We start from the raw sequence: 57,671 nt of genomic DNA on the forward strand, positions 1-57,671 counted from the left end.
ACATAATCGTTGATAATCCCTCATTCATACATTTTGAGATTCCATGATTATCAATATCATTTGCACTAAATTTCATCACAAAATATGCAAGATTTTTCTTTTTAACCAAATTAAAGATTCTATCCCTTTTCTCTCTACTTAACTTTTTACTATCATCTATATCCCTAATATCTGAAATATCATTTATGCTACACTTTACACCACATACAAACAAGCTACCTGCCACAGAGCCACGCCCTGCCTCATCAATCCCACAAATCACTTCATCTTTACAAATAAATAAATCCATATTAAAACCAAACTTTCTTTATAAACATTGCCTTATTTTATTATAACAAGAATCTTGCAAGCAATATTAGGCTTTTTATTTGCTTTATAAATAAGCTTTATGGCAATGAAAATTTTAAAAAATATGCTATCCTTGCAAAATCTAATTTTTAAGGAAATCATATACTATCACATCTAAATCACTCACCAATTGATTTTCATTTTACAAAAAATGCTAAAAACTTTATTGTAGAAGAGATTCCACTCTACCCTTTTAGTGGCAAAGGTGAGCATTTGATATTAAAAATTAGAAAAAAAGAATTAAGCACATTTGATTTGCTAAATATTTTTAGTAAAAAATTAAATATCAAAAAGAGTGATATAGGCTATGCAGGATTAAAGGATAAAAATGCCCTAAGCATCCAATATATCTCAATCAATAAAAAATTTATTAAAAATATAGAATCCCTTGATATAGAAAATATAAAGATTCTAGATTCTACCTATCATGATAATAAGATAAAAATAGGGCATTTAAAAGGAAATAAATTTTTTATTCGTATTAAAAAACTAAATAAAATCAATAGCAATAAAATACAAAATATCATAAAGATTATTTTAGATTCTGGTATGCCTAATTATTTTGGATTCCAAAGGTTTGGAAATAATGGAAATAATTATGATGATGGCAAAGCCCTGCTACAAAACAAACTAAAAATAAGAGATAAAAAACTATCAAAATTTCTAATTAGTGCGTATCAAAGTCATTTATTTAATAATTGGCTACAAAAGCGGATAGAAATAAGTCGCATTGTAAATGATTTTAGTTTGCAAGATTCTATTCATGCCTTAAAAATAGAATCTAAAATCATAAAAGATTTAAAAAATCAAAAGCATTTTTTTAAGATTCTAGATGGCGATGTGATGCAACATTATCCACATGGAAAGCTATTTATAAATGATGATATACAAAATAATATTAGATTTTATAATCATCAAATATCACCAACAGGATTGCTCTATGGCGCTAAAAGTATTTTGGCAAAAGGTTTAGCAGGACAAATTGAGAGTGAATTTGTAGATAATTTGTTAAATCGTGAAATTGGCTCTAGAAGATTTGCATGGATTTTTATAGATCATCTTGAATTTGACTATAAAGAAGAAATTGCAAATGGAGAGTTTAATTTTTCGCTACCAAAAGGCAGTTATGCTACAATACTTCTTAATCTAATTGCAAATAGAGAGCTTGAAATCAAGGATAATTAAATGGGTTTTGATAAGGTAATAGCAAGAAATAGATTTAAAACAAATATAGTTTTGCTAACCTATATAGCGATTTTTATTTTTATTGGATTGCTTGTTGATATAGTTAGGATTAATGCACAAAGTTTATCTAGTGGTTTTGTCGCATTGCTAAGCTTTAGGGAATTTCCACTTGTTACTTTTATTATGCTTATTATTGCAATATGTGTGATATTATTTATGATTAGTAATTTTAAAAAGATTATGCTTAGTGGAAGTGAATATAAAATAATCAATCCAAATAAAGTTCTAAGTAGAAAAGAAAGAGAAATATATGGCTTATTAGAAGATTTAATAAGAGATTCTAAAACTACATTTATTCCAGAACTCTATATCATGGAAGCACCATATATGAATGCCTTTGCAAGTGGATGGAATGAAAATAATTCAATCATAGCACTTACAACAGCACTAATTGAGAATCTATCAAATGATGAGCTAAAAGCAGTAATAGCCCATGAATTAAGTCATATTAGGCATGGTGATATTAGACTTACGCTTAGTGTAGGAGTGTTAAGCAATATAATGCTGCTTGTAGCAAATTATTCTATATTTTTATTTGGTGGAAATAATAAAAATAGTGGAGCAAATATAGCAAAAATCATACTTTTAGTATTGCAATTTATATTGCCAATTATTACATTATTGCTACAAATGCAATTAAGTAGAAGCAGGGAGTATATGGCAGATAGTGGAGCCGCATATATAATGAATGATAATAAGCCTATGATAAGGGCATTACAAAAGATTAGTCAAAATTATAATAAAACAGATTATAAGAATCTTGATATCAATCCAACAAGAAATGAGGCATATATTTTCAATCCAAAAGAGCTATTTAGCACACACCCGAGCATAGATAATAGAATCAAATCACTACTAAGTAACTGGCAATGAATAATTTTTTTATAGATTTTTTTAATAAAATTGGTGAGAATCCAAATAGAGAAGGATTACTAAATACCCCAAATCGTGTAATAAAATCTTGGGATACATTATATAGTGGATACAATAAAGATCCAAAAGAAATATTACAAAATACATTTAGCGAGCATTCATGCAATGAAATGATTGTATTAAAAAATATTGAATTTTATTCAATGTGCGAACATCATATATTGCCATTTTTTGGGACTATTTCGTTTGGATATATTCCAAATAAAAAGATTATTGGCATTTCAAAGCTTGTAGAATTTATAAATATATTTGCAAAAAGATTACAGATTCAAGAAAATCTAACCACACAAATTGCAGATACTTTTATGAATGAATTAGAACCTCGCGGTGTGATGGTAGTCATAGAAGCGACACATTTATGTATGATTATGCAAGGGATTGAGAATAAAAATGCAAAATTTATAACAAGCGCCCTTAGAGGTGTTTTTAAAGATGATGCTAGAAGTAGAGCTGAATTTATGCAACATATAAAATAATCTAATAGAAAAATCATATATTTATCATGTTTTAACATATCTAGTATTTTTAAAAAACACAAATACAGCAAAAATGTAGTAATTATTACAAGTTTTACTTATCTGCAAGTAATTCTAATACTAGATTTGCTTGATGACCCGCACAGATATTTACCCTTGGAGACATTAGTCCATTTCCTGGTTTTGCTGCATTTACTAAATCCCCACATACATAAAAATTATTTGCAATTTTTCTTGTTTGAATACTATTAGAATCTCCATATCCAGCTAGTCCAGAACCACAAATAAGAATTTTATCTTCAAAATATTTATGAAAATTTTGAGCCAACATTGCCTTTGCAGCAGCACTATCAAATGCTTCACACACAATATCATCTAGCACAAATAAATCTTTTATATTATTTTCATCAATTCTAAGAGTGTGGATTCTAACCTCAATAAATGGATTAATCTTGCTTATTTGTTCTTTTAATGCTTCTGTTTTAAATTTGCCCAAATCCTCTATCATATATGATTGACGATTAAGGTTACTTGGCTCAACTATATCAAAATCAATTAGATTAAGATTCCCTACTCCACTTCGTGCAAGCATTATTGCAATATGCGAACCAAGCCCACCAAGCCCACAAACAGCCACACTACAAACTTTTAATTTATCATGCAATTTTGGTGTATGTCTAGCTCTCATCATCGCATCAAGAGCATCTTTTGGAGGAAGTGTATTTTTTGGTATGCAAAATAATTCATCACCATCTTTTAATTGATAACTTTCTTTTGTAGCAAAGCCATTTATTATCCAAACATCATTTTCATCTTTGCTAAATTCTTTAAAAAAATCTAGACTATTTGAAATTTTTGTATCTATTTCTTTTGCATTAAATTTAATTTTCATTTTCAAACCTTATATAATAAAGATTCTAGAGAATCTTTATATTTTAAAAAACTCTCTATCACCATTTAGATTCTGTTTTATTGCTGATATTTCATCAAGCAAAATTAAACAAAAAGCCGGATTCTTAGCATCACTATAAATATTTTTTAATAATTCAAATTTAGCAAACATAGCTTCTTTTATGATTTGATTATCACTAAATTTTGCTTTAGCACGAAGTCGAATAAACTCTCCATCATCGCTACAACAACTAATCTCTATATTATTATGTGCTTTAATATGTTTTATTAAATTTTTCTCATAATTAGAACAAAAATATATTTTATTATCAAATAATAAAGGAGAGTGAAATGGACGGATTCTAGGATTGCCGCAAGTGCCTTTTGTAGCTAAAAAACAAGGTGCATTTTTATCCATGAATTCAACTAAATTTTTTATATTCATTATATTTCCTAAGATTTTGTTTTAAAATATTTTATTTGGTGAGAAGGCGAGAGAATCGAACTCCCCAGCGACTAAACACTTAGCCACACATCAGATTTGAAGTCTGTGACATTCACCAGAATTGCAAGCCTTCCATATTTGATTTGCGAAGTATTATTAGATTCTAGCATTTTATTTTATAAATGATACAATTTTAAAAAAATAAGGTATTAGTAAATGCAAGACTTAAAAAAAATTCCACAAATAGAAAAGATTCTAAAAAATCCAATCTTTAAAAACACAAATAAAACAATCCTAAAAAATATAACAATAGAAAAAATAAACAATCTTAGAGAAAAAATAAAAAATAAAGAAAACTACAATCTAGAATCTATTGAAAGCGAAATAATGAGTGAATACAATAATATCACTTTAGGCACACTAAAACCAATTATAAATGCTACAGGTGTGGTATTGCAAACAAATTTGGGAAGAAGTATATTTCATAAGAATCTATTGGATGAAGTCATACCGCTTTTAAGCCACTATAACAATCTTGAATATGATTTAAAAGAAGGTAAAAGGGGTGAGAGATATGATCATCTTACTTCTATGCTAAAGGCTATGTTTAATGTAGAGAGTGCTTTGGTTGTAAATAATAATGCTGCTGCAGTTTTGCTTATACTAAATACATTTGCAAAAGATTTAGAAGTAATCGTATCACGGGGCGAATTAATAGAAATTGGTGGAAGTTTTAGAATCCAAGAAGTCATGAAAAGCGCAGGAGCAAAGCTAATAGAAGTAGGCTCTACAAATAAAACTCATTTAAAAGATTATAAAAATGCAATAAATGAGCATACAAAAATCATCATGAAAGCACATAAATCAAACTTTGAGATTCTAGGTTTTAGCAGTGAAGTTGATATAAAAGAGATTAGCAAATTATGCAAAGAATTTGATTTGATAGATTATTATGATTTAGGAAGTGGATATATAAAAGGGATAGAATGCAATGAGCCTTCATTGCTTGAGATTTGTAAAAATCCACCATCTTTGCTTAGCTTTAGTGGAGATAAATTATTTGGTTCTATTCAAGCTGGAATCATTCTTGGTAAAAAAGATTTGATTGATAAGCTAAAACAAAATCATATGCTTAGGGCATTAAGAGTGGATAAAATTACTATTTTATTATTACAAGCCACATTAAAACGATATATCACCGAAAATATAGATGAGATTCCAACAATAAATATGCTAAGAAAAGATTTGGAATCTTTACATAAAAAAGCAAAATTATTGCATTCAAAAATACCTTCTTTTTTTAATCCAAAAATCATAGAAGTAAATAGCTTAGCTGGAGGTGGAAGCCTACCAAATAAAGAATTTAAATCATTTGGAATAACATTGCAAATAGATAATATCAAAGCCTTAAAGCTAGAGAGGATTTTAAGAGAAAATTATATTATTGCTAGAATCTTTAATAATAAAGTAACACTAGATGTGCGGAGTATTCAAGATGATGAAATACAAAACCTAATAAATATCTTAGAATCTATAAAAAATATGAGAATAGAAAATGAATAATCTAATAATAGGACTTTCTGGACATATAGACCACGGCAAAACTTCATTTATAAAAGCAATAAATAATTATGATGGCGATATAAGAAGTGATGAAAAAGCTAGAGGCATGACTATTGATATTAGTTTTTCAAATGTTATTCTAGGAGATAATCATATATCTTTTATTGATGTTCCAGGACATGAAAAACTAGTAAAAAATATGATTTCTGGTGCATTTGGCATAGATATATTGGTGTTTATTGTTGCTGCTGATGATGGTATAATGGAACAAAGTATAGAGCATTTAAATATTGCAAAATTGCTAGGTATAAAAGAAGTATTAGTTTTTGTTAGCAAAAGTGATTTAGCAACAAAAGAGAGAATAAAAGAAGTAAAACAAGAGATAATAAAATTAATAAAAAAGCTAGATTTAAATCTAATAGAAATAAGTGAATTCTCAATACATAAAGCTGAACTAATAAAAAATGCTAAAGAAATTTTAAGTAAATTAAAAAATAACAAAAAAGAAAGTGGAAAATTTTTTAGATACTATATTGATAGAGTTTTTAGTAAAAAAGGTTTTGGAAGTATTGTAACAGGCACAATTTTAAGCGGACAAATTAATAAAAATGACAAGATTCTTGTATGTGATTTAGGAAAAGAGACGATAATAAAAAACTTACAAAATCACGATAAAGAAGTAGAAAATGCGACAATAGCACAAAGAATTGCACTAAATCTGACAATACCAAAAGAGAATCTAAAAAAAGGAATGTTACTTTGCAAAAAGGGAATCTTGCGTGGGTTTGATAGAGTTGATTGTGTAATATTTCCTATCCAAAAAATCATAAATAATCAAAATGCTGTATTTTTCATAGGTTCTAAAAAAATAAATGCAACGATAAATATCTTAGAAGAAAATGATACTAGAATCCTTGCTACATTAAAACTTGATGAAGTGATATTTAGCACTTTTAAAGAGAGATTTATCCTAAGAGACAATATGAAAACTATAGGTGGTGGAATGATACTAAATCCAATCACAGACCCTATGAAAAAAGCTCAAAAAATACAATATCTAAAATATTTATATGATGATGATTTTAAAAATGCCTTTAAAATATTGATAGATGCGCATAAATGTGGTTTTGGATTATTACAATCACTACAAAGATTTAATCTTACATCAAGTGAATGTGTAGAGATTGCAAAAAATATTGATGATATTTTTTGCGATAAAGATTCTCTTGTGATTTACAATCTAGAATCTAAAAATATTGTAAAAAATACTATATTAAATTTGATAAAAAAAAACAAAAATGCAATATTTAGTGCAAATAGTATAAGCAATGAGCTAAAATGGAGTTCGCCAAACTTTAATAAAGAAGTGATAAAAGAGCTAGAATCTAAAGGAATCATAAAAAAATCTGCACCAAATTTATATATAAGCACAAAAAGTAATATTGATGATGTATTTTCTTATGCAAAAGAAGAAATACTTAAAATTCTTCAAGATGGCGGGATGACACCAATTGCACCATACAATATATATGATGATTTAAATATTGATAGAAAACTAGGTGATGATATCTTTAAAAATCTAACAAAAACAAAAAAAGTAGTGCGACTAAGTCATAATATTTTTATATTAACAACAGAATTAAACAAAATCATGCAAAAAGCAAGAGATATTATAAAAACTCAAGGATATATTGATATTGCTAGCTTTAAAAAACATTTTAATATAAGTAGAAAATATATCATTGCTTATTTAGATTATTTGGATAATTATGGTGATATAAAAAAAGAAGACAATAAAAGAATGCTAAGGTAAAAGCATGTCATGAAAGCAAAATACAAATATTTAAGGAAGGAAAATGAATAAAATTATCGTCATACTAAAATGGATTTACTTTTCTATATTTTATCCAATATTTAAGTTAATACAACGACCTTCAATTGATATGATAAACAAATCCATACCAATACATAGCGCAAATACTAGATTTGGTATGGAAGCATTATTAAGAAAAGAGATTTTAGGGCAGTATAAAGTTTTAGATATGCTTGAAAGTATTAGACTATTAACACAAAGCAATCAAAGCTTTATTCGGTTAGGTGATGGTGAAATGCATATATTAGCAGATAGACCTGTTGGTGGTATGCATAAAAATAGCCCTAAGCTAAAAGAAGCACTTTTAGAGGCAACATATCGTGCTATGTCGCTTAATATACCAGTTGGTTTATTGCCATTGATAGTTCATAATTTTTCTGATAAAAGTGGATTTTTCTATGCATGTGAGAATTTAGATGTCTTTACTATAATGAAATACATTCCTAAAGATTATATTTATTTTGATGCTACATTATTTAGGAATTCACCATTTGAATACTACGCATTTTCGCATCAATTGGGGGGGGGTAGAATCAAAGATTCTAGAGTTTGAAATAGCTAAAAATCCTAGATTCTATCTTGATATAGATATTGGTAAGAAAATGTTTGAGTTTTATTTGGAAAATGTAATAGAACCAATGAAAACACTCTGGCAAAATAAAACCGTCATAGTAATTGAAGGTAATAATAGCTATTTTGGCGTTTATAATGATTTATTAGAGAGTGCAAATAATATTATTCGCATAAGTGATGCGCCTAGTTTGAGTGCATTTAGCAAGATTGATGAATTGTATAAAAAGGCACTAAAAATCGCACAAAATCTAGAATCTGATGATATTTGTTTTGTTTTGGCTCTTGGTGCGACAGCTAAGATTTTAGGGATTAAGTTGATTATGAAAGGTTATAAATGCTTTGATATGGGTAATTGCAGTATTTCATATGACTGCTTTAGATTGGGCGCACCAAGAAAGCTAGTAGATACTTTTAATCCAAAAAAATATTATATGTTAAGCTCCTATTTATCATAATAAAATATGAAATATTAGATTCTATGTTTAGATGGATAGAATCTTTAAAAATTATTTGGACAATAGTGATATAAAAAGGTAAAAAGATGGAAAAAGAAATTCGCTTAGATTTTTTACAGAATCCAAAGATAAATAAAGAAGCTTTAGTATTTAGTGATTTTAATTTTAATTCAATTGCAATAAAAGAATCTCAAGATGAAGTTTTTAGAGAAAAATTAAGACAAAGATTTAATACAAATTATGCTTTACCTTTTAATTTTTCTAGCTCTGGATTTATAGAATTTTTCTTAAATTTTAAAGAGATATATTATACTGCATCGCTTCATTATGAGATTAGGACAGCAATTAACTTACTAAAAAATCATATAAAATCACATGTAATTTCATTGCAAGACTTAGATATTAGCAAAATTGATAAAAATGTAGATTCTGATACTTTGATAATACTTCCTAGTATAAATGAAGATATTTTTAGCATAAATAAAATAGATGAAGTTTATAATGCCACACTTGCCCTTGATATCAGCTATTTATATAGGCTAAATATGCCATTGCCAAAATCTCATATTTATTTTATAAATGGTGTAACTTTTGGGCTTTTAAATGGAATGGGACTGATTCTAAGTCACAAAATTTATACATCTGGATTATATAAAAAAGACTTTAGCAAAGCATTTTGTAATGCCCTAGATTCTACTATACAAACAGATTATACAAATATAACTTTATATGAAAAGTTAAAAGCCAATCTTGGCGATGATGTAGATTTATTTGCAAAAGATTTTGCGCCAAATACACTTCCACTGCGGCTAAAACATATAAATACAAGAAATCTAATCCAGAATCTATATCTTGATGATATTTATATTCAAAGTGCTCAAGAATGTTATCTTGGATTTATAAAGCCATCTTTTACATTATTATCACTTGGTTTTGGACAAGTAAAAGCAAGAGAATTATGTGCCATAACATTTGATAAAATTGATGATATTGATATTGTTGTATCAAAAATCACACAAAGCTATAAAATGATAAGAATAATGGAATTCTAAGGAGATAAAATGAATACATTAAATATGCCAGATTTAAGTGATTTTTTCATTTTTATAAAAGAACTTGAAGTGAAACAAAAAAAAGAAGAAACAATAAATCTTGATAATGCACTAAATAGAATCCTAAGTTGCGATATAAAATCAAGATACAATATCCCACGATTTGATAATTCCGCTATGGATGGGTATGCAATAAAAATTGGATTTGAAACATATAAATTAAAAGATAGTGCATTTGCAGGTGATAAGACAAATCTAGAAATAAAAAATAACGAAGCGATAAAAATCACAACAGGAGCAAAAATCCCAAAAAATACGCAAGCTGTGATACCAAAAGAATGTGTAAAATTAGATAATAATAAAATAATATTAGAAACAACCCCAAATCTAAATCAATGTATAAAATTTAAAGGTGAAGATTATAAAAGTGGAAAGGTTATTTTATGCAGTGGAAGTTTGCTCAATGCACAAAATATAGCTTTGCTTGCCTCTCAAGGAATAAATAAAATAAAAGTAAAAAAGAAAGTAAAAATAATTATCTTTGGCAGTGGAAATGAAATAACAAATATCAATAAAAAACTAGGTGAAAATCAAATCTATGATATTAATTCATATTTAATAAAATCTGCTCTAAGCAACCTAAATTGTAAAATCAAATATGGTGGAATCTTAAGCGATAAAGAAAAAAATATACAAAATAAGATCGAAAAAGCACTAGATAAATATGACATTATTATTACTAGTGGAGGAGTTAGTATAGGCGAAAAAGACTATATGCATAAAGTATTACAAAATATAAATGCTGATATTTTGCTAGATTCTACAAATATCAAGCCTGGTCGCCCTGTAATATTTTCTAAAAAAAATAATAGTTTTATACTCTCACTTCCTGGCAATCCAATAGCTGCTTTTATCCAATACACTTTGCACTTACCGCTACTTATACAAAAATTTAATGGAAGCAAAAATTTATATTTAAAACCAATTATAGCTATAAATAAAAATGAGTTTAAAACTTCAAAAAACACTTCGCATATTATTTTAGGATATTATGAAAATGGATATTTTCAAGCATATAATGATGGTAAATACCAAGGCGCACAAATTGCCCCACTATTAAAAAGCAATTCATTTGCAATCATTGATAATAAAGATTTGATAAAAAAAGATACAAAAATCAAAATAATCCCATATACGCAGTATCTTTTTGATGAAGATAATAATATTTTAAATTAGAGATATATAAAGTATCTAGAGTTTAATTTCACATAAGTTTTAAGTAATAAAAATTAAATTTATTGCAAAACTAAAAAAATAATAGAATCTAACGATTTAATTGAATAATTTTAAATGAATAATAAATATCAAAATATGATATACTAATTATTAATGAGAGTAAATAATCTATCTTGCAATAGAAGTTTCAAGATTTAAAATACTTCTATTATTTAAAATATCATTTCATGGAATAAAAAATGAAAAAGTTTTTATTGGTTTCTATATTTTTTGGAACAAGTCTATATTCTTTAGAATTTGGTTATATGGGAAATAAGGCATTTGGTATGGGTGGAAGTGGTGTCGCACTAAGCTCAAATCCATTTTCTGCATATTACAATCCTGCCTTAATTGGTATAGATTCTGGTATAAATGTTGGATATTCAATTGGTCTTAGATATAAAGAATACAATGTAGGTAATTTATCAAATCTAAACATTGAAACTGCAAAAAGCTTTTTAAATGATAATAGCTTAAATGTAATATCAGAAAATGGCATAGCTATACAGATTCCACTTATATATGGTAATACATTTTCATCTACTATAGGAATTGGAGCATTTTATACAAAAATTGGAACTATTAATTTTCTAGCTAATGGCAATACTAGTAACAACAATTTAGATGCAAAGCTGATTACAAATGGATTAGAGTTATTAGAGATTCCACTAAGTTATGCACTAAATATCTCTAGTGTCATTGGAAATTTTAGTATTGGTATAAATGCAAAATATATCAATGCAAAGCATGGTATAGCAAGCCATGATTTTAGTGGTAATAATGCTATGCAAAATGCTTTCAATCAAGCACTCAAATTTAAAAATGGCATTGGCACAAATGCATTTGGAGTTGATGTTGGATTGGCTTATTCATTGCCATTTAATACATTTGTAATTGGCATAGTAGGAAAGAATCTAAATACACCAAATATCAACACAAGAAGTATTGAAAAACTAAGCTTAGATTCACAATATAGACTTGGTTTATCTACAAGTGCCATTCCATTAACAACAATTGCTCTTGATTTAGACCTAAAGCCAAATACTGAGTTTAGAGGCTTAGATAATACAATGGGTAAAAAACAAGTTCAATATATCTCACTTGGTGGAGATGTGGATTTTACATTTATGGATATAAAACTTGGACTTGCTAAAAATCTTGCAAATGGAGCTGAAGGTTGGCTTATCTATGGTGGTCTTGGATTTAAAGTAATTGATATATCATTATTTTCAAATACAAATATGACAAAAGGAAATGGTAGAAAGATTCCAACTGAATTTGGTGTAAAAATTGGTGGGGGATTTAGTTTTTAGGATTATCAATGAAAACAATATACACGCTTCTAATTAGTGTTAGCCTCATTAACGCATTAGAATTTAATATTATGGGAAATACTCCTGCAAGTGTTGGTGGAGCGGGCGTAGCATATACAAAAAATAGTTGGGCTGTGCATTATAATCCTGCCTTACTTGGTGTAAATAATAAGTTTAATATCGCATATAGTTTTGGTGCTGGATTTAGAGAAAATAATCTAACAGAACTAGCAAATATTGACTATCAAAATATACAAAATTTTCCAAATCAAATTAAAAGTATAATGAATGGCTCAAATAGTAGGATTGTCTTAAGGGCTGCAAATACAAAAAACTTTGAGAATCTAGGGCAGATAACAACAATACTCTCAAATATGGGTAATAATGGTGGAATAAAAGATAGTGAAAGTCTCAAAACTTATCTAACAGGAGTGCTAGGCAATGGTAATAGCAACATAACTTCTGTTCAAGAAGCCATAGATAAACTAAAAGAACCAGCTAATGCAGATAAAATAAATACAATTAAAAAAGATTTAGAATCTGCTGTCACAAAAACAGGACAAAGTGGAGTTGATGTAAGCTTAATAAGTAGTATCATAGATAATATTGATGTTAATAAAATACCAGGTTTATTAGAGACTATAAATAAAGCAAATGGCAATGGCATAGATTTTAAAGATATTTTAAAATCTATTGGTGGAATTACAATCAGTCGTGGTGCAAACCAACATCTTGATAGATTAATAGATGATTACCAAACTATTATAAATTCTACTAAAAACAATGATTTAAAGATTCATAGTAATAATGGATTAGTATTTCATGCGCCTGTTGGTCTTGGTAGCCTTGGGGTTGGAATGCTTGTAAATGCAAGTGGTTTTTTAAATCTTGAAATGGATAAAAAATACAATAAACTCATCATTCAAAATGGCAGTAATTATTATAAAGTAGATATAAATCATAATAATATTTCTCTTACTCAATCAGATGAGAGTAATTATAATTCAAGCTCTATATTAAATAGCAGTGCAAAACATAATCTAAATACAAATACACTTATACTTGTTGAAATCCCAATAGCCTATGGAGTGGGTATTCCTTTTTTATTTGGTGATTTATATCTAGGTGCAAGTGCAAAATATATACATGCAACAAGCATGCTTCAAAGTCAAACATTTTCATTAGATAATATAAAATTAAATTTCAATCTAAAAGATAATACAAAGCAAAGCCATACATTTGGAATTGATATAGGTGCATTATATAAAATATCTGGATTTTCTATTGGTATAGTTGGTAAAAATATCAATACACCAAAAATTGACACTTCAATTGGTAAATTTGATTTAGATACGCAATTAAGAGCTGGGATTGGACTAGAATTATGGAGATTTACAATATTAGCTGATATAGATATCATCCCAAATACAACACTTAATCCAAACAAAAAAAGTCAGATGATTGGTGGTGGAGTTATACTTGATGCTTCATATGTAGATTTTCGATTTGGTGCCATGTCTGATATGAAACCAAATCCATATGGATTAATACTCACAGGTGGAATGAATATATTGCATTTTTTAGATTTTTCTATTCAATCAAGCCTTAATCTAAAACAAATAAATTCACGCAAAACTCCAAATTATTTAGATATAAGGATTGGCGGAAGATTCCTATTTTAGGCTAATTATAAATTAATTGGCTTACTTAGGTACCTTTTATAAAAATAAAATAATATTATTGTAATACATATGCCAATAATATACCCAAATAATATACCATAGATTCCAGCGACTATAAAGCTAATTAGTGAGATAACTGCAATGCTTAATACATACGGCAATTGAGTAATAAAATGGCTTTGTATAGAGCAACCTGCACCAGTGGCAGATAAAATAGTAGTATCAGAAATTGGTGAGCTATGATCTCCAAATACTGCACCAGCAAGAATAGCAGATATCCCAAGAACTAAATCTCCGCCTGAAGAGCCAATAATACTTATGCCAATTGGTATCATAATAGCAAATACTCCCCAGCTTGTCCCTGTTGCAAATGCAATAAATGCGGATATGATAAATAACATTGCAGGAATAAATAGAATAAAATCACTAGACATCATATTTTTACCCATATTTGCCAAATATATACCAGTTTGCATATCATCTCTAATCACAGGACCAATTGACCATGCTAATATCAAGATAATAATAGCAGGTAGCATATTTAAAAATCCTCTTTTTAATATCATGTAAGTATATGAGATTCTAAGATGTTTAATACTAACTAATACACTAATAAAAATAGTAAATAAACCGCCATAAAATAATGAAAATGCTGTATCTGTATTTGATAAAATATTAATTAGCGTTGGATTGTCACTAGCTTTATATCCACTCCAAAATAATATGGTTGTTATAGAAATCATTAATGTTAATATCGGGATGATAAGCAACCAAATAGAGCTTGTTTTATCCAAAGTCTGTTTTTTATCTAATAGATCTTTTACATCTACATTTACATTTCTTTGCATTGCAGGTAAGTTTATCTGCCAAAAGATTGTTAGAAATACAGCCAAAAGTGCAAACCATGCATAATAATTACTCCAAATACTGCTTGTAAGCAAAGACAATCCACCAAAACTCTTTGGCACTGATTCATCCATCACACCAATAATATATGCTCCCCAGCTACTAATTGGCATTAGAATACAAACTGGAGCTGAAGTAGAATCTATAATATAGGCTAATCTCTCTCTACTAGATTTATTAGCATCATTTAGAGATTTGCTAATTTGTCCCACGGTCAAGGCATTAAAATAATCATCAACAAATATAATAATACCTGCTATAAAAGCAATAGATTCTGAACTTCTAGGATTTGATACTTTCTTATGAGCCCAATTTACAAAAGCATTAATAGCGCCTGAATAAAATATTATTTGGGTTAAGATTCCAAGTAAAACCAAAAATCCAAATACATATATGCTACTATAACTCACACTAAAATTTTTATTCTCATCAAATGAATAAAATACAGATGAAATATTTTTATATACATATAGCAGTATATTTAGTGGCTCATGATAAAATGCTAATATACCACCAAGCACTATACCAAGTAATAATGATAATGCCACCTTTCGTGTAGCAAAAACCATAACAATCACAAAAACAGGCACAGCCAAACTAATAATGGAATCTGAATAATGCAGTGCATTTCCTAAATCCATACTAAAGCCTTAATCAACTTTTTGTGCGATAATTAAACTACACAAATTAGCAATATATCTTTTTTTTACTTTCACTAAAAACCCTAGAATCTTTAGCTTTTCTTCTAATTCCTCAAGTGTTAAAAAACCATCAATAGAATCTGGCAGATATTTGTAAGCTTTGTAATTCTTAGATATTAATCCACCAAGTATTGGCAATATATGTTTTGTATAGAATAATGCAATATTATCAATAATATTTGCATTATCTTTTCTTGTAAATTCCAAGATGACTAAGATTCCGCCAATTCTTAAAACCCTATGAAACTCACTCAAAGCCTTATCAATTTCAACAACATTTCTAAGCCCATAAGCAATAGATAAAATATCTATTTTTTCATCATCAATAGCAATATCTTTTGCTTCACCTTGTATTAATTTCACTTCATTTGGAAGTTTATTTTTTGCGATATTTAGCATATTTATTGATGGGTCGATTCCTAGAATCTTAGAATCTTTGCTAAATTTAAGCCAATTTATTATCATATCACCTGTGCCACAAGCAATATCAGCAATATTTAAATTATTATTATTTGCCAGGTTTAATGCTTTTATACAAGCTTCTTTTCTCCATTTTGTATCGACATTAAAGCTAAGGATTCTATTTGCGATATCATAATTGCTTGCAATATCATCAAACATATTTATTATATTATCTTGCTTATTTTGCATTTAACCACTTTGATAAAAATTCTATTTGTTCTCTTACAGATTCTTCACTTGTGCCACCAAAAGATTTTCTAGAATTCATAGAATGATATAAATCTAGCACCTCTTTTACATCTTTTGGGATTCTATTATCTTGAGTGATTATTTCATCGATACTAAGCTCGCTTATATCACAATTCTTAGATTCTGCATAAGCTACAATTTTTCCAACAATATGATGAGATTCTCTAAAACTAATACCAACTTTTTGGACTAAAAAATCAGCTAAATCAGTAGCAGTGATATGCCCAATTTGAGCTTTTTTAAACATTTCGTCTTTATTGATTGTGATTTCTTTAAGCATGCCAATTAATACTTTAAGAGATAAAATGATATTAGAACAACTATCAAATAATGCCTCTTTATCCTCTTGCATATCTTTATTATAGGCAAGAGGAAGTGCTTTTAAAGTAGTAAGCAAAGCAATCAGATTGCCATATATGCGTCCTGTTTTGCCACGAAGTAATTCTGCTACATCTGGATTCTTCTTATTTGGCATGATAGAACTTCCAGTTGCAAAACTATCACTAATAGTAATAAATCTAAATTCATAGCTACTCCATAATACCAATTCTTCTGCAAATCTTGAAGTATGCATAGCAATCATAGAAATAGAATATAATAAATCAAGTGCAAAATCTCTATCACTTACGCCATCGCAAGCATTGTAACAAGGGCTTATAAAACCTAGCTTTGAGCTTGTGTATTCTCTATCAATATTATATGGAGTCCCAGCAAATGCACTTGAACCAAGAGGAGAATAATTATTTCTTTTATAATCATCAAAAAGTCGCTCCACATCTCGTCTATACATAAAACAATAAGCCAATAGATGAAATGCAAAGCTAACAGGCTGTGCATGTTGAAGATGTGTCATACCAGGCATGATAGTCTTTGTATGATTTTTTGCAATATCTAAAAGTGTAGAAATGAGTTCTAATAATAAAACTTTTATTTCATTATTTTTACTAAGACAATAAAGCTTAAAATCAAGTGCGACTTGATCATTTCTACTTCTTGCTGTATGCAATTTTTTAGCACTATCACCAATAAGCTGTGTAAGTCGCTTTTCAATTGCCATGTGTATATCTTCATCTTGTATTTTAAATACAAATTCATTATCTTCTATTTCTTGATATACTTTATTTAATCCACTTATGATATTATTTTTTTCTGCAAGAGTTAAGATTCCAATATTACATAGCATTTCTGCATGTATTTTAGAACCTAAAATATCTTCTTTGTATAATTCTTTATCAAAATTTATAGATGCATTGAATTCTTCTAATAATTTTGAAGAATCTTCTTTAAATCTACCACCCCAAGGTTTATCCATCAATATTTCCATTATTTTAAATCAAAACTTTATAATGGCAGAAAATGCGATAACAAATAATGCTATAGTTGGAATCTCATTATAAAATCTATAAAATTTTCCACTTTTTTTATAGATATTATTTTCTAGATTCTTTAGATGTCTTCCACAATCTATATGATAAACAATTAAGAAAAATGCAAATAAAAGCTTTACATGCAACCAAGCACCAGTCTTGAATAATTCAAGGTTTAGCACAATCATAATAATCCCAGTAATAATAGTGATTAAAATAGCAGGCGTCCCTATAAAATAATATAATTTATTTTCTTGAATTTTCACTACATCTACAAAACTACTATTATCTTTATTTTCTGTATGATAAACAAAAAGTCTAGGTAAATAAAATAAAACTGCCATCCACGCTACAAAAGCTACAATATGCAATGCTTTAACATATAAATAATATTCCATAAATCCCTCTATATGATTACTTTTCTTTAAAATGATTGATAAAATCTTGTATTTTATCTCCATTAGCTTCTATATGAATTATTGCAAAATTTTGCATAAAATCAAATTTTAAAGATTTTATATTTAGTTTTCTTGCTAAATATTTTGCTAATTCTATTTTATTTAATGGAGATTGTATTGTTATTGTTTGTAATTTCTCAAATGTAATTAAATGAGAATTATTAATGACTTCCAATGCAGCAGCTGAATAAGCTCTCACTAGACCGCCAACTCCAAGCAATTTTCCACCAAAATACCTAACTACAATAATACCGCTATTTATAAGATTGCTGCCACGCATTACATTTAAAACACTCATACCAGAGCTACCTTTTGGCTCACCATCATCGCTACTATATTCTATTATTTGAGAATATTCATTTAAGATTCTAGTAGCCCTTACAAAATGCACAGCTTTTTTGTGTTCTTTTTTTAATCCAAATAAGCAATCATCAAAATTTTCAATCGGTATTAAATATGACAAAAAAGTAGAATTATCTTTTACATATTTAGCCTGTGTAATTTTATCTACTGAAAACATTACTTATTAAAACTAGAAATATACTCTCCAAGACTTTCTATATCTAAATCACTTAAATTTGCAGCTTGTAAATACATAATAGCTGATGATTTTCCTCTTTTTAGAGTTTTTGCTCTATAACCTTTCAAATCACTTATTATTTCTTCTTTTGATAATTTTGATATGAGGACATTGCCTTCGCTACCTGGTGCTATTTTCTCACCTTTTGGACCATGACAAACTGCACATTTTACATATAAATTTTTTACATCAATTCCTTTTTTTGCATTATCTGCAGCTAAAACATTTGGAGTATTGTTTGTTATATCTTTATTAGAATCTTTATTTGCATTGTTAGTTGCATTAGAATCTTCATTATTATCTATTATATTTGAACTACTTGGCTTTATTGTCTTACTAGAATCTAGTGTATCATTTTGTATTTTTATTTCAGTTTGTTGTGTTTGTGTATTATCATTATCATTACAAGCACTAAAAATCAATACTAAAATAACTAAAAAAAATTTCATATAAACTCCTTGCATATTAAAAAAAGGATTCTACTAAAAGATTTGATATTTTTTCCATAATTCTTCATCTCTTTTAATAACACCTATTTTTACTAAATGTTCTATGACACTAGGAGTACAAACTACATCACTAGGCCACTCTCTATTATGATTTTCTAATTTTCCTTTTGCAGTTGCATCTATTAATACAACTCCATCTTTTACTAAAATATCTCTTAGTGCATCAATATTATTTGTTATCCTCCAAACACACATATAGAGATTTGATAAATCATTATCTTTAGAATCTAGCACGAAAACTATCCTACAATGCAATGGATAAAATGCCTCTATATGCTCTAATACTCTACTTTTTTTATTGATAGAAATTAAAGTGATTGGATTTTTTGTATGCGTAAAATACTGCTTTAAATCAACTATTTCATCATAATTTGTATGTATTTTTTGAAATAATTTATTATCATCTAAAATCTCTATATCTTGCGTAGATTCTATTTCCATAGTGCAATCAATCCCTAGCTTTCCACCACTTGCATAATCTGGGGATGAATGATCTAGTGCATCGCAAATACCTTTTGAAATAATCAAATCATTAATATCTAAGTGATTTAAAATAAACTCACTTATTTTATAATGATCATTTAATGCAGGAGAATCTTTTGGTAAAAATATTGCATGTTTTACAAAGCTCATCTGCCCTACTCCCCAAAAACTATGCATAATTTGTTTTGCACAATTTGGGTATTTGCAATCAATCTTTGCTAAGATTAAATTATGAAAGACACCATTTTCTGGCATATAATAATCTAGTAAAAATGAATTTGTAGTTTTTAGAAGTGGTAAAAATATCCGCTCTGTCATATATCCCATATATTTATCTTCTAATGGAGGTTTTCCTACAACCGTAGCTAAATATATAGGATTATTTTTATGCGATATTGAGGTAATCTCAATAACTGGATAAGGCTCTATTGGTGTATAAAATCCTGTATGATCACCAAATGGTCCTTCATCTTTTAATGTATCTATATTTACAAAACCTTCTATAACAATATCACAATCATATGGCACCATTAAATCATTTGTATTACATTTGCAAACTTTAGGTTTTTTCTTTCTTATCAATCCATACAAAGCTAATTCATACATTCCATAAGGTAGCGGAGCTTGACCGCACCAAGTATAAAGTGGATCGCCACCTATGCATATTGTAATTGGCATTTTTTTGTTTGCTTTTTTATATTCATTAAAAAAATGAGTAGAATCTTTGTGTATTTGAGAATGGAGTCCTAAATGATTTTTATCATATACTTGCAAGCGATACATGCCTAGATTCTTAATATTTCCATCTAATGAAGTAGAATAAACTTGCCCCATAGTGATAAATGCTCCACCATCTTTTTCCCAAGTCTTTAGTATTGGTAAATTAAATAAATCTACATTCTCTCCTAAAGAAATATTATCTTTCCATAAAGCCTTATTTGTCTTTTTTGGCACAATATATCTTAAAGCTAGTAATTGCTTGATTTTTATCATCTTTTCTATAAAAGTTTTTGGTGGGGATAATTTTAAATAAGATTCTATTTCTTTTGCAATTTCTTCACTATCTGGTGCAAGTAAAGCAAGTCTTTTGAATGAACCAAAAATATTCATCAAAACTGGAATCTTAAATTTTATTCCACTTTTCTTACAAACTGGATTTGTAAATAGTAGTGCTTTAGAATCTTCTTTTTTTACTTCAATATATGCAATATGCGGAATCTCTAATTCGATATCAAGTTCATCATCAATAATCCTTAATTCATTATGCTTTAACAATAAATCAATAGTATTTTGCATAAATATCCTTAACAATGTAAAATAAAAAATAAATTATAAACAAAACAATAATAAACTTTATAGTATAATCACACAAATACACAAAAATGATTATACACTTAAATATTATTAAGGAGATAATATGAGCAACTTGGGGAAGTTGGTAGTAGTTGGAGTTGTAGGTGTCGCATGCTATTATACTTTTGTTGAAAAAAGAAATCCGCTAGCACAATTTTGGACAAATCCTGTTGAAGAAGCAAATAAAGACTATGTAGAGCATAGAACAAAAGGAGAAGCAGATATGGCAGGACATAAAGCTACAATATTACAAGATGATAGCGGAGCAAAAAGAGATATAAGTAAATAGATTATTTGCAAGTAGAGTATTTATTTAGCTAGGCTTATTTGATTGATAATCATCCATGATGAGGTAAGCAATAAAACTTCTCCTTGCCATGTAACATTTTTGCAAGTTTTGTAATCTTTACCCGATTTTTAGCAGCAATCAATTTTAATCTTCTTACATTTTTTTGTGATACAGAAAATAACAATTCATATTCTTCACCGCTTGTTGCTACATTTTTACTTATCTTTTTAAAGAATCTAAACTTTACATTATTTAATTTTGAGATTCTATTTAGCTCATAATACAATCCATCTGAAATATCCATTCCGCCACGAATAAAAGGTAGAATCTCAAATATAAACTTAGGATTTAATCTTGGAGTATAAAATTTTGAATCTTTATTGATTTTATGCCCTCTATATAAGGATTTCATATCTTTTGATACATTTCCTAGATTTCCACTAAAAAATATAATATCACCAGCCCTAAAATTCGTCCTTTTTATAATCTTAGATTCTGCTTTACCAAACATCGTAATAGCAATGCTTAATTTATTATCTATAATTGTATCGCCACCAATGATTTTGATATTGTATTTTTTGCAAATATCAATAATTCCAGATTTAAAATCATTAATATCATTTAAGCTCATATCTTTTGCAAAAGACACTCCAAGCATAGCATAAGCAGGTTTTGCACCCATTGCAAGTATATCTGATATATTTACTAGCATTGCTTTTTTTGCAATATTATAATAACTAAAATATTCTCTTAAAAAATGCACCCCTTCACAAAATAAATCCATAGCATAGATATAATCATTTAGCACGATTCCATCATCATTTAGTTTTAAGGTGATAGGAGAATCTTGTAGCTTAGAAATAAAATATGCTTCTCTATCTTTCATAAATTATGCCATTTTCAAAGACAAATCAATCCAAGTTGCATGATGGATTAAAGAACCAATACTTATTGCATCAACTTTAGTTTTTGCATAATCTAAAATATTTTCTTTTGATATATTTCCACTTGCCTCAAGCAAAATATGTGGATAATATTTATTTCTATGGCTTACAACTTCAATAATATCATTTGGCTTCATATTATCACACATAATAATATCAACACCACACTCCATTGCCTCTTTTGCCATATTTATACAATCGCATTCAATCTCTATTTTTGAAGTCCATGGAATCTTAACCCTAGCTTCTCTTATAAAATCAGCCAAATTTGAAATATGAGATAAATTTGTATCTTTTAACATCAAACAATCATCTAATCCTAAGCGATGATTTCTAGCACCACCATTTAAAACAGAATATTTTTCAAATTCTCTTAAATTTGGTCTAGTTTTTCTAGTATCCAAAAGAATAGTATTAAATGAATTTTCTTGCAAGATTCTTGTATATGACTTTACATTTGTAGCAATACCTGAGCTATGTTGCAAAATATTTAACAATGTCCGCTCAATTTTTAATATCCAAAGATATGAGCCACTTATTTCTAGCAAAATATCATATTTATTAAATTCTTCTCCATCATTAAAATAAAATCTAGATTCTAAGCCTACAAGACTAAGCAAAATAGATATATATTTTTTTCCAGAAAATACACCATCATCTTTTGCAAGGACATTTGCTTTTACTATCTTATCATCACATATTTTAGAAAATAAATCTCCTCTACCTATATCTTCATTTAGCGCATTTTTAATAAATTCTAATTCACTCATGATAATTCCAGCATTTTATTTAGTGCTTTTCTTGCATAATGCACGCAATCATGGCTTAGCTCTATTTCATTATAAGGCATTTCATCACTAAAAGATTTCATTACATCATATAAATCTTGAATACTTGTCTCATTCATAGTAGGGCATTCTGGCTTACTTGAAGATAGCACAAAAATATTTTCTTTATTTCCATTTTTCTTTCTTAATCTATTTACAAGATTAAATTCTGTGCCAACTGCTACTTTTGCATTTTCATCTAAATTTGATACAAAAGAAATAATTTGACTTGTAGATCCTACAAAATCAGCAGCTCTTACTACACTAGGATCGCATTCTGGGTGTAAAGCGATTATGATATCTTTGTATTTTTCTTTATAAAATTCAATATCGCTAAGGCTAAAAAGCTGATGAATAGAGCAAAATCCATCATAACAAATTACATCGCTATTTATGATTTCATCATCATTTGAGATTCCAAGTATGGAATATTTTTTACCACAATCTATAGCTAGATTTGCCCCAAGGCATCTATCTGGCATAAAAAATATTTTTTTACCAGAATCTAGTGCAAATTGAAAAATTTTTTTTGCATTAGAGCTAGTGCAAACAACACCACCCATTTCACCAACTTTAGCCTTTATATCAGCATTTGAATTTATATAAGTCATTGGAAAAATATCTTCTTTCTTTATACCTAGAGTTTGAAGCTTATCAATACTTTTATCAAAATAAGAAGAATCTATCATTCTTGCCATAGAACAACAAGCAAGCCTAGGCATAATTACATTTTTATCAGGAGATAATATCTTTACACTCTGCCCCATAAAACTTACACCGCAAAATACTATTAATTTATTTTTAGCACTACTAGCTTTTTTTGCAAGCTCTAGGCTATCGCCACAAAAATCTGCTAGCTCTACAACCTCATCTCTTTGATAATAATGTGCCACAATCAAAGCATCTAATTCGTTTTTTAGAGATTTTATTTCATCTTTTAAATTCATTTTTTACCTTTAAAAATCTTTGCGTTTAAACAAATCAAAACCAAACTTTATATCACAATCACTTTTTAATATTTCTACATCACTAGCAAAAAGTACGATGGTAGAGCCCATTTTAAACATACCAATTTCCTCACCTTTTTTAATAAAAAGTGGCTCTTTATATGTAAAACATCTTTTATAGCAATTAGATTTATATTGGATTCTTGGTTCAATATAAAAATAAATACCACCAACATTTAATGCACCAACAGCAACAAAATACAAAATTCCACCAAAAGAATCTCTTGCTTTTAAAACCACTCTTTCATTTACAACAAAAAGATTCTTATTTTTATAAAGTGATTTTGTATGGACAGGTAAAAGTGCGCCTTTGAAATGAGTTATACTTTCTACATACATATCACAAGGTGCATGATATCTATGATAATTACTTGGACTTAAATACAAATTAGCATAGCTAAGATTTGATGATACTCTCTCCCCTACTAATCTATCAACTGAATAACTAAATCCTTTTATTTGCAATGCCCTTCCATTGCTGACATCGCCTGTTTGCATTACTTTGCCATCAACTGGAGATATAAAAATATTATCATCTATATTAAATTCTCTATTTTGTCTAAGTCCTCTAGTAAATAGCTCATTTAAACTTTTATATGAAGCAAGTGGATAAAACTCACTTAAATCAATCTTAAAGATTCTAATATATTGCTTATTTATAAATCTCTGTATTGGTGGATAGAATCTAATATTGGCAATAACTCCAAAACAAAGTGAAATTAGTTTTGTAATCTTCATGATTATCCTTTGAATTATCCTTTAGTATGCAATTTCCATATAGGAATCTCATAAATATTTGGACGATTTATTAAATATTCAAATGGTCTAAATCGCTCTTTATATCCTAAAGAATGATGATTTTCTATCCAATATCCTGGATAAAAATATTTTATATTAAACATTTTAGCAATTTCTAATTGTTTTAAAATTGAAAAAGTGCCAAGTGAAAGATGTGAATAACTATGATCATAAAAGAAATATATAGCACTCATAGATGAAGTAGTCTTTAAAATATCTACAAAAGCAACACCTATTAATTTACCATCGAGATAATAACATATCTCTTTTCCAAAGCTATTTTTGCCATCTATAAACATATGTAAATATCTATCTCTATTTATATTATTATATTCCCAGCCTTTTTTGATATTCATAATAGTATGATATTTATTATAAAGCTCTAGTTTTTCAAGCGAATAAGTGGGGATTCCAAGCACAACATCGATTATTTTATTTTTACTCATAATGCGTTTATTGTTTTTAGAAAATACAAACTCATCTACAAGCTGTCTTATTGAAACACATTTATTACAATAATCGCAAAATGGAGCAAAAAAGACTTCTCCAAATCGTCTCCAACCTCGTTCTAGCAATGCATTATAAAAATCTTCACTACAAGATTCTATAAGTGCATAATTAAATGTAGTATCATTGCCTGAAATATACGCACAATCTCCAAATGAATAATAAAATACAGCGTTTTTATAACAAAACTTATTCAAGATTCTTCCAAACTATCATATAAAATCTAAAGCCCTTTTTAATACATCTCTAGCACCTTTTGCTTCTACTTTTTTTAATAATTCACTTGCTAGATTAGAATCTTTACTACCACTTACGCAATCTTTGATGATTTCTGTTCCATTTGGCAAACCAATAATAGCATTCATAACAATCTTAGAATCCTTATATTTTGCATGCACCCCAATTGGTACTTGACAGCCGCCATCAAGCAATCTAATAAACTCTCTTTCAAATCCACACTCAATACTGCTTATCTCGTCATTTAATTTTTGTAAATATGGTAGAATCTCGCAATCTTTTCTACATTCTATTCCAAGAGCACCTTGTCCCATCGCAGGAATCATAAACGAAATATCAAGTGGATTTATAAAATTTATATCTTTTGTATCTATATTTAATCGATTTAAACCAGCTTTAGCAAGGATTATTGCATCAAATTCATTATTTTTTAGTTTTTGAAGTCTTGTTTGGACATTTCCTCTTAAGCTTATAGTATCTAAATCTTCTCTTATATATTTTAATTGCATTGAGCGTCTAAGTGAAGTAGTGCCTACTTTTGCATTATATGGGAGATTTGAAATATTGCTAAAATTGTAGCTAATAAAACAATCTTGCGCATCTTCTCGCTTTGTTATTGCAGCAAGTAATAAATCATTATGCATTACAACAGGAACATCTTTTAGAGAATGAACGGCTAATGTGATAGACTTATTAAGTAGCATTTCTTCTAATTCTTTTGTAAATAGACCTTTTCCACCGATTTTTGCAAGTGGAGCATCTAAGATTCTATCACCTGTTGTTTTAATGATTTTTAATTCAGAATCTAGATTAAATTTCCTTTTTAACTCATCTTTTATAAAGTTAGCTTGCCATAATGCCAATAAACTACCTCTAGTTCCTATTATAATCTTATTCATATATCCTTCTGTCAAAATTTTAATAAAGATTGCTATTTATGTGATTATACAAAATTATGATATTATTTAACAAAATTAAATTTAAAGAAGAATTATGATTATAGAAAAATACAACACAATAAATGGGCATAAGGTATTTAATACACAAGTGCGAAATGAAGATTATGATTTTAGCGGATTTGTAGAGCTATTTAATAATGAAGAAAAACACTTTTGGTTTATCACAAGAAAAGAATTGATTAAAAAAGCAATGAATAAATATATAAACAAAAATGCAAAGATTATTGAGGTAGGGGCTGGGACAGGAAATGTAACAAAATACCTAATCAAAGATGGATACAAAAATATAAGTGTTGGTGAGATGCATTTAAATGCTTTAGATTATGCTAAAGGCTATGGCATAGAAGATAGATTCTGTTTTGATTTATTAAAAAGTCCATTTGTAGATGAGTTTGAATGTATTTGTGCTTTTGATGTTATAGAACATATAGAAGATGATAATCTTGCTATAAAAAATTTAGAAAAATCCACAATGGGGGGGGGTGGCTTGTTATAAGCATCCCTGCATTCAATTTTTTGTGGAATGAACATGATGTAGATGTAGGACATAAAAGACGATATACAAAATCTAGCATAAAAGAATTACTAGAGAAAAATGGATATACAATCAAATATTCAAAATACTTTTTTATCTCAATAATTCCACTTTTAATACTTAGAGCAATTATTAAAAAACCAAAGAAAAATCATATCCCAAAAGGTGATAAAATCGATCCAATAAGCCCTATTATAAATAAGATTCTGATATCCATTTTAAGAATCGAAAACAAAATTATTGATTACCTACCAAATTTCTTTGGTGGAAGCTTGCTTATTATCGCACAAAAAAAGTAATTATTTTTTTGTAGAAAATAGCAAGGCTATTGTTCCAAAGAAAATAGCAATTGATGAAGCAATCAAAATTGATAATTTTGCAAGCACTATTTGTTCTTCACTTCCATATGCAAGATTTGCAACAAACATAGACATTGTAAAGCCTATACCAGAAATTACACCAACTGCAAATATATGTTTATATGAAAGACCTTCAGGACGAATTGCAATATTTAGTTTCTCACCCAAAAATGTAAAAATAACAATACCAAGAGGTTTTCCAACAACAAGACCTATAATAGTTCCATATAAAATACCATCAATATGAAAATTCATATTAGCATCTACTCTTATCCCAGCATTGAAAAATGCAAAAATTGGCACGATAAAATATGCACAAATTGGTTGTAAAAACATCTCCATTTTTACAAGAGGATTCTGTGCATATCTAGAATATTTAGCTACAACATCAAGCATATACACCTGCTTACTTGTTTCTTCCATATCAACTTTTTTATATTCATTTGAAGTAAAAAACCCGATAATACCCTTATAGATTGCTACAAATATATTATCTTGCTTATCTTCTTTTGTATATAAGATTTTTTTACCCTCTAATGTGGTTGCACTCTTCCACTCTTCTAATATATTTACTACATTAAGAAAATATTTTTTTCTTATATTAGAACGACCTGGAATACAAAATGCAAGAACAATGCCAGCTATAGTAGCATGAACTCCACTATTATATACTGCTATCCAAAGTAAGATTCCAAGTAAAATATAGCTTGAAATATATTTTGTATCTCTATAATTTAAATAAATCAAAATACAAGTGATAAATGCAGCTGTATAAATCCAAAACATACTAATATCATTGGTATATAAAAATGCAATTATTAAAATTGCACCTAAATCATCAAATATAGCTAATGTAACAAGAAATATTTTTAATATTTGTGGAATCCTTTTTCCAAAAAACAACAAAACACCTAGTGCAAATGCTGTATCCGTGCTCATTGCTACACCAAAACCATTTACAGATTCTGTGCCCTTATTGAAATAAATATATATTAATATTGGAATTAAGATTCCACCAATTGCTCCAAGTATAGAAAAAGAGACTTTTTTAAATCCAGCTAACTCTCCATATAATATCTCTCTTTTCATCTCCAACCCAAGCATAAGAAAGAATAATGACATTAATATATCATTGATAAAATGTAAAATACTAATCCCAACAAAATTTTGTCCAATAAATCCACCAAATTTGAGTTCTAAAAAATCAAAATATATATGATGATATTTTGAGTTTGCTATAACCATAGCAAGTATAATGCATAAAAATAATAATACACCACCAAATGATTCATGATTGATAAATGTATGCAAAGCTCTTTGTAATTTATTTTTTACATATTTTGTCGTGCTAATATCTTGAATGCTTTCAGTCATATATAAGTTTCCTAGTATAGAAGTTAAAATGGATAAAGATTTATAACATATTTGCATAATATATGCATTAATTTATTGCAGTTTTATTATTTTTTATCTAGTGTTACAATTCTATTATTAATGCAAATATAGAAGGTGATTTTCTTCCACATTAAAATAGATAAAAAATGTAAAAAGGATTAATTTATGAAAACAATTGGTATATTTTATGGAAGCACAACAGGAAAAACACAAGAAATAGCAGAAGCTATCTCATCAAAACTGCAAAATTGTGAATTAATTGATGTTGCAAAAGCAAAAAAAGAAGATTTAGCAAAATTTGACAATCTAATACTTGCTGCTTCAACTTATGGTGATGGTGAATTGCAAACTGATTGGGAAGATTTTGCTGCAAATTTAAGCGAAGATGATTTTGCTCAAAAAACTATAGCTATTGTTGGACTTGGAGATCAAGATTCTTATGGTGATACATTTTGCGATTCTATCTTTTTACTAGCAGAATTAGCAAAAAAAGCTACAATTATAGGCAAAACAAAAAATGAAAATTATGACTTTCAAGCATCAAAAGGGCTAGTTGGAGATGAGTTTTTAGGTCTTGCACTTGATGAAGAAAATCAAAGTGATTTAACAAGCGATAGATTAAATGCATGGATTGATAGCATAAAAGATAGCTTTAAATAATATATTTCTAGAATCTTTTAAGATTCTAGATTAAATGCATTTATACTATCTAGCTCTACATCATTAATCTTTTTAATCTTAAATGCATTATTACATCTTCCATTTTCTAATTCTAAAATAATCATTTGAAAAATATTATTTCCATTTTCTAAAACCTCAAATCTACCTTTTCCATAGCCTTGCATTGCTTTATTTAGTGGCACTTTATAATCCATTCCAATAACACCATCATATCCACCACAAAGCCCAATATCACTTACATAAAAGCTGCCATTTTGGATATGCAAATCATCACTGCCAATATGCGTATGAGTCCCAAATAATGCAGTAATTCTACCTCTTAAAAGACAAAATGCTATTCTTTTTTCACTACTTGCTTCTGCATGAAAATCAACAATAATATTAGAAATATTTTTCTTTTGTAAAGAAATAATTGATTCTTCTAGCTTGTGATATACATTATCAAGATTGATATTTATTCCATAATGCCCCATAGCATTGATTATTGCTAATTCCTTATTTTTTATTTTTGTATAGTAGATTCCACTTCCAGGAGTATTTTGTGGAAAATTTAAAGGACGTAAAATTGGCATAGTATCCATAAACTCTATAATTTCTAATTTATCAAATGAATGATTCCCACCACTAATGACATCAATACCACTTGAAAATAATTCATTTGCATTTTTTTTACTAAGCCCAAAGCCACCACTTGCATTTTCACCATTTGCAATCACAAAATCTATATTATATTTCTCTTTATAATATGGTAGATTCTCTATGACCATATCCCTACCAGCTCTACCTACAATATCACCAATAATTCCTATATGCAATTTAGTGTCCAATTTTGCTCTCTTTATCTCTTAAATATTCTAATGTAGATTCTAAGATACTGCTATCATCTAGCTCTTTTGCATCAAATTTTATCTTTTGTGTATCACTATAAATAATAGTTATATGCTGATTATAATTCATTATTGTTTTTATATTTAGTGTATTTGCAATAAATTTTATAAGCATTAATTGCAAGAATCTAAGGCTAAAACTATCTAGATTCCCAAATCTATCGTTTATTTCTTTTTCAATATCATATATTTCTTCTTTTGAGGTTACATTAGCAAGTCTGCGATATAAATCAAGTCTAATCATATCTGAAGGAATAATACTTGGATTTAAAAATGCACTTACACTTAGCTTGATATCAACACTCTGCTTATTTTGCAATTCTTTACCACTTAATATATTTATACTTTCTTCTAACATCTGTAAATACAAGCTATAACCGATATTTTTTATATGCCCACTTTGTGCCTCACCAAGGATATTTCCACCGCCTCTAAGTTCTAAATCTGCATAAGATAGAATCCCACCAGCACCCAAAAATGAATTAGATTCTAAAGATAAAAGTCTCTTTTTTGCCTCATTTGTTATAGAATCTTTATTTTCTACAAAGAAATAACAATATCCCTCTTTATCACCTCTACCTATTCGTCCTCTTAGCTGATGCAAATCTGCCATACCAAAACAATCCGCAGAATCTACGATAATAGTATTTGCATTTGGAAGGTGGATTCCAGATTCTACAATCGAAGTGCATAGCAGCATATCAAATTCCCCATTTGCAAATTTAATCATAATATCTTCGCTAACATTTTGTGCTATTTTAGAATGAAGGATTCCAATCTTTAGCTTTGGAATAAGCTTTAGTATTTCATTTTTTCTATCATCAATGCTTGCTATATTATTGTGGATATAAAATATTTGTCCATTTCGCTTTAATTCTCGTTTTATTGCATCTTGTAACAATAAATCACTATAATTTTTTACAAATGTTTTTGGTGGAACTCTGCTAATTGGAGGCGTATTCAACTCACTTTGTGTTTTGATTTTTGATAAAGCAAGATTTAGAGTTCTTGGAATTGGCGTAGCAGACATTGATAAAACATGCACATCTTGTGTCATATTTTTTAGCTTTTCTTTTTGTTTTACACCAAATTTATGCTCTTCATCAAGAACAACAAGTCCAAGATTCTTAAAACTTACATTTAATAATCCATGAGTGCCGATTACTACATCAATTTCGCCACTTTGCAAGCCTGCTAAAATTCTATTTTTATCCTTGCTAAATCTATCTAATTTTGCAATTTTTATATCAAAATTTGCAAATCTAGCACAAAGAGTATTGAAATGTTGATTTGATAAAAGTGTGGTTGGCACTATTAAAGCACATTGATATTCACTTTTTATACAAGCAAATATAGCATTCATAGCAACTTCAGTTTTTCCAAAACCAACATCACCAATAAGCAATCTATCCATAACCTTGCCACTATTTAAATCACTAAAGATTTCTTGAATGCTTCGCTCTTGATCGATTGTAAGCTCAAAATTACTACAATTTTGAAAAACACTTAGCTCAACCTTGCTAGTATCTATTAATTTACCTTTGATAAGCTCTCTTTTTGCTGCAATCTCTACTATCTCTTTTGCAATTTCTAATAATTTTGGTCTAATTTTTTCTTTAATCTTTGCAAATGAACATTTTCCAAGTCTATCTAACATAGGAATACTAGAAGTATTTGCTATATATTTTGTTACTAGATTTAAATTGTGTGTAGGAAGTAATAATTTATCATCATTTTGATACATTACTTCTATAAAATCACTTGTAACACCTAAAATAGTAGTTTGCTTAATGCCATTAAAAATACCGATACCATAATCTTTATGGACTACATAATCGCCTTTATTTAATTCATTTAGATGAATTGTTTTGTATGTTTTTTTCTTCTTTTTTGCTATCTTGTTTAAAGAAAGAATAATCTCATCTTTTGTAATGATATTTATTGATATTGGCTCTTTTATGATTGTTACATCATCTCCTAAATGCAATGAATCCAATAAAAGCTCATTTAAACTAAATAGAATCTTTTTCTTATCATTATGAAGAGCAAATAATTTTGGAATAGCATTGATTTCTAAGGATATATCACTATATTTTTCATCTATATCACAAACATCAAGAAGTTCAAAACTATCAAAATCAATATTATTTAAAAATTCGATTTCTTTTAGAGTTTCTAGCTCTGCTTTTGCACTTGGCATCATAAGACTATTATATTGATTTATAATCAAAGGTTCATCAATAAACCAGAATCCAAGACTAATAATATCTTTTATAAAAGCATCATAGCTACTATTTTTACTAGAATTATCAAGATTTATATAAGCATTAGAATCTAAACTAAAAAGCGCAGGAAATATACTAATTTCTTCTATTTCATCTCCAAAGCACATTTGAGAGATAGAATCAAAATATTTAATACTCTCAATATCATTATCAAAAAATGAGATTCTAATTGGGTTTTCATAATTATGTGGGAAAATATCTATTATATCGCCATGTATTGCTATCTCTTTTGGTGCATGGACTAAATCCTGTTTTTCAAATCCATAGTTTAAAAGTGTATCTTGCAAATCTAAAAAATTATAACTCTCATATAGTTTTAATGCCAAAGGCTCTAATTGATTTTTTGCAGGAAGTGGGTATAAAATCGAATGCAAAGGTGCTAAAAGTATAGAATTTTTATCATTATAAAACTTTGATAATGAAAGCAACAACTCACCAAGCTCAAAAGAATAGCTTCGCAAATCATCGCCTCTTTTTGCTCTAAAATCACTAAGGACATAAGCATTTGGAAATGATTTATCTTGAAGTTTTTTGTATTTACAAATCTCTAATGCTTCTAAAGTTTGAGTAGAATCTTTGAAAATAAATATCTTGTAATTTAATTTTTGACTTAAGATTCTATAAAAATTCGAATTAAGCAAACAATACCTTTTATACTAGGATTCTATATTTTTTTAATCTTTATTTTTTGTTATATCATCTATCTTAGAATCTTGCATTTTTGATTTTATTTTACTCTCACCTATAAAAATACCTTTTTTCTCTATATATAATTCATTGCAAACAATAATCCCTTCTACTCTGCCATTAGGCATAATTTCTATACATTCAGAATCTATACTTCCTGAAAAATTACCGCTTACAATCACTCTTTGAGCCATTATATCGCCATTTACAACTCCACTTTTGCCTACTAAAACTGTATTTGTAGAATTGATATTACCTTCAAATTCACCATCTATATGAATATGACATTCAATATTTAGCTCTCCTTTAAATTTTGTTTTTGCTGCGATAATCGTTGCTCCGTTGGAATTTGGAGCATCAAATTGTTTATTGTCATTAGTAAAGATTGCCATGCTACATTTTTCTCCTTATTAAAAATTTTATCAAAATTACTCATATCCCATTCTGTAAAATGCTTAGGATTAATATGGCTTCCTAAAAATCTCACTTCATAATGTAAATGAGCCCCAGTACTTACTCCTGTATTACCAACATAGGCGATTAACTGTCCTTTTTTGACAAACTGCCCTCTTTTGACAGCAAAAGAGTGTAAGTGTGCGTAATATGTTTTAAAACCAAATGAATGATCTATTTTTACTAGTGTACCATATCCTCCATTCCAACCATCTTTAGCAAAATCAACAACTCCATCTGCTGTTGCATAAACTGGTGTATCAAGATTTGATGAAAAATCAATTCCTGCATGAAATTCTCTTGAGCCATTCAATGGATGAATCCTATAACCATATCCAGATGAAATCCTCTTATAGCTATCCAATGGAAGACCATTTGGGACAAATTTCATAATAAATATTTTTTGCAGTCCTGTAATACTAGCAGCCTCGACTCTATTTTGCAAACCATAATTAGGATTGTCATTAACAACACCAATAATGCCTTCTAAATCCTCAATTTTATCTGCAATTAACAAAAACTCTTCTTTTTTAGCAGAAATTTGTCCTAATAAACTTAGATTCTTATCCAATAATGTTTGATAGCTATCCTCTATATATTTATATTTATTTTCAATATTATTAATCTCTGATGCTAATGTATGCAGTGCTATCAAAATAAAAAATACAATAGAGCCAATAAAAGTAAAAAAATAAATAATAATATGTTTAAAAATTAGATTCACATTATAATATCTCGCACCATATGGGCTAGAAATCATAAGTATCAATCTATTTTCACTATTCATTTTTCATCCAATAAAGTGATTGGTTGTGAAAATATTTTATGATCTTTTATTTTTATAATATCATCTAAAGTCCATAATAATCCATTCCAATTTACTATGCTATCTTCATTTATCACACTTAAGAAATTATCAATATTCCATGCTATAAATTTTTCAACATCAACTTCACTGCCTAAAAATCTAATATCATAATATAAATTTTTATTTGCAGTTGTATTGCTATATCCTATTAATTGACCTTTTTTTACTACATCTCCACGTTTTAGAGTAATCTTTGATAAATATCCATAAATTGATGTAAAGCCAAAAGAATGGATGATTTTTACAAACTTCCCAGCGTCTTTTGTGCTATTATCCACTCTTAAGTCTATTATTCCATCTGCAGTTGCATATATGGGTATTGCTTTTGGGAGATCAAAAACTATACCTGATTTTAAAGATGATGAGTGAAAGTTATTATTAATATCAAATGGAAATGAATTTGGTAATAATTGTAAAATAGTCTCTTTTTTGGATTGACTAAGTGATGACATATCATAAGATTCTGCATTAGTATTGCTAATTACTGCATCTTTCATACTAATAATATCTTCTAAATCAAACATTTTTGTATTTATTTCATCTAGTTTATTTTGACTTATTTCGACTTGTTGCTTGATATTTTTATTTTTATCATAAATATATTTATATTTATCCAAAATCTCATAACGTTGTGTTTTCATTTCTTTTAATTCGCTTGCTAAAAGCTTAATAGTAATAAATATCAATATATTTGAAATAATAAGAAATAATAAGAAATATATAAAAAATTTCTTTACAAATCTATGTATGCTAAATTGTTTAATTCCATTATTATCAACAATAGATATTATAAATTTATCTCTTATATTGCTACTTTTCATAAAAATCTTTCATAAATTTCTCAATCACACTAAATGAACCAAAAACAAGATAATCTTTACTTTTATCTATATATTTAAAATCGCTATATAAAATCTCAAGTTCATCTAAAATTTTTATCAAATCTATTTTATTTATAATTCTAGGATTATCTTTGATTTCTATTATCTCAAGCCTTAAAATATTATCTTTTAGGATTTTTAATATTTCTTTTATATCCTTTTGGACATAGCTATTATACACCAGTGTAACTTTTTTATCTTTTAGATTCTCTTTTATAGCAAATGCTGCTGATTTATTATGCCCAACATCAATAATAATATTATCTTCAATCTTTTGAAATCTTCCCATCAAATCAAGAGGTGGTAACAAAGAAATATCAAATTCTATATTTAAAATCTCAAGTGCCTTCAATGCTAATGATAAATTTTGTGCTAAAAAAGATGGCATACTATTTTTACTTATATAAGCTAGTGTATTATTTGGAATAGAATCTAAAATATGAAGTTTTACATTTTTTAAAGAAGCAATATTTTTTGCAATATCTTGCACTATGCTATGTTTTTGGATTCCAAGTATTGCGGTATTTTTCATCGCATTTAATTTTGTCTTGGCAATAGATTCTATACTATACCCTAGCATTTCTTGATGGTCAAAATCAATAAGAGTAAATAAAACCAAATTTCGCTCTACTACACTTGTAGAATCGTATTCTCCACCAATTCCAGCCTCTAAAATCAAATAATCAACATCGATAGATAAATACAATGCCAAAAATGTTGCATATTCAAAATAACTAGCATCTTTGATAAAATCAAATTGCATCAAATATTGATGTGCTTTTAAAATCTCATCATCACTAATAATATTTCCATTTTTATAAAATCGCTCATTAAATCTAAAAATATGCGGACTTGTAAAATGAAGGACTTTATATCCTTTTTGCAATAATGCAAGAGCTAGAAATCGCCCACTTGTGCCTTTGCCATTTGTGCCTATTATTTGGATTGTTTGTGGAATCCTTGCTAGATTCTCCTTTAATTTTTTATAAATATTTATTGCTCTATTTGGATCAAATTTTCTATATTCTTGCCCTTTAGATAATAAATACTGCTCTAATTCATTCATATTTTCAAATCTTTTATAGGAAGTAAATCAATGTGTATATTTATATCAATATCCATATTTTCATATACAAACTTACTATTTTTAATATTATTATTAATACTTTGCAAATAAGAATCTGCTGCCTCTAAAGTGCATTTTGGCAGTAAAATAACAATAGCAGAATCTTCATAAATACCAACGATTACATCTATATCGATACTATTTAATAAGATTCTATAAAAAGCATTAAATAGCTTTTCTAAAGCCTCTATTCCAAAATCTTCTTTTATATTTTCAAAACAGCAAATATTACATATCAAAGCATAGCCACTATCACACATTTTAGCTTTTAGTGCTATATCATTTGGTGAAAGTAGATTATTTAAATGCACTAAATTAAATAAATGATTAGAATCGCTAAGTATAAAATTTCTTAATTCTCTATCTATGGATTCTAATGGCAAATTTGAATCCAAATCTAATATATTTTGATTTTTTAATATTTTTAGTGCTTTTTTTAGCACATGTGGATAATCATCTTTGAAACTTGATTTATTGTTGATTATAGAAGATAAAGCATTTATAAAATCATCTTTATTTTTTATTGGATAATTATTTAATTCTTTTTTGATATAAGAATCAAATTTATCACTCCATATACTAAACCAATTACACTCATCTATTTTTAGATTTAATAATTTAGCTTGCTTGCAAAATGCATCCAAATAAGATTCTGGTAGAAAACTAAGATTGTTTTCTTTCATATAAAGAAAAGCATTTTTGATGGCTTGTTTAATCTTATCTTGCTCTTCCAATATTATCTCCAACTGCTTGCAACTTTAGCTACAAATTTATCAATAGATTGAAGTGAAGCTTGATTTATCGCCATAAAACGTTTTTCATCAGTAACAGTTGATTGTCCTTCTACAGAAAAATCATAGATTCCAATATTGCTAAAATTCCTTGCATTATTATTTTTATCTATGTATGAAAAGCTAATACCAACTTGCATACGATAGAATCTAGGAAAACCATCTTCATCATCAGCAATCGAATACATATTAATCTCATTCATGCTAATAGTAATAATAGTATCTGCATTTTCCTTGCTACTTAAATTAGAATGCAATCTAGTAGCTATTGCTTGAAGTAATGCGTCTTTTGCTATGATGGAATTTTCTGGATCGCTTAAGGCGATAATAGTATTGACATAGATATTTTTACCAAGCGATTGCTTACTATAATAAGATACAGGATAATATCCACAAGATGAAATTAATATTCCAAATAAAGATATAAAAAATATTCGTCTCATTTTTATTTTATTACAAAATTCACAAGCTTATTTGGGACTACTATTTCTTTTATGATTTCTTTTCCATTTAGCCATTTTTGAACTCTATCTTTTGCAATAATTAATATCTCATCTTTTGATAAATTATTAGCAATTTCAACTTCAGCTCGTTTCTTGCCATTAATAGTAATTGCAATATTGATAGTATCGCAATATAATGCGCTCTCATCGACTTTTAGTGTAGTTAGATTTTTTAAGCCAAATAGATTCTCGCTTAGCTCAAAACTAGCATGAGGAATAATTGGCTCTAATATATTTAATAAAATATAATATCCCTCAAACCAAACATCCTCATTGTCTTGAGCATAAAGTGCATTGAAAGCTTCCATACAAGATGCAATCAAAGTATTAAATGGATATTCACTATTTGAAAATGTTAATTCATATTTTAGCAATGCTTCATAAATCTTTTTTCTAGCATATTTTTCTTCTTTGCTAAGATTCTTGAATTCTAAACTGCTAAAATCTTTTTTTACAACCTTTGAGGCATTATTAAAAATTCTATTTATAAATCTATATGCCCCTTCAAGTGCATTATCATTCCATTCTAATTCTTTTACAGGTGGAGCTGCAAATAAAATAAACAATCTTGCTGTATCTGCACCATAAGTCTCTATTATTTCTTTTGGATCGACAACATTTCCCTTTGACTTACTCATCTTAAAACCATTTTTAAGCACCATACCTTGTGTCAATAATCGCTCAAATGGCTCATCAATATTTATACATGAAAGATCTCTAAGGACTTTTGTAAAATATCTTGCATAAAGAAGATGTAAAATAGCATGTTCAATGCCACCTATATATTCATCAATATTTAGCCAATAATCTAAATCTTTCTTACTAAATGCACAATCTTCCCACAATTCCCTTGGGGTTGTATATCTTAAAAAATACCAACTAGATTCTATAAATGTATCCATAGTATCACATTCTCTTATTGCATCTCTTTTGCAATTAGGACATTTTGTATATTTCCATGTTGGGTGCAAAGATAGTGGATTGCCTTCTCCATTTAATGTTATATCATCTGGTAATAATATAGGTAGATTTACTTCTTTTACTATTCCACAAGATTCACAATGAATAAGCGGTATAGGACTTCCCCAATATCTTTGTCTTGAGATTCCCCAATCTTTAAGCTTGAAGTTGATGACTTTTTTTCCAATACCAAGTTGTCTAAAATGCTCAATTATTGCTTCCCTTGCTTCCTCGCCAAATAAGCCATTAAAATTATCACTATTAATCAAAACTCCATCATCACAAAATACTTCATTATCGCTTTTAATAACCTTTTTTATAGGTAGATTATATTTTTTTGCAAATTCAAAATCTCTTTCATCATGAGCTGGCACACACATAACCGCACCACTACCATAATCCATCAAAACAAAATTTGCTACAAAAATTTCTAATCTCTGATTTGTTAGTGGATGAATTGCATAGATTCCAAGGGCAACTCCTTCTTTTTCCTTACTCATTCTATCTCTAGAAATCATATTTTGCATAGTTTTAATAGAAGTAATTTTTGATTGCTCTAATAGGTTATTTTCAATTAAATATCTAGCTAGCGGGTGTTCTGGAGCAATAGCACAATATGTTATGCCATATATAGTATCAGCTCTTGTTGTAAAAACTTCTAGAGAATCTATGCTACCAATGTTTTTTTCTAGTTTTAAGCTAAATTCAAGTCCAATAGATTTACCAATCCAATTTTTTTGCATAGTGATGACTTGATTTGGCCACTTACCTTGCAATGTATCTAAGTCTTTTAATAATTCATCTGCATAATCTGTGATTTTTAAATAATATTGATACATTTCTTTTTGGATGACATCTGTATCACAACGCCAGCATTTACCATCAATAACTTGCTCATTTGCAAGTATAGTATTATCATTTGGACACCAATTAAGATATGCTTTTTTGCGATAGACAAAGCCTTTATCCCACATTTGTGTAAAGAATTGTTGTTCCCATTTTGTATAAATTGGATCGCTAGTAGCAAACTCTCTAGTTTGTGAAAATGAAAAACCTAAACTTTTTAGAGATTCTTGCATATTTTCAATATTTTTATAAGTCCAAGTTTTTGGGTGAAGATTGTGCTTTATTGCTGCATTTTCTGCTGGTAATCCAAAAGAATCCCAACCTATTGGATGAAGCACATTAAATCCAGCTTTTCTATAATATCTAGCAATTGCATCGCCTATGGAATAATTTCTAACATGTCCCATATGTAGATTGCCACTTGGATATGGAAGCATGCTTAAAATATATTTTTTTGGAAGACTAAAATCATCTTTTGGTTCAAATACATTAGAATCTAGCCATCGTTTTTGCCATTTTTTTTCTATTTCTCGTGGATTGTAAGTCATAAAATCCCTTTTTTATTAATAATCTATATCTCTAACCTTTGCACTCTCAATTAGTATCAAACAAATAGAAAACAAATTTGCAACAAGAGCACCAAATGCTAAAGCATAAGCAACATCTAAATCACCTAATATTTGATACCATAAAAATGCAGGTATCAAATGAAAATCTGCAACAATAGAGCTAGCTAAAAGTTCAGAGGACAAAGGTTTTCTTATACCTACTCTAAGAGTTGTAGAAATAAAATTGATTGCTGCAGCTAAAAATAATAATACTATATTTGGATCAAATAAAAATCCAATTGTTGAAGTTAGGCACATTAATGTAAAAAAAATAAATAAGATTCTGCCCCAATCCATTAAAAACTCCTTTTAGATTCTGCCTTTTTCATACATTTGATACATTTTTTCTTTTTCTTGTTTTTTTCTTTGTTTTCTTGCTTCTTTTTCATAATATTCTTGGATATTAAATCCAAATAATATAGCTAATTTTGGTGCTATAAACATAGAACTATATGTCCCTACGATAGAACCTACTAGCATAGGTAGAGTAAATCCTTTTAAAATCTCACTACCAAATACAAATAATATAAAAATTACAAAAAATACAGTAAGAGAAGTAAGCAATGTCCTTGATAATGTTTTTGATACTGCATCATTGATAACAAAATTTATATCATTAAACTTTTTTAACAACATCTGTTCTCTAATCCTATCAAATATGATGATAGTATCATTTATTGAGTATCCAATAAGTGTTAATAATGCAGCAATTACATCAAGGCTTAGATCCACATCAAATACTATTATTGCAGCAGCTGATATGAAGACATCATGCACTAATGCAACAATACCAGCTAATGCAAATCTCCATTCATATCTAAAAGAAACATAAATCATCATAGCAATTAGTGCAAGCGCCAAAGAGATAACACCTTTTTTTGCAAGCTCTACACCAGCTTTTGGACCTACTATATCAACTCTTCGAACATCAAATTCACCAGTTGGCTTTAAGACTTCTTTTATTTCATCGCTAATATTTATTTTTACATCACTTGGAACAAATGGAAATTTAATCACTATCTCATTTTTAGCACCAAATTCTGTAATATTTGAATTTTTAAAATATTGACTATCATTTAGAATCTCTCTAATTTGACTAATTGGAGCATCTTTGTTTGTATATTGAAGTTGTATTACGCTTCCACCAACAAAGTCGATACCAAAATTCACGCCCTTTATAAAAAATAAAATAATTATCCCTACAATCAAAATGCAAGAGAAAATTAGACCATATTTGCTATATTTAACAAAATCATAAATTTTATCATGTCTAAAGAAATCCACTAATTAACTCCCTTTTTAATTCCAAACCAAAAATTTAATCTTTTTGTATTATTTATCTTTTGTCCAAGCCAAAGATAGATTCCATGTGTCCCAATAATTGCAGTAATAATTGAAACTACGATACCTATACCCATAGTGATAGCAAATCCTTTTATCGACCCAGTCCCATAAACATATAGCAATACAGCAACAATTAATGTAGTATTATTTGCATCAAAAATCGCTCTAGTAGCATTTTCATATCCAAATGCAATAGATTTGATGACATTATCACCACTCCGCAGAGCTTCTCTGATACGTTCATTAATGATAATATTTGCATCAATAGCCATACCTATAGTAAGGACAATACCTGCCATACCTGGTAATGTAAGAGTAGCACCAAATAAACTCATACAAGCAATAATTGCTAAAATATTTACAAACAATGCACTGACTGCTATTACACCTGCAAATCCATAATAAAAAATCATAAATAAAATAATCACTAAAAATGAACCAAATAAAGCAATAAGAGATGATTTAATGCTATCTGCCCCAAGACTTGGTCCAATACTCCTTTTTTCTAGTAATTCTAGAGGAGTAGTTAGCGAACCACTTCTAAGTGCTATAGCAATATTTTTTGCTTCTTGCTCAGAAAAAGACCCACTAATCTGTCCGCTTCCACCGCCTATTCTCTCTCGAATGCTTGGTGCAGAATATACTTTATTATCAAGCACAATAGCCATTCTTTTACCTATATTGTTACCAGAAAAATCACCAAAGATTCTAGCACCTACGCTATTTAGGGTAAATGCAATCACTCTTTGATTAGTTTTACTATCAAAAGCAACTCTAGCATCTGTTAGCATACTACCATCTATAATTGGTATTCCTTTTAATAGAATCTTTAAATTTGGATCATGAGTAAAAGGTAAAATAACATCACCATATTTACTTGCTTCATCTTCACTCATAGAATTTACTCTAGCATTACGTTCTTCATCAACTGCCATCATCTTTAATTGTGCAGGACGAATGATCAAATCAAGGGCTGCCTGCTCATCTTCTGTAGTTTTTATACCAGGCAATTGCACTAATATATTATATTCACCTTGTCTTGTAACACTTGGTTCAGATAAACCAAATATATCTAATCTATTTCTAATAGTATCTATGGCTTGTTCAATTGATGATGATTGTATAAATTTGATTTCTTCTTGAGTAAAAGTAATATTGTATTTTCCATCTATACTACTAATATTTAAGCCTTTAATCTTAGATAATAATTCATCTAAAGCATCTTTTTTTGATATATCAAGAAGTTCAAAACTTACATTATTATCACTTGAATGCAAAGAATCTATCAAAATATCACTATTTTGTGTATCATGATTGATTTGTGTTGCCAAAGAAGAATACCTACTTTTTATACCACCATTTATATCAACACCTAATAAGATATTTAATCCACCTTGCAAATCAAGACCAAGTGTGATTTTTGGACCCTGTGTCCCAAAAATAGATGGTATTGATAAAGCCAATCCAAATACAAATACAACTAAAAAAACAATTGTCTTAATATTAAAAAAATTCATAATTAATTATTTATTCTCTTCTTCATATTTATTAAATATAAAATCTTTAGAAAGCCTTACTTGTGTATCATCATTTAATTTAACACTAAAAAATTTATCTTCAACCTTTACAATCTCACATATCAAACCGCCATTAGTGATTACTTTATCGCCCTTTTTGAGATTGGCAAGCATTTCTTTATGTGCTTTTTGTTGTTTTAGTTGTGGTCTTATCAAAACAAAATAAAAAATTGCAAATAAAACTATTAAAGGTAAAAATGCACCTACAAAACTATTCATACTATTTTCCATGATAACTTCTCCTAATTAAAACTTAATATTCTATCAAATTGAACTTAGTTTTTTTCTATGTTCTATTTTATATTCAATAATTAAAAATAATGAACCTAAGATTCCAGCTAAACTTGAAGCAATAAGAATTGATAATTTTGATAAATCTGTGCTTGATGGATCGCTAAATGCAAGATTTGAAACAAAGATTGACATAGTAAAGCCAATCCCCGCTAACATTCCAGCTCCCAAAATATTAATCCAAGATACACTATCTGGTTTTTGGGCAATCTTTAGCTTATGGCATAAAAATGTAAAAATTAGAATCCCAATAGGCTTGCCAACAACAAGTCCCAAAATTATCCCTAGCATAATAGCATCAATTCCAAAGTCAATATCACTAGTGATTGTAACTCCTGAATTTGCAAAACCAAATAAAGGCATAATCAAAAAACTACTCCAATATTGCAATGTATGTTCCAATCTAAGTAAAGGATTCTGCACATTTTTTGAATGTTTTTTTATTGATTGTAATGTCTCTAGCTGCTCGTGATGAAGCAAAATATTTTCTCTATCTTTTTCTTTTTCTAAAAATAATGGGACAAAAGTTTCAGAAATTTTCGAGGCAAATTCCTTGCTATCCATTTTAGCTCTAACGGGAATAGTCAATGCAAGTGCGACAGCTGCTATCGTAGCGTGAATTCCAGTGTTATGCACTGCTATCCAAAGCATAACCCCAAGTATTAAATAGGGTGTTAGGATTCGAACATCTTTTCTATTCAATACAATCAAAATAGCAAGCATAGCTAGAGATATTAAAAACCACATAACATTAAAATCACTTGTATAAAATATGCCAATTACTATGATAGCACCCAAATCATCTGCCACAGCAAGAGTTACCAAAAAGACTTTTAATGCGATAGGAACTCTCTTACCAAGAAGCATCATAACCCCAAGTGCAAAAGCAATATCTGTTGCCATCGGGATTCCAAAGCCATTTTGTGATGGAGTTCCTGCATTTAGACTAAAATAAATAATTCCTGGCACTATCATACCACCAAGAGCAGCTAAAACTGGAAAAGCTGCTTTTTTAAAACCAACTAATTCTCCAAATAAAAACTCTCTTTTAATCTCTAAGCCAACAACTAAGAAAAATATAGACATAAATACATCATTTAGCCAATGATGCAAACTCATACCAATAAAATGCTCTCCAAGTCTAATTCCAAAATCTAGCTCCCAAAACCAAAAATAATAATGAGCAATTGGAGAATTGGCAATAATCATAGCAAGCACAGCACATGAAAATAATAAAATACCGCCTGCTGCTTCATTTTTCAAAAATAATGTAAATAGCCTAGAAATTTTATTTAAACCTGTAGCAACCATTAGCCAAACCTCATTTTGTATTAAATTTGAAATTCTATCATAAAATAGAAATTACGCACTTAGCACACTTCCATCTGCAAAACATAAATATCCAAATATATCTTTTCCTTTAAAATATTCCCTTGCAAAATTAATATATCCCATAAGCTGTTCTTTTTTAGAATCTAGATTAAATGCACTACTTTTATAATCAAATAAATATACACAATCTTCAAAAATAAACAAACAATCTATCCTATGCATTGCTTTTGCATCATCTAAATATGACAATTCACACTCTATTTTTGGCTTTTTTGATAATAAATCTTTAAAAATCTTATTATCTAGAATCTTTTTTGCACTACTAAGTATAGAATCTATTTGTGCTAAATCTAAAAATAATCCATAGCGATTTATTAATATTTCTTTTATATCACTAAAATCATTATATTTTAGTGCATATTCCATTGTTAGATGAAGGGCGATACCTCTTATTTGTGTGATTTTATTATTATTGATATTAGAATCTATTATAAAATCATCTTGTCGTCCAAAGGATTCTTCTTTTATGATATTTGGTTCATTTTTATTTGTAGTTTGGGAGATGATACTACTTTCTACATCTTTGCCAATTTCATATTCATCTTTTAGTGGTATAGAATTTAAGATTCCACCTTTATTTAATTTTATTATATAAAGACTTTCTTTTGCCCTAGTAAAAGCAACATATAATAGATTTATAGAATCTAATTCTTTATCTTTTTTGTATTTATCATAAATTTTACAAAAATCAGAATCTACAAGTGCTCTTTTTGTTGCGTTATTTAAATAATAAATCTGCTTTAATGAAAGATTGTCATAATCATAATAAAATAAATCATTATTGTTGTTTTTATTGCGATATTCTACGACAATCACATCATCAAATTCTAAACCTTTTGATTTGTGAATAGTGCTTATTCTAATATCATATTTTTTATCCTCATCAATATCTATTTCCATATTTTCTAAATCATTAATAAAATCAATCAATAAATCATATTCAAATGAAATTGTAAGCACAGCTAAAGCTACTTTGCTATAAATTTGTAATTTATCCATCAAATAAAGCACAATTTCACTTGGTTTTAAATGCGATGAAATATCAAGTTTTATCTCATCAAAAAAAGCTCCACCATTTAATTTAATCGTATTTTTTAAATAGAGTGGGTTTTTTGAATGTATATATTGCAGTGCATTTTTGATACTTAAAAATTCAGGATTTGTAATGCTTTTTAGCTGCAAAGATATTTTTATTCCATCTATTTGTTTGTTCAAATAATCACGAATTTCTATTGCAGTATCGTTGTTTCTAGTCAAAATCATTATATCTTTTCTGTTGTTTTTTAACAAAAATAATACTCGATCTTTTATAGATTCTAATATTTCATCTTTTTGTCTTGTTATGATTTTTACATATCCATTAGAATCTTTATGTGCTTCTTGTTCTTTATAATTTTCAAATTGATTTTTAAAAGTATCATTTACAAAATGGACTATATTTTTTGCACTTCTATAATTTTTATCCAATGTATCAATTTGCATGCCTAAAGTTTTACTAATTGCATTAAACAATTTACTATCACTTCCTCTAAAGCGATAAATTGCCTGCTTTTCATCACCTACAAAAAATAAACTTCTCTTGATTTTTCCAAAAGTATCTTTTCCTGCACCACTTTTAATCTCATCAATAAGCGGCTTTAAGATCAAATATTGCAAGATATTTGTATCTTGAAATTCATCAACTAAAATATGATTAATCTTAGAATCTAACCTAAAATAAAAAAAATCTCTATCAATATGATGATTTAAAAGCTCAAAATTAAATGCACTCACATCATCAAAACCAAGCTTATTATGTAACGAAATAAGAGAGTTTTTATGTTTATTATAATCTTTATAAAGTTCTAATATCATAGATAAAATCTCATATTCTCTATTTTTAAAATAGCTTGCAAAATGTGATTTTATATTTTGAAGTTTTTCATTTAAATATACTTCATCAATACCTTTTTTTATTAAGTTTTCAATCATTGTAGGAGTAAAAATCACATCATTTTTTTCTAATAAAGTTAAAATATCTTTTATACTAGATTGTGCGTTTAGCTCTATTTTCAAACGATCTTCTATTTGTTTTGTGCCACTTTTGCCATCAATAAATCGCAATACAAAATCTTGTAATTCTTTGCAATCATTTATTAAATTCTCTCTCCAAGTAGAATCTATATTCAAATCACTAAGCACAAAATCATTAATTTTAAAACTTTTTAGCAATCTTAAAATATCTTTTGTTTTTAGATTGTTTAAATACAAAAAATATGTAAAATTATTAATTTTTTTATCACTCATATTTTTTATAGATTCTATAAATGCTTCTTGTGAATAATCACAATTTGTATGGATTTCATAATTGCTTAATAAACCAACATAAAAGCTAAACTTTTTAAGCACTATGCTAAAAAATGAATCAAAAGTCATAATATAATTTTTAGAATATAAAAAATCTAAATAAATATTATTAATATTTGCTTTTATAGAATCTTTATTTAAACCTAATTTGACCAATTCAAGCACATAAGGATTAGTATCAAAACTATCATTTGATTTTGAGAGAGTATGAAGAGTTTTTAAGATTCTCTCTTGCATTTCATCTCTTGCTTTTATTGTAAAAGTAAGGGCTAGAATCTCACTTGCTTTTGCACCAGAAAACAAAAGATAAATAAATCTAGAAGTAAGAGAAAAAGTTTTTCCACTTCCTGCTGAAGCCTTTATTGATAACCACTGCTTAGAATCTAACATTATCAAACAACAAAAATTTAAGTTTATCTATATTTGTTTTTGTAAGCGAAGAAATAGGAAGTATAAAGCGTGGTTTATCAAACTTGCTAGATTCTAAATATTCTTTACAAATATAGCCATCTTTATTTATTTCTAAATCAAAATGTGAAAATAGCAAATCAAACTCACTAAATTCATCTATATTGTCTATTTTTGTGATTGCAATACCAAATGCCCTATTTTCTAAGCTAGAATTAAAATTTCTAATTTCATTTGTAAGATCTATAAATTGTCTTAAAAGTGGCTTGCTAGAATCTAGCATAAATAAAAAGATTTTTGTTCGCTCTATATGCTTTAAAAACTCTATACCAAGCCCTTTTCCTAAGCTTGCTCCATTTATAAGTCCTGGAATATCAGCTACTACAAAAGAATTGATTTCATCTACATTTACAACACCAAGATTTGGAATTAAAGTAGTAAATTCATAATTTGCAATTTCTGGCTTTGCATTTGATATTACAGACAAAAATGTTGATTTTCCTGCATTTGGGAATCCTACCAAGCCTACATCAGCAATCACTTTCAATTCAAGTCGTATATGCATTTCTTTGCCACTTATGCCTTTTTGGGCGTAAGTTGGCTTTTGGTTTATTGAATTTTTAAATCTAAAATTCCCTGCACCGCCTTTGCCACCTTTTAGAAATAAAAGCTTTTTATCTTTTATAAAATCATGCAATAACTCGCCACTATCAAAATCAAATATTTGCGTGCCAAGCGGAATTTTAATGATTATATCTTCTCCTTTTTTTCCGCTCTTTTTTTTGCCCAAACCTGGTTGTCCATTTTTCGCCCTATGATGTTTTGTGCCACGAAATTTAGATAGTGTGTCATTATTATTATCTACTTCAAAATAGACATCACCACCATCACCACCATCACCACCATCAGGACCACCTTGGATAACAAACTTTTCGCGTCTAAAGCTAACAGCCCCAGCACCGCCATTTCCCGATGAAACAAAAATATCAACACTATCTATAAACATAATTCTCTCAATATAAAAATGATTCTTAAAAAAAATTACTAAATTTTATAAATATGAAACTCTAATTTAGACAAATTATATAAAATAATAACTTATATTGAAATACACATAAATCTATCCATCTATTTAATCATAATGTAAAAAATAATATATTTATTAAGCGATTATTAAAATGCAAATTTAAGAATCTAAATAAAACTGACATAATATAAGATTATAAGGATTAAAAAATATTTTCTAGATTCTAGAAAAATTAAGGAGTTAAAAATAGTAGAGATTTTGCAAAATACAAAATCATATACTTTTTAAGTGCAACTTTTAAGATGCACTTATTACAGATACTTTTTTTCTAAATTTATCTTTTCTTTCAAATTTTACAATACCATCAATAAGAGAATAAATAGTATGATCTTTTCCTATTCCTACATTATTTCCTGGGTGAATTTGAGTTCCTCTTTGTCTTATGATAATATTTCCTGCTCTAACAAATTGTGAGCCAAATTTCTTTACACCTAATCTACGTCCTGCTGAATCTCTATTATTTTGAGTACTACCCTGACCTTTCTTATGTGCCATTTATATTCCTTTATTTTTTATTTCTAAGATTCTAACTCTAGTAAAATCGCGTCTAAATCCGCGTTTTGTTTTACTATCTTTTCTTCTACGTTTCTTAAATGTAATCACTTTTTTTGCTCTTCCGTGATTGATTACTTCCGCTGTTACCTTGGCATTTAATATAGTTGGAGTGCCTAATTCGATTTTATCACCATTAATTAAAGCTAGGACTTCATCTAATTCAATGCTTGACTTTGGCTCAAGGTTTATTTTATCAAGTAAGATAATATCATTTACTTGCACCTTGTATTGCTTGCCTCCATTCTTGATTATAGCTTGCATTTGTGTTCCTTAAATAAATTTAAAAGTTGCGATTATACAATAGCTAGTTTTATTTTCTTCTTAAATATATTTTAATTAATCTCAATTTTAGCGATTTTAGATTCTATTTCTAGGCTTTTATGCAATGTCTGGATGACTTTTTGGAAGTGGCTATAGTCTATCTCCTCGCCTTTGTGGGATTTGAGATATTTATCTAGCACTTGATAGCCGCCGATTTTATAATCCCACACTTGCGGACTAACCTTATCAAAATACAAGCTTTTATAAAAAGCCTTTGCTCGCGCTCATTATAAGCGATTTTTTCGATAATGTTAGTTTTGTCGCTTAGGTTATATAATGGCTCACCTATGGATTCTGACATATTAACTCCTATTATAAAGATACAGCGGAAAGGCATAGCTACCGCTTCCTACTAAGTGCAAATCAATAATATTGTTTGACACAAAGAAATTATCTATTTGTTGTAATTTGCAACCCCTATCACAAACCAAAGCTATTTGCATTTGTGTTTGCGTCGGGAATTCTCCATTTGTGCTTACATGTAATCTCATCAGCTCTTGCCCCCAACTCGCTTAGGGCTAAAAATTTTTCTTTAGATTCTGCAAATAGAATCTTTGGAAAATCTATTTTTAGAAAATCTAAATATTTTTCTCTATAGTCTTTATGAAAAAGCACCGCATAAATATAGCCCAAAATCGCCTCCGGGCTAAAATGCTCGCCGTATTTGGAATCTATAAAATCTCTAAATGTCGGCGTGAAATTTTCTATTTTATCTTTGCCTTGAAAAATATCATCGTCATCAAAAAGGCTTTCTTGTCTTTTGCGTTTTGTGCTGTCATTGCGAGCGGAGCTTGCGGAGCGTGGCAATCCATAATGCTACACTCCTTTAAAAGATTCCATTGTAAGATTTACTTTTTGCAAGATTATGGATTGCTTCGTTCGCTACGCTTCCTCGCAATGACGGGAGGAGAGGCAACGACTGCGTGGGATTCGTCATTGCGAGAAAATTTGCAAAATTTTCGTGGCAATCCATAATCTTATCTGCCTTTAATTATGCAATGGAATCTTTAAAGTATGCAAGATTATAGATTGCTTCGTTCGCTACGCTTCCTCGCAATGACGGGAGGAGAGGCAACGACAAGTCAGCTAACGCCTCGCAATGACAAGGTGGTTAGTTTCATCGTTTTGCTCCGCCCATAAGGGCAGGGCGGTTAGTGTTTGTGGGATTGGAGCTAGAATTTCTTTTTATGCACATCGTCTAAAATGTTTTGTGCTATCTCATTGACATTTTTTGTTATATCATTTGTGATATTTGCAACGCTAACATTTTCGTTTGTAACATTTTCTAATTGCACGATGGATTCATTGATTTGTGAAATTCCTAAGCTTTGCTCTTTGATGGATTCGCTCATTTCGCTTACGCTTTGCACTAGCACATTCACATTGGCTTCAATTTCACATAGAGATTTGCCGGTTCTCTCCGCTAGTTTGCGGACTTCATCGGCAACGACCGCAAAGCCCCTCCCGTGTTCCCCAGCCCTTGCTGCTTCTATTGCAGCGTTTAAGGCAAGTAGGTTTGTTTGGTCTGCAATGTCTTTAATCACTCCCACGATTCCTTTGATCTCCTCTGCCTGTCGTGTTGCATTGCTCGTTTTGTTGCTGACATTTTCCATAGATTGGCTGATTTGCTCTACCGCTGCTGCGGATTGCTGAAGAGAACTTGCTTGAGTTTGCGAACCTGCCATTAATTTTTCCATAGATTTTTCTAATTCAGAGGATTGTAAGGAGAGATTTTGAGCAAATCCTGCACTAGCCATTAGCATTTGTCGGATTTCCTCTCCAAGCGTATTGGTTGTTATTTCTACGCTACCTTTAGCGTCTTTAACCTCTGTTGTGAAATCTAGCTCTTTATAGGATTCAAAAACGCGGTGGATTTCATTCATATCACTACCAACCTTGGATTGCAAAACATCTAGCATATTGTTAAGGACATTTTTTAGATCCACTAATTGTGGATTGCTTGGTTGTTTCACGATTCTTGCGGTTAAATCCCCATTTTCAACCGCTTTGGCAGTTTGAGCGGATTGTTCAATCGCCTCTTCATCAACCTTTAAAGAATTTTGTGTGCGCTTAATATTTTCGTTAATGAGTTTTCCCATAATGCCTAATTCATCATTGGCATAAACCCTGATTAATTGCACATCTTTGCTCTCGTGATTGATAAACTTAAAGAAAGTATTAAGAGCATTTACAAGGATTGGCAAACGACTACCTAGATTTCTCTGAATGTATAGGTAGATCAAAACCATTGCAATAACCACAAAGACAAGCGAAGCAATCGCAATTAGGATTTGCAGACGATGCAGAGGAGCTAACACAGAATCTTTTGGAGCGGTTACCACGACAGAATAATTTGCCATTCTGTCTTTAACCGCAAAGCTATCCACTACCGCAAAGCCATCCACTCCCGCAGCAGTTACATAATCTAGGATTTCTGTTTTTTTGTCTTTGATTGAATTAAGTATATTCTCGGTTGTTTTGCTAGGATTTATTTCTCTTAGGTTTTTTAGAAAAAATTGTGGGTTTGGAGCAGAGATGATATTTCCTTCGTTGTCCGTCAAAAATGTCATATCGCCTTCAAAAACACTACGTTTGCTATCATTTAAAACACTATTGATAGAATGTTCGCCATCTAAGATGAAACCAACTACCCCCAATAAACGTTTTTGGTTGTCAAAAAAGGGCATAGCCATTGCAAAACCGATGAATGTATCGTTTTCAATGGTAAATTTCCTTACTTTTCCCATATATACCGTATTGTCTCCATATTTGCCCTCTGCCATAGCGTTTTGAATGCTTGATAATTCTTCAATCAAGGAATCCCTTGCTTGTCTTTGGGAAACACCACCGAAGTTAATTATATCCTCATCGTGGAGCAATAGCATAAATTCGCCCTTTTGTGTCAAATTAAGGGGATTTGTTTTTAAGTGTGAGGGGGCATCTTTGACATATAAGAATCCATAATCCGCAAAGGACGAACTATCAAATAGCCCCTCTATAACATTGTAAAGCCTATGAAACTCAACATTTTGAATGCTTTGTGTTTCAAAAATATGGTCTAGCACCTTCGCACTTCCCTGTGTTATTGTTGCTAACTCTTCAAGAATGCCATTAATGCGTTCAGTATCACTTTCTGCAATTTTTGAAAGGATTGTCTTGGCGTTCATTTCTATGTTTTGACTTACGCGATTGGTGATGATAAAGCTTAAAACCAATATGCCCAAAATAAAAATCGTTCCAATGAAGCAAACTAATTTTGTTTGCAACTTAAGATTGTTTAAAAATCCCATTATCGGTTTCTCCTCTTTTTTTTTGGTTTGAGTTAAATTTAACAAAATCTCATACTATACAAAAAAAACAAGAAAAATAAAAATAAATTTTAATTAAAATGTAAAATGATAGAGTGAAAAACTTATCTATTAATGCTACATTGTCGTTGCGAGATTCTGTATTATGGATTGCTTCGTCTCTCACTGCGTTCGCTCCTCGCAATGACACTTGAGATTCTGTCATTGCGAGCGGAGCTTGCGGAGCGTGGCAATCCATAATCTTATCTGCCTTTAATTCTGCAATGGAATCTTTAAAGTATGCAAGATTACAGATTGCTTCGTTCGCTACGCTTCCTCGCAATGACGGGAGGGGGGGGGCAATGACTGCGTGGGATTCGTCATTGCGAGAAAATTTGCAAAATTTTCGTGGCAATCCATAATGCTACACTCCTTTAAAAGATTCCATTGTAAGATTTACTTTTTGCAAGATTATGAATCTTGCATAAAGAAACTTTTGCCATTGTGTCCTTGCAAAGGTGCAGGGATTGACTTCTCCTATGGATTCAAATGAGATTCTAGCACCTCTCTATCTTTTGGCACTTTTATAATTTGACTTCCGCCCTCTTGGACTTGCATAATGGCTAAAGAATCCGCGATTCTTAAATCTACAAGATTTTCATTTAATAATTTTGTGCGTAAAGCAAGTGCATTGGCAAATTATAGCGCGGTATTTATGGGCTTTGGAATACTTGTAAAAAATATATTAAAAAAATCTTGTAATTCTAATAATTTGGATTCTAAAAGGGCTTTATTTTTTAGTGTGGAATAAATGTCTATGTATTCGCAGATTCTAAATTCTTTTACTATAAAATGCTTATACCCCCCCACCTATTTTTTGGGCGGATAAGCAAAAAATGTAGATAATCAGTCAAAATAATATTTGGACTTAGCATTAAATATTTTTGTATTTGCTCGCTTTTGGCAACTTTGTATAAATCATCATTTACGCGTTTATTTTCTATATAGCCTAAAGTAAGAGAATCTAGCGTGATTAAAAAATCCGGAGCGCCTAATCCATCTTTGCTATTTCTTGGTTCATGTATTATATGTGCCTTTGGATTGATATTGTCTTTTAGTGCATTTAGTAGAATCTATAAAGCACTTCTATAAGTGTGTTCTTTGTCATTTGGGGAAATATTTTTTTATAGATTCTAAATATGATTTAAGTGGCATAAATGACCTTTTAAATTATTTTGTGCTTAAGATTCTAGCATTAATAAAATAAAGTTAGGGCTTGTAGCTGAAGTTAAGCTCTCATTTATTTTCTTTGATTTAAAATCATTAGCTTATAAATATTTTGTTTTAGGCTTTATTTTGATTTTTAGTTCTTTTAGTTTTATATTTGCGTTTTTGCCAATCACTCTATTTGCATTTTATTTGATGAAATATCTAAATTATAAACAAAGTGCAAAAATTATCTTGATTATAGCTAGCTTATTTTTTTATGGATATTTTAAAATCGATTACTTGCCAATAATAATCTCATCAATTATTATTAATTACTACATAGCAAAAGAAATATATTTTAATAAATTCATCTATGGGGGGGGGGAATACGATAAAAACAAATCTATATTAATCTTAGGAATTGTATTTAATATAGGGCTTTTAGCAGTTTTTAAATATACTGATTTTTTATTAAGTAATGTTAATTTATTAAGCAATATATTTAGCTTTAACATTCCATTACCTCATATATTATTGCCATTAGCATTATCATTTATCACATTTCAACAAATTGCATTTCTATGTGATTGTTATAATGCAAAAAATAAAGATGATGTATCGATTGATTTTATTGATTATGTTTTATTTATATTATTTTTTCCTCAACTCATAGCTGGACCAATAGTCCATCATAAAGAGATGATGCCACAATTTAGCAGAATCTTTAAAGACAAATCATTAATCATATATGAATATATTGCTAAAGGTTTGTTTATATTTTCTATTGGATTATTTAAAAAAGTATGTATTGCAGATAGTTTTGCAAAACTAGCAAATGCTGGATTTGGAGTAGTAGAATCTGGATACAATCTAAATCTAGTAGAATCTTGGGTTACTTCGCTTTCATATACATTTCAATTATATTTTGATTTTAGTGGATATTGTGATATGGCAATAGGATTAGCCTTGTTATTTGGAATAATGCTTCCTATAAACTTTAATTCTCCATATAAAGCTTTAAATATTACAGATTTTTGGAGAATGTGGCATATAACTTTAGGAAGATTCTTAAAAAGTTATTTATATATACCACTTGGAGGAAATAAAAATACAAAATACATAAATAATAAAAATTATATATTTATAAATAAAATACTAACTCTAAGAAATCTTTTTATCGTAGCTTTTATTAGTGGAATCTGGCATGGAGCTGGATATGGATTTATTATATGGGGAAGTTTGCATGGAATTGCTATGGTAATTCATAGATTTTATAGATTTATCTTAGAATCTAAAAATATAAATAAATCTAGGTTCTTGCAATCGAGATTCTATAAACTTTTATCTTTATGTATTACTTTTAACTTTATAAATATAGCTTGGATATTTTTTAGAAGTGAGAATGTTAGTGGTGCAATGAGGCTTTTAGAAGGGATGTTTAGCCCTGTAGATACAACGATAAAAGCTATTGATAATATAAATATGATTGAAAATATGATTTTTATCATCATAGCTTTTATAATTGTTTTTGTATGTAAAAATTCTATTTATTTATTAAATAACTTCAAAGCAAATTTAAGATTCCAAATAGCGACATCTATAATGTTTTATACAAGTATTTTCATTCTTAGTATGGGTCATGTAACTAGATTTTTATATTTTAATTTTTAGGATTATAAAATATGGATAAAAGAAAAAAATTTGTTATTTTATTTCCAATTTCTATTTTATTAATAGCAATAATAAATTATGTATTTAACTACACAATCGATCCATTTGGAATAAAAAGCACAAAAGATAAATATGTAGAACAATTAAACGCACAATGGACATATTTATACAAACCTAGAATCTTGCAAAAACAGCCATATTATATACTTGGCACTTCAAGAAGTGAATATATAGATAATAATCTAGTCTCTAGCTATTTAAACAAACATGTAATATATAGTGGCATGATGAATCAAACTCTAAATGAAGCGATTTTTTTAATAGAGAAAATAAAAGCAAATAAAAATAATTTTATTAGTGGATTTGATGTGATAGAAACTAAACTTAATCATATGATAGATTATAATCGCTTAGAAGAAGGATTTAGGTTGAATTCTTTACTTGCAAATATAAATTTATATATAAACCCAAAAACAACACAAGAAAGTGCTATGTATATTATTAAAAAAATATTAGGGCAAAAAATAGATGATAAATTTATAGAACTAGATAATAAATCTTATTTATACACAGATAAAAATATAGACAATAAAGTAAAAAATGACGCCCACTATAAAGACTATCAAGCAAATATACAAAGCACACTAAAACTTGCAAAATTAGCAGATTGCAATGATATAATCATCATATTTCCGAAATTTGCAACATACTACAAAAAATTCCAACAATATTATGATATAGAAAATCAATATTTTAATCTAATCAAGATTCTAGCAAATAACACAAATGCAAAAATTTGGAGCTTTTATGGGATAAATGAAATCACTATAAATAAAGATAATTTTGATAATGAAGGCTGGCATTTTAAGCCAAAAATTGGAAATTTGATATTTGCTAGAATATTTAATGATACATCAGTTGAAATTCCACAAAATTTTGGTTTTCTAATAGACAAAAATAATGTAGATGAATATCTAAAATCACTGCATAATGAAGTAAAAGACTATTTTTAGATTCTAGCTTAGGGCTTTAGAATCTAAAACTCCTTCATGTGCTTTTAAATATACTCTCTAATCTTTTTTTATAGTATCTAGTTGCACTTTTTGCTAAAAACTTTTCTATTTATTTTATTTCTGCGATACATTCTATCTCTACTTTAGCTTTTTTTGGAAGTTCTTTTACGCTTATTGTGCTTCGTGCTGGTTTATTATCTTTAAAATAGCTTTCATAGACTTCATTCATAGCTGCAAAATCTTCCATATTTGCTAAAAATACGGTTGTTTTTATCACAGAATCTAAGCTGCTATTTGCCGCTTTTAGCACATTTGAGAGATTTTCTAAAACTTGTTTTGTTTGCTCTTTTATGTCAGAATCTAAAAATTCACCATCTGGTTTTAATGGAATCTGCCCTGAAGTAAATATAAGATTATTAGAAATGATGCCTTGAGAATAAGGACCAATAGCTTTTGGAGCATTTGAAGTAGAAATAATTTTCATTAATACATCCTTTTTTATTAATTTATTTTGAGATATTATAACAATATAAAATTTATACAAG

General features: G+C 28.6%; 57 protein-coding genes and 1 tRNA gene (1 of these 58 cut by a window edge). 18 read left to right on the top strand and 40 right to left on the bottom strand.

From position 1 onward, the window contains the following. Positions 1-289, bottom strand: the 5' end (the start) of a protein-coding gene (locus CQA42_RS01575) for a ribonuclease HII (RefSeq protein ID WP_115582942.1). The gene continues 290 nt to the left of window position 1, outside the view; the window shows 289 of its 579 coding nt (coding positions 1-289); it begins with the start codon at positions 287-289; its stop codon lies beyond the left edge, outside the window. 161 nt (positions 290-450) lie between these two features. On the opposite strand from CQA42_RS01575, the gene truD reads away from it, so the two are divergent. From truD to folE, 3 genes are read left to right on the top strand one after another with little or no spacing between them, the layout of a single operon-like run. Beyond that, positions 451-1,533, top strand: coding sequence for a tRNA pseudouridine(13) synthase TruD (gene truD / locus CQA42_RS01580; RefSeq protein WP_115582943.1), 1,083 nt, complete (start codon positions 451-453; stop codon positions 1,531-1,533). Further along, complete coding sequence (gene htpX, locus CQA42_RS01585) at positions 1,534-2,466, top strand: zinc metalloprotease HtpX (protein ID WP_115582944.1); 933 nt, start codon at positions 1,534-1,536, stop codon at positions 2,464-2,466. It begins immediately after the preceding gene. Then, positions 2,463-3,002: a GTP cyclohydrolase I FolE gene (gene folE, locus CQA42_RS01590; protein WP_115582945.1), complete on the top strand. Its 540-nt coding sequence runs from the start codon at positions 2,463-2,465 to the stop codon at positions 3,000-3,002. Before htpX ends, folE begins: the two co-directional genes overlap by 4 nt. A 94-nt stretch (positions 3,003-3,096) precedes the next feature. On the opposite strand, the gene thiF is transcribed toward folE, so the two are convergent. The 3 genes from thiF to CQA42_RS08225 form a co-directional block, all read right to left on the bottom strand. Further along, positions 3,097-3,894: a thiamine biosynthesis protein ThiF gene (gene thiF, locus CQA42_RS01595; RefSeq protein ID WP_115582946.1), complete on the bottom strand. Its 798-nt coding sequence runs from the start codon at positions 3,892-3,894 to the stop codon at positions 3,097-3,099. Positions 3,895-3,930: 36 nt separating this feature from the next. Next, positions 3,931-4,338: a pyridoxamine 5'-phosphate oxidase family protein gene (locus tag CQA42_RS01600; RefSeq protein ID WP_115582947.1), complete on the bottom strand. Its 408-nt coding sequence runs from the start codon at positions 4,336-4,338 to the stop codon at positions 3,931-3,933. A gap of 36 nt (positions 4,339-4,374) precedes the next feature. Then, a tRNA-Sec gene (locus tag CQA42_RS08225) sits at positions 4,375-4,472 on the bottom strand. An 82-nt stretch (positions 4,473-4,554) separates the two neighbouring features. Between CQA42_RS08225 and selA the strand changes: the two genes are divergently transcribed. The 8 genes from selA (at position 4,555) to traF (CQA42_RS01640) (ending at position 14,124) form a co-directional block, all read left to right on the top strand. Next, positions 4,555-5,901, top strand: coding sequence for an L-seryl-tRNA(Sec) selenium transferase (selA, locus tag CQA42_RS01605; protein WP_115582948.1), 1,347 nt, complete (start codon positions 4,555-4,557; stop codon positions 5,899-5,901). Then, complete coding sequence (gene selB, locus CQA42_RS01610; protein WP_115582949.1) at positions 5,894-7,714, top strand: selenocysteine-specific translation elongation factor; 1,821 nt, start codon at positions 5,894-5,896, stop codon at positions 7,712-7,714. Before selA ends, selB begins: the two co-directional genes overlap by 8 nt. A 43-nt stretch (positions 7,715-7,757) precedes the next feature. Then, complete coding sequence (locus CQA42_RS01615; protein ID WP_115582950.1) at positions 7,758-8,327, top strand: hypothetical protein; 570 nt, start codon at positions 7,758-7,760, stop codon at positions 8,325-8,327. Continuing rightward, entirely contained in the window at positions 8,266-8,802 is a 537-nt protein-coding gene (locus tag CQA42_RS01620) for a GT-D fold domain-containing glycosyltransferase (protein WP_181881450.1), read from the top strand. The genes CQA42_RS01615 and CQA42_RS01620 overlap by 62 nt, the downstream gene beginning before the upstream one ends. A gap of 86 nt (positions 8,803-8,888) precedes the next feature. Further along, positions 8,889-9,854 carry a hypothetical protein gene (locus tag CQA42_RS01625; RefSeq protein ID WP_115582952.1) on the top strand — a complete coding sequence of 322 codons (966 nt, stop codon included), beginning with the start codon at positions 8,889-8,891 and terminating at the stop codon, positions 9,852-9,854. A gap of 9 nt (positions 9,855-9,863) precedes the next feature. After that, complete coding sequence (locus CQA42_RS01630; protein ID WP_115582953.1) at positions 9,864-11,090, top strand: molybdopterin molybdotransferase MoeA; 1,227 nt, start codon at positions 9,864-9,866, stop codon at positions 11,088-11,090. Between the two features lie 239 nt (positions 11,091-11,329). Next, on the top strand, positions 11,330-12,442 hold the full coding sequence (gene traF, locus CQA42_RS01635; RefSeq protein ID WP_115582954.1) for a conjugal transfer protein TraF: 1,113 nt from the start codon (positions 11,330-11,332) through the stop codon (positions 12,440-12,442). 8 nt (positions 12,443-12,450) lie between these two features. Continuing rightward, entirely contained in the window at positions 12,451-14,124 is a 1,674-nt protein-coding gene (gene traF / locus CQA42_RS01640) for a conjugal transfer protein TraF (protein ID WP_115582955.1), read from the top strand. A 5-nt stretch (positions 14,125-14,129) separates the two neighbouring features. On the opposite strand, the gene CQA42_RS01645 is transcribed toward traF (CQA42_RS01640), so the two are convergent. From CQA42_RS01645 to CQA42_RS01675, 7 genes are read right to left on the bottom strand one after another with little or no spacing between them, the layout of a single operon-like run. Further along, on the bottom strand, positions 14,130-15,671 hold the full coding sequence (locus CQA42_RS01645; RefSeq protein WP_115582956.1) for a Na+/H+ antiporter NhaC family protein: 1,542 nt from the start codon (positions 15,669-15,671) through the stop codon (positions 14,130-14,132). A gap of 9 nt (positions 15,672-15,680) precedes the next feature. Beyond that, positions 15,681-16,382: a bifunctional demethylmenaquinone methyltransferase/2-methoxy-6-polyprenyl-1,4-benzoquinol methylase UbiE gene (gene ubiE, locus CQA42_RS01650; protein ID WP_115582957.1), complete on the bottom strand. Its 702-nt coding sequence runs from the start codon at positions 16,380-16,382 to the stop codon at positions 15,681-15,683. Beyond that, positions 16,372-17,754: an argininosuccinate lyase gene (gene argH / locus CQA42_RS01655; protein WP_115582958.1), complete on the bottom strand. Its 1,383-nt coding sequence runs from the start codon at positions 17,752-17,754 to the stop codon at positions 16,372-16,374. Before argH ends, ubiE begins: the two co-directional genes overlap by 11 nt. A 21-nt stretch (positions 17,755-17,775) precedes the next feature. Beyond that, positions 17,776-18,219, bottom strand: coding sequence for a protoporphyrinogen oxidase HemJ (hemJ, locus tag CQA42_RS01660; protein WP_408941429.1), 444 nt, complete (start codon positions 18,217-18,219; stop codon positions 17,776-17,778). A gap of 4 nt (positions 18,220-18,223) precedes the next feature. Next, a complete protein-coding gene (locus CQA42_RS01665; RefSeq protein WP_115582959.1) occupies positions 18,224-18,787 on the bottom strand; it encodes a YigZ family protein in 564 nt (187 codons plus the stop codon). Continuing rightward, positions 18,787-19,296, bottom strand: coding sequence for a c-type cytochrome (locus CQA42_RS01670; protein WP_115582960.1), 510 nt, complete (start codon positions 19,294-19,296; stop codon positions 18,787-18,789). The genes CQA42_RS01665 and CQA42_RS01670 overlap by 1 nt, the downstream gene beginning before the upstream one ends. Before the next feature lie 33 nt (positions 19,297-19,329). Next, complete coding sequence (locus CQA42_RS01675) at positions 19,330-21,135, bottom strand: menaquinone biosynthesis decarboxylase (protein ID WP_115582961.1); 1,806 nt, start codon at positions 21,133-21,135, stop codon at positions 19,330-19,332. A 121-nt stretch (positions 21,136-21,256) separates the two neighbouring features. Here CQA42_RS01675 and CQA42_RS01680 point away from each other — a divergent pair, with 121 nt between their 5' ends. Next, positions 21,257-21,481, top strand: coding sequence for a hypothetical protein (locus tag CQA42_RS01680; protein ID WP_115582962.1), 225 nt, complete (start codon positions 21,257-21,259; stop codon positions 21,479-21,481). Between the two features lie 49 nt (positions 21,482-21,530). Here CQA42_RS01680 and CQA42_RS01685 read toward each other — a convergent pair whose 3' ends face one another. The 6 genes from CQA42_RS01685 to hemC are packed head-to-tail and all read right to left on the bottom strand — an operon-like array spanning position 21,531 to position 26,700. Then, on the bottom strand, positions 21,531-22,367 hold the full coding sequence (locus CQA42_RS01685) for a thiamine-phosphate kinase (RefSeq protein WP_115582963.1): 837 nt from the start codon (positions 22,365-22,367) through the stop codon (positions 21,531-21,533). A 3-nt stretch (positions 22,368-22,370) separates the two neighbouring features. After that, positions 22,371-23,195, bottom strand: a complete 825-nt coding sequence (gene nadC, locus CQA42_RS01690; protein WP_115582964.1) for a carboxylating nicotinate-nucleotide diphosphorylase — start codon at positions 23,193-23,195, stop codon at positions 22,371-22,373. Further along, positions 23,192-24,199 carry a quinolinate synthase NadA gene (gene nadA / locus CQA42_RS01695; protein WP_115582965.1) on the bottom strand — a complete coding sequence of 336 codons (1,008 nt, stop codon included), beginning with the start codon at positions 24,197-24,199 and terminating at the stop codon, positions 23,192-23,194. The genes nadC and nadA overlap by 4 nt, the downstream gene beginning before the upstream one ends. 9 nt (positions 24,200-24,208) lie before the next feature. Next, positions 24,209-24,997: a phosphatidylserine decarboxylase gene (locus tag CQA42_RS01700; protein WP_115582966.1), complete on the bottom strand. Its 789-nt coding sequence runs from the start codon at positions 24,995-24,997 to the stop codon at positions 24,209-24,211. 14 nt (positions 24,998-25,011) lie between these two features. Beyond that, on the bottom strand, positions 25,012-25,761 hold the full coding sequence (locus CQA42_RS01705; protein WP_115582967.1) for an arginyltransferase: 750 nt from the start codon (positions 25,759-25,761) through the stop codon (positions 25,012-25,014). Between the two features lie 15 nt (positions 25,762-25,776). Further along, the gene (gene hemC / locus CQA42_RS01710) at positions 25,777-26,700 is read right to left on the bottom strand and encodes a hydroxymethylbilane synthase (protein ID WP_115582968.1); all 924 of its coding nucleotides are present in this window, start codon (positions 26,698-26,700) and stop codon (positions 25,777-25,779) included. Positions 26,701-26,794: 94 nt separating this feature from the next. Between hemC and CQA42_RS01715 the strand changes: the two genes are divergently transcribed. Continuing rightward, complete coding sequence (locus CQA42_RS01715) at positions 26,795-27,256, top strand: bifunctional 2-polyprenyl-6-hydroxyphenol methylase/3-demethylubiquinol 3-O-methyltransferase UbiG (protein ID WP_115582969.1); 462 nt, start codon at positions 26,795-26,797, stop codon at positions 27,254-27,256. A gap of 20 nt (positions 27,257-27,276) precedes the next feature. Then, complete coding sequence (locus CQA42_RS01720; RefSeq protein WP_115582970.1) at positions 27,277-27,594, top strand: hypothetical protein; 318 nt, start codon at positions 27,277-27,279, stop codon at positions 27,592-27,594. On the opposite strand, the gene nhaA (CQA42_RS01725) is transcribed toward CQA42_RS01720, so the two are convergent. Continuing rightward, positions 27,595-29,028, bottom strand: a complete 1,434-nt coding sequence (gene nhaA / locus CQA42_RS01725; protein ID WP_115582971.1) for a Na+/H+ antiporter NhaA — start codon at positions 29,026-29,028, stop codon at positions 27,595-27,597. It lies immediately after the preceding gene. A 186-nt stretch (positions 29,029-29,214) separates the two neighbouring features. Between nhaA (CQA42_RS01725) and CQA42_RS01730 the strand changes: the two genes are divergently transcribed. Continuing rightward, complete coding sequence (locus tag CQA42_RS01730; RefSeq protein WP_115582972.1) at positions 29,215-29,709, top strand: flavodoxin; 495 nt, start codon at positions 29,215-29,217, stop codon at positions 29,707-29,709. A 17-nt stretch (positions 29,710-29,726) separates the two neighbouring features. On the opposite strand, the gene CQA42_RS01735 is transcribed toward CQA42_RS01730, so the two are convergent. The 21 genes from CQA42_RS01735 to CQA42_RS01840 all read right to left on the bottom strand — a co-directional run bounded on the left by CQA42_RS01735 (position 29,727) and on the right by CQA42_RS01840 (position 53,236). Continuing rightward, positions 29,727-30,557 (bottom strand): TIGR00282 family metallophosphoesterase, encoded by an 831-nt coding sequence (locus CQA42_RS01735; RefSeq protein WP_258865521.1) that lies wholly within the window; start codon positions 30,555-30,557, stop codon positions 29,727-29,729. Beyond that, positions 30,547-33,543, bottom strand: coding sequence for a transcription-repair coupling factor (gene mfd / locus CQA42_RS01740; protein WP_115582973.1), 2,997 nt, complete (start codon positions 33,541-33,543; stop codon positions 30,547-30,549). The genes CQA42_RS01735 and mfd overlap by 11 nt, the downstream gene beginning before the upstream one ends. Positions 33,544-33,576: 33 nt before the next feature. Then, positions 33,577-33,981: a polymer-forming cytoskeletal protein gene (locus CQA42_RS01745; protein WP_115582974.1), complete on the bottom strand. Its 405-nt coding sequence runs from the start codon at positions 33,979-33,981 to the stop codon at positions 33,577-33,579. Continuing rightward, positions 33,885-34,829 (bottom strand): M23 family metallopeptidase, encoded by a 945-nt coding sequence (locus CQA42_RS01750; RefSeq protein ID WP_115582975.1) that lies wholly within the window; start codon positions 34,827-34,829, stop codon positions 33,885-33,887. The genes CQA42_RS01745 and CQA42_RS01750 overlap by 97 nt, the downstream gene beginning before the upstream one ends. Further along, positions 34,826-35,731 (bottom strand): M23 family metallopeptidase, encoded by a 906-nt coding sequence (locus CQA42_RS01755; RefSeq protein ID WP_115582976.1) that lies wholly within the window; start codon positions 35,729-35,731, stop codon positions 34,826-34,828. The genes CQA42_RS01750 and CQA42_RS01755 overlap by 4 nt, the downstream gene beginning before the upstream one ends. Then, a complete protein-coding gene (locus CQA42_RS01760; protein ID WP_115582977.1) occupies positions 35,721-36,857 on the bottom strand; it encodes a bifunctional folylpolyglutamate synthase/dihydrofolate synthase in 1,137 nt (378 codons plus the stop codon). The genes CQA42_RS01755 and CQA42_RS01760 overlap by 11 nt, the downstream gene beginning before the upstream one ends. Then, positions 36,854-37,651 (bottom strand): diguanylate cyclase domain-containing protein, encoded by a 798-nt coding sequence (locus CQA42_RS01765; RefSeq protein ID WP_115582978.1) that lies wholly within the window; start codon positions 37,649-37,651, stop codon positions 36,854-36,856. The genes CQA42_RS01760 and CQA42_RS01765 overlap by 4 nt, the downstream gene beginning before the upstream one ends. A 2-nt stretch (positions 37,652-37,653) precedes the next feature. After that, complete coding sequence (gene lptE, locus CQA42_RS01770) at positions 37,654-38,151, bottom strand: LPS assembly lipoprotein LptE (protein WP_258865522.1); 498 nt, start codon at positions 38,149-38,151, stop codon at positions 37,654-37,656. A 2-nt stretch (positions 38,152-38,153) separates the two neighbouring features. Beyond that, positions 38,154-40,565, bottom strand: coding sequence for a leucine--tRNA ligase (gene leuS, locus CQA42_RS01775; RefSeq protein WP_115582979.1), 2,412 nt, complete (start codon positions 40,563-40,565; stop codon positions 38,154-38,156). 15 nt (positions 40,566-40,580) lie between these two features. Next, positions 40,581-40,922: a DUF6394 family protein gene (locus tag CQA42_RS01780; RefSeq protein WP_115582980.1), complete on the bottom strand. Its 342-nt coding sequence runs from the start codon at positions 40,920-40,922 to the stop codon at positions 40,581-40,583. 12 nt (positions 40,923-40,934) lie between these two features. Next, entirely contained in the window at positions 40,935-41,909 is a 975-nt protein-coding gene (gene secF / locus CQA42_RS01785; RefSeq protein ID WP_115582981.1) for a protein translocase subunit SecF, read from the bottom strand. Next, complete coding sequence (gene secD / locus CQA42_RS01790; protein WP_115582982.1) at positions 41,909-43,486, bottom strand: protein translocase subunit SecD; 1,578 nt, start codon at positions 43,484-43,486, stop codon at positions 41,909-41,911. The genes secF and secD overlap by 1 nt, the downstream gene beginning before the upstream one ends. A gap of 6 nt (positions 43,487-43,492) precedes the next feature. Next, positions 43,493-43,777 carry a preprotein translocase subunit YajC gene (yajC, locus tag CQA42_RS01795; RefSeq protein ID WP_115582983.1) on the bottom strand — a complete coding sequence of 95 codons (285 nt, stop codon included), beginning with the start codon at positions 43,775-43,777 and terminating at the stop codon, positions 43,493-43,495. 33 nt (positions 43,778-43,810) lie between these two features. Further along, a complete protein-coding gene (nhaA, locus tag CQA42_RS01800; RefSeq protein WP_115582984.1) occupies positions 43,811-45,148 on the bottom strand; it encodes a sodium/proton antiporter NhaA in 1,338 nt (445 codons plus the stop codon). A 51-nt stretch (positions 45,149-45,199) separates the two neighbouring features. Beyond that, positions 45,200-47,965: a RecB-like helicase gene (locus CQA42_RS01805; protein WP_115582985.1), complete on the bottom strand. Its 2,766-nt coding sequence runs from the start codon at positions 47,963-47,965 to the stop codon at positions 45,200-45,202. Beyond that, positions 47,952-48,989: a GTPase ObgE gene (obgE, locus tag CQA42_RS01810; RefSeq protein WP_115582986.1), complete on the bottom strand. Its 1,038-nt coding sequence runs from the start codon at positions 48,987-48,989 to the stop codon at positions 47,952-47,954. The genes CQA42_RS01805 and obgE overlap by 14 nt, the downstream gene beginning before the upstream one ends. Positions 48,990-49,307: 318 nt before the next feature. Then, the gene (gene rpmA / locus CQA42_RS01815) at positions 49,308-49,565 is read right to left on the bottom strand and encodes a 50S ribosomal protein L27 (RefSeq protein WP_115582987.1); all 258 of its coding nucleotides are present in this window, start codon (positions 49,563-49,565) and stop codon (positions 49,308-49,310) included. Next, positions 49,566-49,886 carry a 50S ribosomal protein L21 gene (gene rplU, locus CQA42_RS01820; RefSeq protein WP_115582988.1) on the bottom strand — a complete coding sequence of 107 codons (321 nt, stop codon included), beginning with the start codon at positions 49,884-49,886 and terminating at the stop codon, positions 49,566-49,568. It lies immediately after the preceding gene. A 71-nt stretch (positions 49,887-49,957) separates the two neighbouring features. Continuing rightward, positions 49,958-50,143: a type ISP restriction/modification enzyme gene (locus CQA42_RS08385; RefSeq protein WP_258865523.1), complete on the bottom strand. Its 186-nt coding sequence runs from the start codon at positions 50,141-50,143 to the stop codon at positions 49,958-49,960. A gap of 223 nt (positions 50,144-50,366) precedes the next feature. Next, positions 50,367-50,753, bottom strand: coding sequence for a type ISP restriction/modification enzyme (locus CQA42_RS08345; RefSeq protein ID WP_408941425.1), 387 nt, complete (start codon positions 50,751-50,753; stop codon positions 50,367-50,369). A 365-nt stretch (positions 50,754-51,118) separates the two neighbouring features. Then, complete coding sequence (locus CQA42_RS01840) at positions 51,119-53,236, bottom strand: methyl-accepting chemotaxis protein (RefSeq protein WP_115582990.1); 2,118 nt, start codon at positions 53,234-53,236, stop codon at positions 51,119-51,121. Between the two features lie 616 nt (positions 53,237-53,852). On the opposite strand from CQA42_RS01840, the gene CQA42_RS01850 reads away from it, so the two are divergent. From CQA42_RS01850 to CQA42_RS01860, 3 genes are all read left to right on the top strand, one after another. Continuing rightward, entirely contained in the window at positions 53,853-54,044 is a 192-nt protein-coding gene (locus CQA42_RS01850) for a hypothetical protein (RefSeq protein WP_115582992.1), read from the top strand. 545 nt (positions 54,045-54,589) lie between these two features. Further along, positions 54,590-56,113: an MBOAT family protein gene (locus CQA42_RS01855; protein WP_115582993.1), complete on the top strand. Its 1,524-nt coding sequence runs from the start codon at positions 54,590-54,592 to the stop codon at positions 56,111-56,113. Between the two features lie 11 nt (positions 56,114-56,124). Next, complete coding sequence (locus CQA42_RS01860; RefSeq protein WP_115582994.1) at positions 56,125-57,126, top strand: hypothetical protein; 1,002 nt, start codon at positions 56,125-56,127, stop codon at positions 57,124-57,126. Positions 57,127-57,235: 109 nt separating this feature from the next. Here CQA42_RS01860 and CQA42_RS01865 read toward each other — a convergent pair whose 3' ends face one another. Further along, positions 57,236-57,610: a RidA family protein gene (locus CQA42_RS01865; RefSeq protein WP_115582995.1), complete on the bottom strand. Its 375-nt coding sequence runs from the start codon at positions 57,608-57,610 to the stop codon at positions 57,236-57,238. Positions 57,611-57,671: the final 61 nt, after the last annotated feature.

Source organism: Helicobacter sp. MIT 99-5507 (assembly GCF_003364295.1).
Classification (GTDB): Bacteria; Campylobacterota; Campylobacteria; order Campylobacterales; family Helicobacteraceae; genus NHYM01.

What these genes read in the sequence shown, in the direction of transcription:
- CQA42_RS01805 (WP_115582985.1), bottom strand. Translation starts at nt 47,965, where the DNA reads ATGTTAGATTCTAAGCAGTGGTTATCAATAAAGGCTTCAGCAGGAAGT.
- argH (WP_115582958.1), bottom strand. Translation starts at nt 17,754, where the DNA reads ATGGATAAACCTTGGGGTGGTAGATTTAAAGAAGATTCTTCAAAATTA.
- CQA42_RS01680 (WP_115582962.1), top strand. Translation starts at nt 21,257, where the DNA reads ATGAGCAACTTGGGGAAGTTGGTAGTAGTTGGAGTTGTAGGTGTCGCA.
- CQA42_RS01760 (WP_115582977.1), bottom strand. Translation starts at nt 36,857, where the DNA reads ATGAATGAATTAGAGCAGTATTTATTATCTAAAGGGCAAGAATATAGA.
- thiF (WP_115582946.1), bottom strand. Translation starts at nt 3,894, where the DNA reads ATGAAAATTAAATTTAATGCAAAAGAAATAGATACAAAAATTTCAAAT.
- CQA42_RS01860 (WP_115582994.1), top strand. Translation starts at nt 56,125, where the DNA reads ATGGATAAAAGAAAAAAATTTGTTATTTTATTTCCAATTTCTATTTTA.
- CQA42_RS01780 (WP_115582980.1), bottom strand. Translation starts at nt 40,922, where the DNA reads ATGGATTGGGGCAGAATCTTATTTATTTTTTTTACATTAATGTGCCTA.
- obgE (WP_115582986.1), bottom strand. Translation starts at nt 48,989, where the DNA reads ATGTTTATAGATAGTGTTGATATTTTTGTTTCATCGGGAAATGGCGGT.
- nhaA (WP_115582984.1), bottom strand. Translation starts at nt 45,148, where the DNA reads ATGGTTGCTACAGGTTTAAATAAAATTTCTAGGCTATTTACATTATTT.
- yajC (WP_115582983.1), bottom strand. Translation starts at nt 43,777, where the DNA reads ATGGAAAATAGTATGAATAGTTTTGTAGGTGCATTTTTACCTTTAATA.
- selB (WP_115582949.1), top strand. Translation starts at nt 5,894, where the DNA reads ATGAATAATCTAATAATAGGACTTTCTGGACATATAGACCACGGCAAA.
- selA (WP_115582948.1), top strand. Translation starts at nt 4,555, where the DNA reads ATGCAAGACTTAAAAAAAATTCCACAAATAGAAAAGATTCTAAAAAAT.
- ubiE (WP_115582957.1), bottom strand. Translation starts at nt 16,382, where the DNA reads ATGCAAAATAAGCAAGATAATATAATAAATATGTTTGATGATATTGCA.
- CQA42_RS01730 (WP_115582972.1), top strand. Translation starts at nt 29,215, where the DNA reads ATGAAAACAATTGGTATATTTTATGGAAGCACAACAGGAAAAACACAA.
- lptE (WP_258865522.1), bottom strand. Translation starts at nt 38,151, where the DNA reads ATGAGACGAATATTTTTTATATCTTTATTTGGAATATTAATTTCATCT.
- traF (WP_115582955.1), top strand. Translation starts at nt 12,451, where the DNA reads ATGAAAACAATATACACGCTTCTAATTAGTGTTAGCCTCATTAACGCA.
- CQA42_RS01685 (WP_115582963.1), bottom strand. Translation starts at nt 22,367, where the DNA reads ATGAAAGATAGAGAAGCATATTTTATTTCTAAGCTACAAGATTCTCCT.
- CQA42_RS01840 (WP_115582990.1), bottom strand. Translation starts at nt 53,236, where the DNA reads ATGGGATTTTTAAACAATCTTAAGTTGCAAACAAAATTAGTTTGCTTC.
- CQA42_RS01600 (WP_115582947.1), bottom strand. Translation starts at nt 4,338, where the DNA reads ATGAATATAAAAAATTTAGTTGAATTCATGGATAAAAATGCACCTTGT.
- CQA42_RS01665 (WP_115582959.1), bottom strand. Translation starts at nt 18,787, where the DNA reads ATGTTTTCAGTAGATAAAATTACACAGGCTAAATATGTAAAAGATAAT.
- rplU (WP_115582988.1), bottom strand. Translation starts at nt 49,886, where the DNA reads ATGCAAGCTATAATCAAGAATGGAGGCAAGCAATACAAGGTGCAAGTA.
- CQA42_RS01645 (WP_115582956.1), bottom strand. Translation starts at nt 15,671, where the DNA reads ATGGATTTAGGAAATGCACTGCATTATTCAGATTCCATTATTAGTTTG.
- CQA42_RS01745 (WP_115582974.1), bottom strand. Translation starts at nt 33,981, where the DNA reads ATGGCAATCTTTACTAATGACAATAAACAATTTGATGCTCCAAATTCC.
- folE (WP_115582945.1), top strand. Translation starts at nt 2,463, where the DNA reads ATGAATAATTTTTTTATAGATTTTTTTAATAAAATTGGTGAGAATCCA.
- CQA42_RS01625 (WP_115582952.1), top strand. Translation starts at nt 8,889, where the DNA reads ATGGAAAAAGAAATTCGCTTAGATTTTTTACAGAATCCAAAGATAAAT.
- rpmA (WP_115582987.1), bottom strand. Translation starts at nt 49,565, where the DNA reads ATGGCACATAAGAAAGGTCAGGGTAGTACTCAAAATAATAGAGATTCA.
- nhaA (WP_115582971.1), bottom strand. Translation starts at nt 29,028, where the DNA reads ATGACTGAAAGCATTCAAGATATTAGCACGACAAAATATGTAAAAAAT.
- traF (WP_115582954.1), top strand. Translation starts at nt 11,330, where the DNA reads ATGAAAAAGTTTTTATTGGTTTCTATATTTTTTGGAACAAGTCTATAT.
- CQA42_RS01670 (WP_115582960.1), bottom strand. Translation starts at nt 19,296, where the DNA reads ATGAAATTTTTTTTAGTTATTTTAGTATTGATTTTTAGTGCTTGTAAT.
- hemC (WP_115582968.1), bottom strand. Translation starts at nt 26,700, where the DNA reads ATGAATAAGATTATAATAGGAACTAGAGGTAGTTTATTGGCATTATGG.
- CQA42_RS01865 (WP_115582995.1), bottom strand. Translation starts at nt 57,610, where the DNA reads ATGAAAATTATTTCTACTTCAAATGCTCCAAAAGCTATTGGTCCTTAT.
- CQA42_RS01630 (WP_115582953.1), top strand. Translation starts at nt 9,864, where the DNA reads ATGAATACATTAAATATGCCAGATTTAAGTGATTTTTTCATTTTTATA.
- CQA42_RS01750 (WP_115582975.1), bottom strand. Translation starts at nt 34,829, where the DNA reads ATGAATAGTGAAAATAGATTGATACTTATGATTTCTAGCCCATATGGT.
- CQA42_RS01675 (WP_115582961.1), bottom strand. Translation starts at nt 21,135, where the DNA reads ATGCAAAATACTATTGATTTATTGTTAAAGCATAATGAATTAAGGATT.
- htpX (WP_115582944.1), top strand. Translation starts at nt 1,534, where the DNA reads ATGGGTTTTGATAAGGTAATAGCAAGAAATAGATTTAAAACAAATATA.
- leuS (WP_115582979.1), bottom strand. Translation starts at nt 40,565, where the DNA reads ATGACTTACAATCCACGAGAAATAGAAAAAAAATGGCAAAAACGATGG.
- CQA42_RS01850 (WP_115582992.1), top strand. Translation starts at nt 53,853, where the DNA reads ATGGCTAAAGAATCCGCGATTCTTAAATCTACAAGATTTTCATTTAAT.
- secD (WP_115582982.1), bottom strand. Translation starts at nt 43,486, where the DNA reads ATGAATTTTTTTAATATTAAGACAATTGTTTTTTTAGTTGTATTTGTA.
- CQA42_RS01715 (WP_115582969.1), top strand. Translation starts at nt 26,795, where the DNA reads ATGATTATAGAAAAATACAACACAATAAATGGGCATAAGGTATTTAAT.
- CQA42_RS01700 (WP_115582966.1), bottom strand. Translation starts at nt 24,997, where the DNA reads ATGAAGATTACAAAACTAATTTCACTTTGTTTTGGAGTTATTGCCAAT.
- nadC (WP_115582964.1), bottom strand. Translation starts at nt 23,195, where the DNA reads ATGAGTGAATTAGAATTTATTAAAAATGCGCTAAATGAAGATATAGGT.
- CQA42_RS01615 (WP_115582950.1), top strand. Translation starts at nt 7,758, where the DNA reads ATGAATAAAATTATCGTCATACTAAAATGGATTTACTTTTCTATATTT.
- nadA (WP_115582965.1), bottom strand. Translation starts at nt 24,199, where the DNA reads ATGAATTTAAAAGATGAAATAAAATCTCTAAAAAACGAATTAGATGCT.
- CQA42_RS01755 (WP_115582976.1), bottom strand. Translation starts at nt 35,731, where the DNA reads ATGAAAAGTAGCAATATAAGAGATAAATTTATAATATCTATTGTTGAT.